Source organism: Knoellia remsis (assembly GCF_003002895.1).
GTDB lineage: Bacteria > Actinomycetota > Actinomycetes > Actinomycetales > Dermatophilaceae > Knoellia > Knoellia remsis.
This window is the reverse complement of sequence record NZ_PVTI01000007.1, coordinates 1-56,050: the sequence shown is the minus strand read 5'-3', so window position 1 is coordinate 56,050 and position 56,050 is coordinate 1. Positions and strand designations below refer to the sequence as shown.

Sequence of the window (56,050 nt, the reverse complement as noted above, 5' to 3'; positions counted from 1 at the left end):
CGTCCCAGGAGGCGTCGAACTCGCGCGTGAGCAGGCCGTCGAGGACGAAGAACCCGGTGACCCGGGTGGCGTCGATGCCGGGGTCCTGGCGTCCGGACACCGGCAGCCACTGCAGCTTCACCGCGAACCAGTACTTGAGCAGGAACGCGAGGAAGAAGACGGGGACGGCGATGCCGATGAGGGAGAACACGATGGACGTGTTGTCGAAGAGGGACGCGCGGCGGCGGGCCGCGAGGTAGCCGAGCGGGATGCCGAGGACGATCGCGAGGACGAGCGCGCACACGGCCAGCTCGATCGTCGCGGGGAAGCGGGTGAGGAAGACGTCGAAGGCGTCGGTGCCGGGCTGCACACCGGTGCTGGCGCCGAACTCGCCGCGCACGGCGCGCTTGACGAACTCCCAGTACTGCACGTAGATGGGCTGGTCGAGGCCGAGCGCCTTCTCGAGGGCGGCGCGCCGCTCCGGCGTGGCCCGCTCACCCAGCAGGGCGGACACGGTGCCGCCGGGGAGGGCCTTGAGCCACGCGAAGACGAGCAGCGACAGGATGACGACGACGCCGACCATCTGCAGCAGCCGCCGGACGATGAACCTGATCACGGGATGGAGTTCTCCTTGACTCGTGACTGTGGCCGCCCCAGCGTCGCTGCTGGGACGGCCACAGTCTTGTCGAAGCGGTGGACTACGTCACCTGCTCCGGGTCACTTCTCGACGGTCACCGAGGAGAACGTCTCAGCGGTGAGCGGGCTCGGGGTGAGGCCCTTGACCTTCTCGCTCACCACGAGGGCCGGCGGGGAGTGGCTGATCGCCAGACCCGGCAGGTCCTGCTCCATGATCTGCTGGTTGACCTTCTCGTATGCCGCGGCGCGCTCGGCCTCGTCGACGATGGCGTCGGCGGCCTCGAGGTCCTTCGAGAGCTGGGCGCCGTAGGACGTCACCGAGGTCTGGAAGTCGTTGGCCTTGAGGTTGCCGAAGAACGTGCCGATGAAGTTGTCCGGCGAGTCGTAGTCACCGGTCCAGCCGAGGAGCCACGCGTCGTAGCCGCCGTTGTCGACGGTGTCGAGGTAGCCGCCGTTCCACGGAGCGGTGACGACCTGGACCTTGATGCCGACGGCCTCGAGGTCGGCGCGCAGCGCCTCGTAGATCTTCTGCGGGTCCGGCATGTAGGGACGCGACACCTCGGACGGGTAGGCGAACTGGAGCGTCATCCCCTCGGCGCCGGCCTCCTTGAGGAGCTGCTGTGCCTTGGCCTTGTCGTAGGCGTAGGGCTGCAGGTCCTTGTTGAAGCCGGAGACGGTGTCGGGCATGAACTGCGTCGCGACCTTGGCGCCCTCCGGCAGCTGCGTCTTGACCAGCTGCTCACGGTTGAGGGCGTAGTAGAGGGCCTGACGGACCTTGAGGTCCTTGAGCTTGGGGTTCTTCTTCGGGTTCAGGCCCACGTACATGATGTTGAACGCCGGACGGATGAGCACCTGGTTGCCGGCCTGCTCCAGGCCACCCCAGTCGGCCGGGTTCGGCAGGTCGTAGCCGTCGATGCTGCCGGCCTCGAGCTCCTGACGACGCGTGGACTCGTCCGGGATGATCTTGAAGACGAGCTTGGCCGTCTTGGCCTTCTCGCCCCAGTAGTCGTCGTTGCGGACGAGCGTGACCGTCTTGTTGCCCTCGTCGTACTTGTCCAGCTTGTACGGGCCGGTGCCGACCGGGTTCTTGGCGTAGGCGGGGTAGCCGAAGCCGTCACCCTGCTTGGTGACGTTGTTGGCGTCGCCCTCCTTGAGCGCCTTCGGCGACTGCATGGAGAAGGAGTCGAGCGAGAGGGCCGTCGGGAACTTCGACGTGGAGCGGCTGATCTTGATGACCGCGGTGCTCTCGTCGGTCGCCTCGCAGCCCTGGTAGAGCGCGGCCGCGCCGTCGGACTTGAAGCCGCCCATGACGTCGGCCCAGTAGCCGGCCGGGCCACCCTGGGCGACCTCGTTCTGGTCGGACATGCGCTCGAAGTTGTAGCAGACGGCCTCGGCGTTGAACGGCTCGCCGTCCCAGAACTTCACGCCCTGGCGGAGCTTGAAGGTCCACGTCTTGCCGTCGGCCGACGGCTCCCAGCTCTCGGCGAGCTCGGGCTGGATCTCGGCCGTGCCGGGCTTGATGCCGACAAGGCCCTCCATCATCTGGCGGGTGACGCGGAACGTCTCGCCGTCGGTGGCGTAGTAGGGGTCGAAGAGCTCGGGGGCGCCGGCGGCGCCGAACGTGATGGTGTCCTTGACGTCGCCGCCGCCGCTGCCGGCGTCACCGCCGTCCTCACGGTCGGACTGGGCGCAGGCGGTGAGAGTGAGGGCGAGCGCCGCCACGGCGGCAGGTGCGGCCTTCCGCGTGTACTTCATGAATACCTCGCTTGATGTGCGAGCCCGGGGCCACGGTTGGCTTCCCGAGCGGTGGTGCGACCATGCAGCGAGCGCGGGTGTGCCGTGCCACGCTGCCTCGGACGGGTTGACCCTAGCGACATTTGTCGCGGACCGAGCCGAGGTCGGTCATTGTTTATCGGAGTGAGACCCGCGCACGAGAGGACGTCCCGGATGGGTCACAGCACGCCGCGCAGCTCCGCGCCGGCGCCGGTCGAGGTGGTCGGGGCGGCCATCGTCGACGATCTCGTGGCTCCGACCCGGCTGCTCGCCGCCCGCCGCACCGAGCCGGCGGCGCTTGCCGGTGGGTGGGAGCTGCCGGGCGGCAAGGTCGACCCGGGGGAGACCTGCGCGGAGGCGCTGCACCGGGAGATCCGCGAGGAGCTCGGGGTCGAGGTCGCCCTCGGCGACCGGGTCGACGGCCCGCTGGAGCGCGGCCGCTGGCCGCTCGGGACGGCATACGCGATGACCGTGCATCTCGCGACGGTGACGGCAGGCGAGCCCGCGCCGATCGAGGACCACGACGCGCTGCGGTGGGTGACCGAGGACGACCTGTATGCCGTGGCGTGGCTGCCCGCGGACCTGCCGGTCGTCGAGGCGGTCGCCGCGCGTTTTCGTCCCCGCGCCAAACCCTGAGACACTGGGCATCATGCCCATCACCACTCGCGACGACATCCGCAACGTCGCCATCGTCGCGCACGTCGACCACGGCAAGACCACCCTCGTCGACAAGATGCTCTGGGAGTCCGGCGCCTTCGCCGAGCGCGCCACCGTCGAGAGCACGGGGGAGCGGGTGATGGACTCCGGCGACCTCGAGCGCGAGAAGGGCATCACCATCCTCGCGAAGAACACCGCCGTGCACTACGCCGGCAAGGCGGCGGCCGACGCCGGACTCGCCGACGGCCTGACGATCAACATCATCGACACCCCCGGCCACGCCGACTTCGGCGGCGAGGTCGAGCGCGGCCTGTCCATGGTCGACGGTGTCGTCCTGCTCGTCGACGCCTCCGAGGGCCCGCTGCCGCAGACCCGCTTCGTGCTGCGCAAGGCGCTCGCCGCGAAGATGCCGGTGGTCCTGTGCATCAACAAGGTCGACCGTCCGGACTCGCGCATCCAGGAGGTCGTCGACGAGGTCTACGAGCTGTTCATCGACCTCGACGCGAGCGAGGAGCAGATCGAGTTCCCCATCGTCTACGCCTCCGCCAAGGCCGGCCGGGCGTCCCTCGAGCGTCCCGGTGACGGCGACCTGCCCGCGGACGAGAACCTCGAGGCGCTCTTCAGGACGATCATCGAGACGATCCCGGCGCCGACCTACGACACCGACGCCCCGCTCCAGGCGCACGTCACAAACCTCGACGCCTCGAACTTCCTCGGCCGCCTCGCCCTGCTCCGCGTCCACAACGGTGAGATTCGCAAGGGCCAGCAGGTCGCGTGGTGCAAGCACGACGGCTCCATCGAGCGGGTCCGCATCACCGAGCTGCTCATGACCGAGGCGCTCGAGCGCAAGCCGCTCGACGAGGGGCAGGCCGCCCGCCCCGGCGACATCATCGCCATCGCCGGCATCCCCGACATCATGATCGGCGACACCATCGCCGACGCCGAGGACCCGCGCCCGCTGCCCGTCATCACCGTCGACGAGCCGGCCATCTCCATGACCATCGGCACGAACACGAGCCCGCTCGTCGGCCGTGGCCCGACCAAGGGCACCAAGGTCACCGCGCGCATGGTCAAGGACCGGCTCGACAAGGAGCTCATCGGCAACGTCTCGCTGCGCGTGCTGCCCACCGAGCGCCCGGACGCATGGGAGGTCCAGGGCCGTGGCGAGCTCGCGCTCGCGATCCTCGTCGAGCAGATGCGCCGTGAGGGCTACGAGCTCACCGTCGGCAAGCCGCAGGTCGTCACCAAGCAGGTCGACGGGAAGCTGCACGAGCCGGTCGAGCGGCTCACCATCGACACCCCGGACGAGTTCCTCGGCGCGATCACCCAGCTGCTCGCCGCCCGCAAGGGCCGCATGGAGCAGATGACGAACCACGGCACCGGCTGGGTGCGCATGGAGTTCCTCGTGCCGTCGCGCGGGCTCATCGGCTTCCGCACCCAGTTCCTCACCGAGACCCGTGGCGCCGGCATCGCCCACCACGTCTTCGAGGGTTACGAGCCGTGGTTCGGCCCGATCACCACGCGCACGAGCGGCTCGCTCGTCGCGGACCGCGCGGGTGCGGTGACGTCCTACGCGATGGTCAACCTGCAGGAGCGCGGTGCGCTCTTCACCGAGCCCGGCACCGAGGTCTACGAGGGCATGATCGTCGGCGAGAACTCGCGCGCCGACGACATGGACGTCAACATCACCAAGGAGAAGAAGCTCACCAACGTGCGCGCCTCCTCCGCCGACAACTTCGAGAAGGTCGTCCCGGCCCGTCGGCTCAGCCTCGAGCAGTCGCTCGAGTTCTGCCGTGAGGACGAGTGCGTCGAGGTGACCCCGGACGCCGTGCGCATCCGCAAGGTCGAGCTCGACCAGACCGTCCGCGCCCGCTCGGCCGCCCGGGCGCGCAAGGCCTGACCGAGGCGGCCCCTCTCACCGAGGGCACAGGAACAGCAGGGAGCATCACCGACGTGACCACGCGCAGCGACCGCCACCAGACTCGCCGTCGGCCTCGTGACCGGCGACGCCAGACGATCGCCGCGGGCGCCGTGGCAGCGGCCCTCGTCGCGGGCATCGCCGGATGCAGTGTCCTCGGTGGCGACGACGAGGCGGCCACGCCCCAGACCACCGCCGCGGCGGAACGCACCGACGACAAGGGCGGCACCCTCAAGGCGATGTCGCTCGGCCCGGTGCTCGCCTGGGACCCCCAGCGCATCTCCTCGCGGGACGACGCCGCGTTCGCCGGACGCACGTTCCTGCGCACGCTCACGGCCTACGCCCCGAGCATCGACGCGGGCAAGCAGGCCGGCCTCGTCGGGGACCTGGCGACCGACACGGGCAAGCCGAACAAGACCCTGACCTCCTGGGCGTTCACGCTGCGCGACGGGGTGGCGTGGGAGGACGGCAGCCCCGTGACGTGCGAGGACGTCAAGTACGGCATCTCCCGCTCGTTCGCCACGACGGTCATCACCGGGGGCGCGACGGACGCACTCGCGGTGCTGGCCGTCCCGAAGAACCCCGACGGCACCTCGGTCTACGCCGGTCCGTATGCACCGGCGAGCCCGGCCACCACGGCCGGCAAGGCGGCATACGACACGGCGGTCACCTGCAAGGACCGGACGATCACCTTCGCGCTCAGTGCGCCGGTGAGCGACTTCAACGAGATGGTCACGCAGGCAGCCTTCGCGCCGGTGAAGAAGGAGAAGGACCAGCGCGACAAGGGCACCTTCGCCGTCTTCTCGAACGGGCCCTACAAGCTGGCGTCGCCCTGGCGCGCCTCGACGGGAGGCACTTGGGTCCGCAACCCGGCGTGGAAGGAGTCCACCGACGTCGTGCGCAAGGCCTACCCGGACCGGATCGAGTACCAGGAGGGCATCGAGACCCAGACGGTCGCCCAGCAGATCATCGCCGACGGCGAGAACTCCCGGGCCGCGGTCTCGCTCGGGTCGGTCCCGCCGGCGATCCAGCAGAACATCGTCACCGTCAACGCGCTCAGCCGACGATCCGCCACCGCCGGAACCGGGCTCGTGGACTACCTCGTGCCCAACCTGCGCAGCAAGGTCTTCGCGACGCCGCAGGCACGCCAGGCCCTGTCCGTCGCCACGAACCGCGAGGCCTACGTCACCGCACTCGGCGGTGCGACGACGGCCCGCCCCAGTCGCACCCTCATCCCCTCCGCCCTCCCGGCCCACCACGAACAGGACCCACTCAAGTCGGGCCGTCGAGGTGACCCCGAGCGGGCCAAGGCCCTGCTCGCCGAGGCCAAGCTCACGCTCCCGGTCCCCATCCGCGTCGCCTACCGCTCCAGCCCGACGGCCGACAAGGCCATGGCTGCACTCGTGGCCGGCTGGACCGAGGCCGGGTTCGCCCCCACGGTCAGCAAGCTCGACGACGAGTACTTCACGACGATCGCCCGTCCCCAGGCGGCGGGGGCCTACGACGTCTTCTGGTCGAACTGGGCTCCCGCCTGGGCCTCGGCGAGCACCATCCTTCCGGCGCTCTTCGACAGCACCATCAACCTCACCGCAGCCGGTCCGGGGCGTGACTACGGGTACTTCAGGGACCCCGCCATCGACGCCGAGATCAAGCGCATCCCGACCATCGCCGACCGCGCCGAACGCGAGAAGGCCTGGGCCGCGCTCGACGTGCGGCTGCAGACGCTCGGTGCCTACATCGGGCTGGCGGAGCGCCGCGCGCTCTACATCGCGGGCAGCGACGTCCGCAACCTCTCGGTCAACGAAGTCACCGGGGGCGTCGTCGAGTTCGCCGACATCGCGGTCCGGTGATGTCGGCGCCGCACCGGCTCCTCTTCGTCCACGCTCACCCCGACGACGAGACCTTGGCGACGGGCGTGGCGATCCTGCACCACGTCGCCCGCGGGGACGACGTCCATGTGCTCACCTGCACCCTGGGGGAGGAGGGCGAGGTCATCCCGGCCGAGCTCGCCCACCTCGAGGGCGCCGAGGGAGATCCTCTGGCCGAGCACCGTCGCGGTGAGCTCGCCGGCGCCGTCGAGGTTCTCGGGGTGACCCACCACCTGCTGGCGGCTGGGCGCGACGGCGCGCGGACGGCATACCGCGACTCCGGGATGGTCGGCTCCGCTGCCTTCGAGCACCCGCGTGCCTTCGCCGCGGCAGACCTGGAAGAGGTCGCCGCCGAGGTGCGCCGGGTCATCGACGAGGTCGACCCCGATGTCGTCGTCACCTATGACGAGAACGGCGGTTACGGCCATCCGGACCACATCAGGGTCCATGATGCGGTGCGCTGGGCGCTCGCCGAGATGCCCTCTGCACCAACGCTTTTCGTGACCGTGACGCCGCATTCGTGGGTCCTCGAGGATCGCGCCTGGCTCGTCGAGCACGTGCCTGACGAGGCCGGGTATGCCGTCCCAGCGGCTGGCGATCCCGTCGCGCCGTCCGTGGTCGCGGACGAGCTCGTGACCCATGCGGTCGTCGACCCCGGTGTCGTGCCACGCCAGCAGGAGGCGCTTCGGGCGCACGCGACGCAGGTCGTCGTGGGTGACGGCTGGTTCGCCCTGTCCAACGACATCGCGGCCCGCCTCGCCGGCCGCGAGGGTTATGCCGTGCTCGACCCCGAGACCGGTGAGCTGCTCGGCGCCGCCGGTGGACGCGACCGGCGACGTCGAGGGCTCACGGGGGAGGAGCGATGAGGACGCCCGAGGAGGAAGCGGCGGCCGGGGCCTTCCGGCTGGCCATGGGGCGGCTCGCCCAGGGCGTCTGCGTCGTCGCGACCACCGCGGGTGGTCACGACCACGCCTTGACGGCGAACACGGTGACGAGTGTCTCGCTCGATCCGCTGCTCCTGCTCGTCTGCGTCGAGACCGACGCCCGCTTCCACGACGCGGTGCGGGAGGCAGGCGTGTTCGGGGTGAGCGTCCTTGCTGCCGACCAGCGGGCCGCCGCCGACTGGTTCGCCACGCCCGGCCGGCCGCTCCCGGGGCAGCTCGACCGGGTCGCCCATCACCGGGGCGATCTGGGGGTCCCGCTCCTCGACGACGCCCTCGCGACCTTCGAGTGCGCGGTGCGCGACATCCATCCGGCCGGCGACCACAGCATCGTCGTGGCGGAGGTCCGGGTGAGCGCACTCGGACGGAGCACCCGGCCCGCTCTCGTACACTTCAGGGGGGCGTACTCCGCGCTCACCTGAGCCCGGGAGTCGTGTCGGCGCGCGTCGCGCGTGCCGTCTGCCCCTACCATCGTCACCACAACCACCGGCAAGGACCAGCAGATGATCGACGAGTTCGACAGCGAGGCGACCACGCCGCGACGCCGCAGGACCGCGGTGTTCGCCCTCGTCGGCGGACTGCTCGTCCTCATCGCCGCCTACGTCGGAGCCGCCGCGTGGGCCAGCGGGCGCACGCCGAGCGACACGAAGATCGGTGGTGTCCAGGTCGGCGGGCAGAGCACCGCCCAGGCCCGGTCCACCCTCGAGAAGGGGATCCAGGAGCGCGTCTCCGCCCCCGTCACCCTCAAGGTCGGCGAGGCCACCGCGACGCTCAACCCGGTCCAGGCGGGTCTCACCGCCGACCTCGACGCGTCCGTCGAGGACCTCACCGGCTTCAGCCTCAGCCCGGTCAAGATCGTCAACCAGCTCACCGGTGGCGTGACGCGCCCCCTCGTCACACAAGTCGACACCGACAAGCTCACCGCGGCCGTCACGGCCGCGGCCAAGCCGCTCGCCGTCGCTGCCAAGGAGGGCTCGATCTCCGTCGCCGGAGGCAAGGTGGCCGTCGTCCAGCCGGTCAAGGGCCGGACCGTCGACGTCGAGAAGACGGTCGACGCCGTGGCCGAGTCGTGGCCGCGCACCTCCCCGCTCGTGGCACCGGTCAACGAGTCGGCACCCAAGGTCACGGCCGACGAGCTGGCCCGGGTCAAGACCGAGTTCGCCGACAAGGCCATGTCCGGTCCCGTCACCGTCAAGGCGGGGGAGAAGTCCTTCGAGGTGTCCGCGAAGGCGCTCGCACCGGCCATCAGCTTCCCCGCCGACGCCAACGGCAAGGTCACGCCGAAGTTCGACGACAAGAAGATCATCGACGCAGTCCACGACGCGGGCGAGGACGCCGAGGTCACCGTCGACGCGAAGGACGCCACGGTGCGCTACCGCGGCGGCCAGCCGCAGGTGGTCCCGGCCCGCACCGGCCTCGCGCTCGACGAGAGCAAGATCGTCGCGGCCGTGACCCCGGCGCTCACCTCTGCCGACCGCACGGCCACCATCCCGGTCAAGGTCACCCAGCCGAAGTTCACCACCGAGGAGGCGAAGGCCACCCTCCCGAAGGGGCTGGTGTCCACCTTCACCACCTACTTCGACCCCAACGGCGGCGGCCGCGTGACGAACATCCGCATCGCCGCCCGCACCATCAACGGCATGTACATCCCGCCGGGTGGCACCTTCAGCCTCAACGCCGCCCTCGGACAGCGCACGCCGGACAAGGGCTACGAGAAGGGTGGCGTCATCAACGGCGGCCGCCTCGAGGAGAACTACGGCGGCGGCACCTCGCAGGTGTCGACGACGGTGTTCAACGCGGCCTTCTTCGCCGGCATGAAGTTCGAGGAGTACAAGCCGCACGGGTTCTACATCTCCCGCTACCCCGAGGGGCGCGAGGCGACGCTGTCCTGGCCCGACCTCGACATGCGCTTCGTCAACACCACCGACGGTGGCATCCGCATCGTCGCCAGCTCGACCGGCGGCCAGATCACGGTCGCGTTCTACGGCACCAAGAAGTGGGACATCACGGCGTCGAAGAGCTCCCGGAGCAACATCGTGCAGTGGAAGTCCTTCACCGACGACTCCCCGAAGTGCATCACGATGAACCCCAACGTCGGGTTCGACGTCACCGTCACGCGCACGTTCAAGCAGAACGGCGCGACCGTGAAGACCGACAAGTTCTTCACCCGCTACAAGCCGGAGAACAAGGTCACCTGCACGCACCCCGACGCGAAGTAGTGCCGGGGCGCCTCACGGGTCCCGGTGCGGGCGCGTGAGGTACACGTAGGCGTGGTGCCGCTCGAACCCCAGGCCCTCGTAGAGGGTGAGTGCCGCCGCGTTGTCGGAGTCGGTCTGCAGGTGCAGTGACGGTATGCCGTCCGCGCGCGCCGAGCGCGCGAGCTCACCGACGACGGCGCGCGCGAGACCGCGACGACGGTGGGTCGGCGCCACCCACATCGCCGCAACACCGGCCCAGCCGACGCCCTCACCGAGCCGGCCGATGGCGACCGGCCGACCGCCGTCCCGGACCGTCGCGAACACCTGTCGGGAGGAGCCGGTCAAGATCGCCCGGGCCGCGACCTCGTCGATCCGGCGGTACGTGGCCATGGCCTCGAGCCACTCGTCGGTGAGCTCGGTCCCGGTCTCGACGGCGACGTCGGGAGCGTGCCCTTCGGCCACGACTCGGGACGACGCCGTGAGGGTGAGCGTGGGGACACGGTCGGTGTACCCGCGTTCGAGCAGGACCGCGCCGACCCGGTCGGCGGTGACGTCGAACCCGACGGGTCTGGCGACCATGAACGTCGACGGCAGGCCGCGCGCGGCATACCACTGCTCGGTGCGCGTGACCGCCTCGTCGACCGGCACGCCCGGGTCCCCGAGCGGCAGGGCGGAGTTGCCGCGGCCGGTGAAGCCGCGCGAGGCGTGCAGGTGCCAGCCGCCGAGGCGCTCGCGCTCCATCGGCGGCCACGCGTCGACCATGGTGCGCTGGAGGTCGTCGATGCCGACGGCCCGGTGCGGGGCGCCGCGGCGAACAGGGCGTGGGGGGAGGGGTTTCGCGGCGACGATGCGGTCGCGCGGGATCGTCACCGGACCCCGGCGAGTGGCGACGACGACGGCCGAGGGGGTGCGCTCGAGGAGCTCGCCGACGCTGTCGGTGAGCGACGGCCGGCCGGGCACGGCAGCGGACTCGGCGGGGTCGAGCCGGTGCCGGACGACGACCCGCGCCCCGATGTGGACGGCGTCGAATGCGGCGGACACGCTCCGCATACTATGGAGGGCATGACGTACGTGATCGCGCAGCCCTGTGTCGACCTCAAGGACAAGGCCTGCATCGAGGAGTGCCCGGTCGACTGCATCTACGAGGGTGAGCGATCGCTCTACATCCACCCCGACGAGTGCGTCGACTGCGGCGCCTGCGAGCCGGTGTGCCCCGTCGAGGCGATCTACTACGAGGACGACATCCCCGAGCAGTGGGCCGACTACTACAAGGCCAACGTCGAGTTCTTCGACGACCTCGGCAGCCCCGGTGGTGCGGCCAAGATGGGTCTCATCCCCAAGGACCACCCGCTCATCGCGGACCTGCCGCCGCAGGTCCACGACGAATGAAGCTTCCCGACTTCCCCTGGGACTCGCTCGCTCCGGTCAAGGAGCGGGCGAGTTCTGCTGTGGTGCCCGACGGCCTCGGGCTCGTCGACCTCTCGGTCGGGACGCCGGTCGACCCGACGCCCGAGGTCGTGCAGGAGGCGCTGCGGTCGGCGTCGAACGCGCCGGGCTACCCGCAGACGTGGGGGACGCCGGCCCTGCGCGAGGCGGTCGCGGCGTGGTTCGCGGAGCGTCGTGGCGTGCCGGACGTCGACCCCGACGGGGTGCTGCCGACGATCGGCAGCAAGGAGCTCGTCGCATGGCTGCCGACGCTCATGGGGCTGGGCGCCGGTGACGTCGTGGGTTTCCCGTCGGTGGCCTACCCGACCTACGACGTGGGCGCCCGCCTCGCGGGAGCCGCGCCCCTCGCCGTCGACGGGCTCGCCGCGCTCGGCCCCCTCACGCCGGCGACGACGCCGAAGCTGTTGTGGCTCAACACTCCCGGCAACCCCACGGGTCAGGTCCTCGGGGTCGAGCACCTGGCCAAGGTCGTCGACTGGGCGCGCCGCCACGGTGTCGTCGTGGCGAGCGACGAGTGCTACGCCGAGCTCGACTGGCGCGAGGACCGTCGCGCCGGCGAGCCGCCGACGACGCCGTCGATCCTCGACCCGCGGGTCACGGGCGGGTCGCACGAGGGCCTGCTCTGCATCTACTCGCTCTCGAAGCAGTCCAACCTCGCCGGCTACCGGGCCGCCTTCGTCGCCGGCGACCCGGCCCTCGTGCGCCGGCTGCTCGAGGTGCGCAAGCATGCCGGGATGATCCCGCCGTGGCCGGTCCAGGTCGCGCTCACCGCAGCGGTGTCCGACAGCTCCCACGTCGAGGAGCAGAAGGCGCGGTATGCCGCGCGGCGGGCAGTCCTGCTGCCTGCGGTGCGCGAGTTCGGCCTCGAGGTGACCCACAGCGAAGCCGGGCTCTACCTCTGGGCGAGCGCCGGCGAGGACGCCTGGGTGACCCTGGACCGGTTGGCCGCGCGCGGCATACTCGCGGCGCCCGGCACCTTCTACGGGCCCGCGAGCGGGCAGCACGTGCGGATCGCGCTGACCGCCGACGACGAGCACATCGCGGCGGCGGCGGCCAGGCTCGCTGCGCCCGGAGCCTGACCGCCCGCCTCGGACAGCCGCCCTCCGGCAGCCGCCCTCCGGCGGCTGCCCTCAGGCAGCTGCCGGGTCCCCGACCCGCTCGCGCGCTCCACGGCTGAGCACCGCGTCGAGGCCGAACCGGCCGGCGCCCGCCGCGGCGAGGGCCAGCGCGCCCGCGCCGAGCGCGATGACGTAGGAGGGCCCACCGTTCGCGACGAAGAAGCCGTTGCCGAGGTGGGCGATGAGGGCCGCCGCGGCCATGTGGACGGCGAGGACCACGCCGACGAGTGTGGTGAAGGCGCCCGCGAGGAGGGCGAGGCCGCCGACGACCTCCAGGACGATCGCGACGACGGCGGTGACGTCGGGCAGGGGAGCGCCCATGCTCGCAAAGGCCTTCTGGGTGCCGGAGACGCCTTGGGCGGTCAGCTTCTGCCAGCCGTGCATGAAGAAGGTGATCCCGAGACCGAGGCGGGCGAGGAGGAGCAGGACGTCGCGGGCCGGAGCGGGGAGGGTGGGCATGGGTGACCTTTCGGTGGCGGCAGGGGCTCCGGGCGCGCGGCCCGGTGACCGCACCGTAGGCAGCGCGACTGACCGTCACCTGACCGGCACCTGACGAGAACCTGACCACCGGGTCAGGGCGGGGTCAAGGCCGGTGCCGTGACGGGGCAGGGCCGGGGCGAGAGGGGTCAGGGCCGGGTCAGGGCCGGCTCGGTGCCGGGTCAGGGGGTCTGGCGCGAGACCACCCTTGCCGGACGCTCGTCCCCCTGAGGTAGCGTCACTCGTGCGTGAGCGACGCACCACCTGCGGCCTCGCCTCAAGACGTTTAAGGACTGATCTGAACGATGAGCACTGACTCCGCGACCTCCGCCACCTTCACGGTCGCCGACACCACCCTCGACCTCCCGATCGTCAAGGCGACCGAGGGCAACGACGGCTACGACATCGCCAAGCTGCTCAAGGAGACCGGCGACACGACCCTCGACATCGGGTTCGTCAACACCGCGTCCTGCACCAGCGCCATCACCTACATCGACGGTGACGCCGGCATCCTGCGCTACCGGGGCTACCCGATCGACCAGCTGGCCGAGAAGTCCAGCTTCCTCGAGGTGTCCTACCTGCTCATCTACGGCGAGCTGCCGACGGAGGCCGAGCTCGAGGACTTCACCGAGCGGGTCCGCCAGCACACGATGCTGCACGAGGACCTCAAGTCGTTCTTCCGTGGCTTCCCGCGCGACGCCCACCCCATGCCGGTGCTCTCCTCCGCCGTGTCCGCGCTCGGCACCTTCTACCAGGACAGCCTCGACCCCTTCGACAAGGCGCACGTCGAGATCTCCACGATCCGCCTCCTCGCGAAGCTGCCGACGATCGCGGCCTACGCGTACAAGAAGAGCATCGGCCAGCCGTTCCTCTACCCGGACAACCGGCTCTCGCTCACCGAGAACTTCCTGCGGATGACGTTCGGTGTCCCGGCGACGGACTACGACATCGACCCCGACATGGTCAAGGCGCTCGACCAACTGCTCATCCTGCACGCCGACCACGAGCAGAACTGCTCGACGTCGACGGTTCGCCTCGTCGGCTCCGCCCACGCGAACCTCTTCAACTCGGTCTCGGCCGGCATCCACGCCCTCTCCGGCCCGCTGCACGGCGGCGCCAACTCGGCCGTCCTCGAGATGCTCGACGGCATCCTCGAGAGCGGCGGTGACGTCGACACCTTCGTCAAGAAGGTGAAGAACAAGGAGGACGGCGTCAAGCTCATGGGCTTCGGGCACCGGGTCTACAAGAACTACGACCCGCGCGCGGCCATCATCAAGAAGACGACCGACACCATCCTCAACAAGGACGGCGTCGGCGACCCGCTGCTCGACATCGCCCTCCAGCTCGAGCAGCGCGCCCTCGAGGACGACTACTTCATCGAGCGCAAGCTCTACCCGAACGTCGACTTCTACACGGGCCTCATCTACAAGGCGATGGGCTTCCCGACGAAGATGTTCACCGTCCTGTTCGCCATGGGCCGGCTCCCGGGCTGGATCGCGCAGTGGCGCGAGATGATCGAGGACCCCGCGACCAAGATCGGCCGCCCGCGGCAGGTCTACACCGGCGAGACCGAGCGCGACTACCGCGCCATCGGCGACCGCTGAGCGGCGGCGAGTCGGGCCGCTCGGGTGAGCGGACGGCATACGCCACGAACGGACGAAGGGCCCACGCCTGCACGGCGTGGGGCCCTTCGTCACGGGTGGTGCTCAGTTCAGGTGGAGCACGACCTGGCCGTCGGGTGCGGGCGGGTCGGCGCGCTGCCACTCGTAGGCCGAGGAGTCGCTGCTGCGCGTCCACGTCCGGTCACCGTAGGTGACCCCGGTGATGCCGGTGTCGACGGCCTTCGCGACCGACCACTGGGCGACCGACCAGCCGATCTGGTCGTTCGGCACCTCCACAGTGAGCGTCCCGGCGCGCTCACCGGCCGACGCGTCGAGGCGGTACTCGTTCTCGAGCAGACGCCCGATCATGTCGACGTCGGCCTCGCCCTGGGGGTCGTCGAGCCGGCAGCCGAGGGAGCGCTCCGTGTGCCCGGCGAGGGTCGACGCGAGGACACGCCCTTCCATCTCGTGGTCGGCGTAGGCCTCGGGGTAGGCGGACCGCTGCACCTCCTGGGCGACCTCGGTGATGCTCGCGTCCTGCCAGCCGTCGACCTTGACGAGGGCGTCGTAGAACTTGTTCGTCGAGTACTCCGGGTCGAGGATCTGCTCGACGGTGCCCCAGCCCTGGGACGGGCGCTGCTGGAAGAGTCCGACGGAGTCGCGGTCGCCGTAGCGGATGTTGCGCAGCTTCGACTCCTGGATGGCCGTCGCGAGCGCGATCGTCGCCGCCCGGGCCGGCAGGCCGCGCCGCAGCGCGAGCGCCGTGATGGTCGCGGCGTTGCTCATCTGCTCGGGGTCGAAGTCGACGGTCGTGTCCGCGGCCGTCGCCTGGCACCGAGGGCCGACGAAGTCTCCGAGCAGCTGCCGGCCGCCCACCCAGGCCCCGAGGGCCAGAACCGCGACGAGCGCCACGATGACTCCCCGGGCGACCCAGCGCGACCGACCTCGCCGGGGGGACTCCTCGGCGAGGGTGATGCCGCCGCGGGTCGTGCGCATCAGTTGGCGTGGAGGGCCGAGTTGAGGACGATGCCGTGGCCGTCGCGGGGGCGGGCCTCGACGGCACCGGTCACCGAGTTGCGCAGGAAGAGCAGGTTCGACTGGCCGGACAGCTCGGCCGCCTTGGCGACGGAGCCGTCGGGGAGGGTCACCTTGGTGCCCGCGGTGACGTAGAGGCCGGCCTCGACGACGCAGTCGTCACCGAGGGCGATGCCGAGACCGGACTCGGCGCCGAGGAGGCAGCGCTCGCCGATGGCGACGCGCTCGGTGCCGCCGCCGGAGAGGGTGCCCATCGTCGACGCGCCGCCGCCGATGTCGGAGCCGTCGCCGACGACGACGCCCTGGCTGATCCGCCCCTCGACCATGGAGGTGCCGAGCGTCCCGGCGTTGAAGTTGACGAAGCCCTCGTGCATGACGGTCGTCCCGCTCGCGAGGTGGGCGCCGAGCCGGACCCGGTCGGCGTCGGCGATGCGGACGCCCGCGGGCACGACGTAGTCGGTCATGCGGGGGAACTTGTCGACGCCGAAGACCTGCACCGGCCCGCGGGCGAGCAGCCGCAGCCGGGTCTCCTCGAAGCCGTCGACGGCGCACGGGCCGGCACTCGTCCACACGACGTTGGTCAGCGCGCCGAAGATGCCGTCGAGCGAGATCGAGTTCGGCGTGACGAGCCGGTGCGAGAGCAGGTGGAGGCGCAGCCACGCGTCGGCGGTGTCCTCAGGGGCGGCGTCGAGGTCGATCTCGACGCGGCGAACCTCACGCGTGACGCCGCGGGCGTCGTCGCCGACGGCGAGTGCCTCGAGTCCCTCCGGGGCGGTGGCGTCGCCGGCCTCGCCCAGGGCCGGAGCGGGGAACCAGGCGTCGAGAACGGTGTCTCCGTGGAGGGTGAGCAGGCCGAAGCCGTATGCCGTGCGCGCAGTCATGCGCCCAAGCCTAGGGGGCCGACCTGACCGCTCCCTGACGGCTCCCGGTGTGCGGACCGGCGGCCTGCGCGGCGCTCCACGTCGTGGTCGATAGGGTCGCCGGTATGCCGCTCGACCTCAGCTCCGACGTCGTCACCCTCACCGCCGCCCTGTGCGACATCGAGTCCGTCAGCCTCGACGAGGCGGCCCTCGCGGACGCCATCGAGGAGGCGCTGACGGCCCTGACGCACCTCACCGTGACGCGGATCGGCAACACCGTCGTCGCCCGCACCGACCTCGGGCGCGGCGAACGGGTCGTCCTCGCCGGGCACATCGACACGGTCCCGCTCACCGACCCGCCGAACCTCCCGACGCGTCGTCTCCCGGGCAGCGGCGACGAGGGCGAGGTCCTCTGGGGTCGCGGCACCGTCGACATGAAGGGCGGCGTCGCCGTCCAGCTCCGCCTCGCCGCCACGGTGCCGGCACCGAGCCGCGACGTCACCTACGTCTTCTACGAGGGCGAGGAGATCGAGAGCGAGTACAACGGGCTGCTGCACATCCAGCAGCAGCGCCCCGAGCTCATCGAGGACGCCGAGTTCGCCGTGCTCCTCGAGCCGACCGGCTCGATCGTCGAGGGCGGCTGCAAGGGCACTCTCCGCATCGACCTCACGACCAAGGGCACTGCGGCGCACTCCGCGCGTCCGTGGAACGGGCACAACGCCATCCACGACCTCGCCGACGTGCTCAGCCGCCTCGCGGCATACGAACCACGCACCGTGGTCGTCGACGGACTGGAGTTCCGTGAGGCACTCAACGCGGTCGGCATCTCCGGTGGCATCGCCGGCAACGTCATCCCCGACCGGGCGACGGTGACGGTGAACTATCGCTACGCGCCCGACCTCACCGAGGACGACGCCGTCGCGCACATGCACGAGGTGTTCGACGGGTTCACCTTCGCCGTGACCGACAACGCCGGGGGAGCGCGGCCCGGGCTCGACCTGCCGGCGGCCAAGGCGTTCGTCGACGCCCTCGGTGTCGAGGTCATCGCCAAGCAGGGCTGGACGGACGTCGCGCGGTTCCAGGCGATGGGCGTGCCCGCGGTGAACTTCGGCCCGGGCGACCCCAACCTCGCCCACCACGACGAGGAGCGCTGCCCCGTCAGCCAGCTCGAGTCGGCCGAGGCCGCCATGCTCAGGTGGCTCGCCTAGGTTGGTGCCGTGACGAACACCAGCTCCGACGACACCACTGGCGCGCAGAAGCCCTGGGACGGTACGCGCGACTACCACAAGGGGCCGGTCCTCATGCGGCGCTCGGCCGTCCCCGAGGAGACGACCGACCAGCGGCTCCTCGACAGCCGCGGCCCGGCCGACTGGGTGCATGCCGACCCGTGGCGCGTCCTGCGGATCCAGTCCGAGTTCGTCGAGGGCTTCGGTGCGCTCGCCGAGCTCGGCCCGGCCGTGAGCGTCTTCGGCTCGGCCCGCACGAAGCCGGACGACCCGACCTACGCCCTCGGGCAGCACGTCGGCGCCGCGCTCGTGGAGGCAGGCTATGCCGTCATCACCGGGGGCGGCCCCGGCGCGATGGAGGCGGCCAACAAGGGCGCCCTCGAGGCCGGTGGCACGTCGGTCGGCCTCGGGATCGAGCTGCCCTTCGAGACCGGTCTCAACGAGTACGTCGACCTCGGCGTGAACTTCCGCTACTTCTTCGCCCGCAAGACGATGTTCGTCAAGTACGCGCAGGGGTTCGTCGTGCTGCCCGGTGGGTTCGGCACCCTCGACGAGCTCTTCGAGGCGATCACCCTCGTCCAGACCCAGAAGGTCACGTCGTTCCCCATCATCCTCATGGGCACGGCCTACTGGCAGGGACTGCTCGACTGGCTGCGCGGCTCGCTGCTCGCGGCGGGGACGATCAGCGCCAAGGACCTCGACCTCGTCACCGTGACCGACGACGTTGACGAGGCGGTCGCGACGATCGTGCGCGCGGACCGCTCCCGGGCCGAGGTGCCCGAGGGCACCGGCATGCACCCCGAGTGACGCCTAGGCTGCTGCGCATGGATCCGGTCGTGCTCGTCGTCCTCGGGGCGCTCGCCGCTGCCGTCGTCGCGGTGACGGCGCTCGTCGCGACCGGTCGTCTCGCGATGACACCGATGAGCGAGACGACGACGGGTCGCCCACCGCTGGACTTCCCGGACGAGCCGTCGAGCACGGACGTCGACGGGCTGCGCCTCGGCACGAGCGCGTGGGGGTACGCGCCGGCGGAGGTCGACGCGGCCCTCGACGAGCGCCGGGATCGCCTCGCGGAGCAGGAGCGGCTGCTCTTCGAACGCCCTCAGGTCGACGCGGCGCCGAGGGATCCGGCGTCGACGGATTCGACTGGCCGGACCGGCCCGCCGGACGGGGCAGGGGAGTCGCGTCGTGTTCACCCTGACGCGTGAGACGTCGGCGACGCCGGAGGCACTGTGGGGCCGCGTTGCCGCCCTCGACCGGCACGCCGACACCGTCCCGCTGACGACGACACTCGCCGACCCCGGTCCGCCCGGTCCCGGGTGGCGGTTCGCCGTCCGTACCCGGCTCGGGCCGCTGCGCTTCGACGACCCGATGGTCGTCGAGGAGTGGGATCCGCCGCGCAGCTGGCGGGTGCGCAAGCTCGGCCCGCTCGGCGGATGGGCCACCGCGCGAGTCGAACCGTATGCCGGGGGCGCGCGCCTCACGTGGACCGAGGAGCTGTGGCTGCGGGGGCCGCGCCAGCGTGAGATCCCCGTCGTCGGATGGCTCACCCGCGTCGTCGGCGACCTCGTCGGACCGTTCGTCTTCGGGCCGGTCGCCGACCGGCTCGTCGACCCCCGGCTCGACGACGACCAGGGCGCCGACCCGAACGCCGACCGAGAGGCGCGCTCATGATCTGGGCCGCCCTCGTCAGCGTGCCCGTCGTGCTCGTGGCGGTGGGCCTCGCGTGGCTGCTGCAGCGCAGGCAGCAGGAGCAGGCGGGCGGCCTCCGGCAGCAGCTCGTCGGCTACCCGGTCGACCGCGTCGACGAGGTGCTCGCTCGGCTCGACGCGCGGATCGCCGCGAACGACGCCCTTCTGCGCCAGCGCGGCCTCGGCTCCACGACCCGTGCGTCTGCGTCGATGGGCAGGAACCTGACCATCGACGCAGACGCGAGCCCGGGGGTGACCGAAGCGGAAGCGGAGCCGGCGGCGGACGACCCACCCTTCGCCCTCGACGAGACCGCCCCCGAGACCCAACCGCCGCTGCGGTGGGGGTGGGTCGACCTCGCCGTCATCGCGGCATACGTCGCGACAGCGCTGCACGTGCTCTCCGGACTCATCGGCCGCACCGCGAGCGGCTATCTCTCCCAAGGGGTCCAGGACCACCAGGCGTTCGAGTGGTACTTCGGTGCGTCGGCCCACAACGTCGCGACCCTGTCGAACCCGTTCTTCAGCGACCGGCAGAACTTCCCCGACGGCGTCAACCTCATGGCGAACGCGACCGTGACCGGGCTGGGCATCCCGCTGGCCCCGCTCACCCTCATTGCCGGCGCGCACGTGACCTTCTTCGTCGTCGAGCTGCTCGGCCTCGCCGGCACCGCGGCCGCGTGGTACTGGTTCTTCCGCCGCCGTGGTCTGCTGCGGGTGGGGGCCGCCCTCGGCGGCTGGTTCACCGGGTTCGCGCCGGCGATGGTCTCGCACGCCAACGGGCACCCGAACTTCGTCGCCCAGTTCCTGCTGCCGGTCATCGTCGACCGTCTCGTCGTCCTCGGCCTGCGGGAGCCGGGCCGCCGCCCGCGACCCGTCCGGGACGGAGTGGTCCTCGGGCTCCTCGTCGCCTGGCAGGTCTTCATCGGCGAGGAGCCGCTGCTGCTCATGGCGCTCGCCCTGCTCGTCGTCGGTGTCGTCCTCCTCGCGCACGGCCTCATCGACCTGCGGCCGCTGCTCACCGGCGTGGGTGTCGGTGCTGCGGTGTGTCTCGCCATCGTCGCCGGGCCGCTGTGGTGGCAGTTCTTCGGGCCGCAGAGCTACACCTCGATCTTCCATCCACCCGGCGGCAACGACCTTGCGGCTCTGTGGGGTCGGGCCACCCGCACCGTGGGCGCCGACCCGTGGGCCTCGGCCGCGGTGTCGATGAACCGCACCGAGGAGAACTCGTTCTTCGGCGTGCCGCTGTGGCTGCTCTCGGCCGTCATCGTCATCGTGCTCTTCCGCCGACCCGTCGTGCGCGCGCTGGCCGTCCTCGTGGTGTTCTCCGCGTGGCTCTCCCTCGGAGAGGAGGTGGTCCTGCGCGGGCGACCCACCGGCATACCCGGCCTGTGGGCCCTGCTCGACGAGGTGCCGATCCTCGAGAACGTCCTCGCCACGCGGTTCGCGATGATGGCGATCCCCGCCTTCGCGGGCCTCATCGCCATCGGCGTGACCGCGGCGTTCCGGGCCTCACCGCTCACCGAGGACGACGCCGCGGAGGCGGACCTTCCGCGTTGGCAGCCGCGGGCCGGGGGCTGGCTCGCGGCCGCGGCGGCTGTTCTTGCCCTCGCACCGGTCTTCCCGACGGCGCTGCAGGTGGACCCGCGCCCGCCCGTGCCGCCCTTCTTCACCGGTGACGCGTGGCGCGACTACGTCGACGACGGCTCGGTCCTGGCGGTGCCCCCGACCGACATCGTGGACGCGCGCGCCTTCGACTGGCAGCTCGCGGCCGACACCCTCGCCTTCCCCATCGTCGAGGGCTACTTCGTGGGGCCGGACGGCGGACCGGACCGCGGCGGGCAGTACGGCGCCACGCGTCTGCCGTTCTCGCTGTGGCTCTATGACGTCAATGCCGCCAATGTGGCGACGCCGGCGACGCCGGGGCAACGGCAGCAGTTCCTCGAGGACCTGCGCACGTGGCGGACCGACGCCGTCGTCCTCCCGGTCGCGCGACCGCAGGCCGACGCACTGCGTGACTCGCTCGTCACCGTGCTCGGCGAGCCGCAGCGGGTCGCCGACGTCTACGTGTGGGACGTCCGGGAGCTGACGTCGTGACGACGCAGGCCGGGGCGGCGGAGGCTCCCCGGGTCGACGAGACCGCCCCCACCGACCGGCCACCTCTCGGGAGGCGCCTCGCGGCTGAGGCGCTGGCGCACCCCGTGCGCACCGTCCTGCTCGTCTACGTGGTGTCCCGTGTCGTCGCACTCCTCGCCATGTGGGTCGCCGCCACGTGGTTCCAGAACCCCGCCGGCGTCGGGCACCTCGACCCCACCGTCGGCGACCTCATCCCGCTGTGGGATGCGCAGTGGTACGAGTCGATCGCGACCGATGGCTATCCGGTGCCGCTGCCCGCGGACCCGGTCACGGGCAAGCTCACCTACAGCGCGTGGGCGTTCTATCCGCTCTTCCCGCTCCTCGTGAAGGGGCTCATGCTGCTGGGGCTGCCCTTCACGGCCGCCGCCGTGGGGCTCAACGTCGTCCTGGGTGGGCTCGGCGCCGTCCTCATCTGGGCGGTCTTCCGGCACGGCCTGCACGCCGAGCCGCAGCCGGGGCGCGAGCGTCTCGCCCTCGTCGCCGCCTGCCTGTGGTGCTTCTACCCGGCCACGCCGGTGATGCTCAAGCCCTACACCGAGCCGCTCGCCGTCGTGCTCGTGGCGGCCTCGCTGCTCGCACTCATGCGTCGCCGGTATGCCGTCGTCGCGGCTCTCGCGGTCCCCCTCGGCTTCACCCGTGGCGTCGCACCGGCGATGGGATGTGCGGCCCTGATCCACCTCGTCGTCCGGATCCGTGAGGACCGGGCAGCGGGGGTCGCGCCGCTGCGCGGCCAGCGGGCCTCGGCGCTGCTCATGCTCGTCGTCACCGGCCTGTCCGGCATCGCCTGGCCCGTCGTCGCCGGCGTCGTGAGCGGCCTTCCGACGGCGTTCTTCGACGTCCAGCAGGCCTGGGGCCAGGACCCGGCGTCGGGCCCGTTCGTCCTCTGGCTCGAGTGGGCGTGGGACGCCCGCGGGCTCGTCGGGCTGCTCGTCCTGCTGGCTCTCGCGGGGACCTACCTCGCCCTCATCCTCGGCCGCCATGGACGGTGGGTCCCGGTCGAGCTGCGCGCCTGGGCGGTGGCCTACCCGCTGTACCTCTTCGCCGTCGTCCGTCCCATCACGAGCATGTGGCGATTCCTCCTGCTCGACTTCCCGCTCGCGGCGCTGCTCGCCAGCGTCGCGATGCGCACGTCGAGCGGGGAGCGCGTCGTGCCGCACTGGCGGCGGCGCGTGGCAGTGCTTCTCGTGCCCATCGTCGCGGGGTTGGTCTGGTGGACGTGCGCCCTGCTCACCTACACCCCGTGGAGCTCACGTCCGCCGTGATCCGCGGCCACCGTCCCACCACATCGGCCCCGATTTCGTCTGTGCAGGAGGCACCGGGATAATGGTCACCAGACCGGTGCGCCAACCGGACGTGAACACGTGACGCACGACCCGTGCGCTGCGGCAACGAAGGGAACACCCATGGCGGCAATGAAGCCCAGGACGGGCGACGGCCCTCTCGAGGTCACCAAGGAGGGCCGCGGCATCGTGCTCCGCATGCCCCTGGAGGGTGGTGGCCGTCTCGTGGTCGAGATGACCCCGGACGAGGTGCGGGCGCTGGGTCAGGCGATCGACGACTGCGAGGCGCTGAAGAAGTGACCCGTCGCGGCACGCCGTGCACGCGCTGACGAAGGCCTCCACCGCGACGGTGGGGGCCTTCGCCCGTCCCCGGCGTCGGTACTGTTCACCCGTGCCCGTCGAAGACCTCCTCTCCCCGTCCGTCGCCACCTGGACCGCGGGTGACGCCCCGCTCACCGACGTCCTGGCCGACCACGAGAGCGACGACGTCGCGCTCGTCGTGGGTGTGCGCGGCGGCGACGCTGCCTGGGAGCCACGCGTGCGCGCGACGCTGACCGATGTCGGCTTCGACGTCGACGAGCTGCTCGAGACGCACGAGCCGGCGACGAAGCCCGGTGCGAGCACCCTCGTCCGCCTGCCCCGGGGCCGGCACGCCGCGCGAGTCCTCGTCCTCGTCGGTGTCGGCGACGGCACCGCTGACGACCTGCGCGCCGCCGGCGCCGCCGCCGGCCGCGCCACCCGGGACCGTGACGCCGTCGTCGTCCTCGGCCCGGCGGCGGACGAAGGCGGCCACGCGGCGTTCGTCGAGGGCCAGGTCCTCGGCGCCTGGGCGCCCACCCGGCTCACCGGCGACGGCTGGGCGCCCGGCGCGCAGGGCCCCCGTGAGGTCGTCACGGTGGACATGGAGGCCGACGTCGTCGAGCGCGCCGTACGCCGCTCGCGAGCCGCGCTCGTGGCCCGCAACCTCGCCAACACCCCCGCGAACATCAAGAACCCCGCCTGGATGGCACGGCAGGCGCGCACGGTCGCCCGGCGTTCCGGCCTACAGGTCGAGGTCCTCGACGAGAAGGCGCTCGCCCGGGACGGGTTCGGCGGCCTCATGGCAGTGGGTGGCGGTTCGGCCACCCCGCCGCGGCTCGTCCGGCTGAGCTGGGCGCCCGACGGCGCCGACGACGACACACCGCACGTCGTCCTCGCCGGCAAGGGCATCACCTTCGACTCCGGCGGCCTGCAGGTCAAGCCGCCGGAGGCCATGACCGCGATGAAGACCGACATGTCCGGCTCGGCGATCGTGCTCGCGGTGCTGGACGCCTGTCGTGACCTCGAGGTGCCGGTCCGGGTCACCGGCCTGCTGGCCCTCGCCGAGAACATGGTGAGCGCGACGGCATACCGGCCCGGAGACGTCATCACGCACTTCGGTGGGCGGACCACGGAGGTCTCCAACACCGACGCCGAGGGGCGGCTCGTCCTCGCCGACGCGCTCGCGTGGGCGGACGCACGGCTCGACCCGGACGTCCTCGTCGACATCGCCACCCTCACCGGTGCCGCACGGGTCGCGTTGGCACGCACGATGGCGCCGATCTATGCGACGGACGACCAGGTGGCGGAGGCGCTGCGCTCGGCTGGTGAGACGACGGGGGAGCGCGTCTGGCCCTTTCCCCTCGTCGACACCTACCGTCGAGCCATGAAGTCCGATGTGGCGGACATGAACCACATGGCGACTTCGGTCGGAGGTGGCTCCATCACCGCGGCCCTGTTCCTGCGCGAGTTCGTCGGGGACCGGCGCTGGGCCCACCTCGACATCGCCGGCCCCGGCCGGTCCGATGTCGACTCCGGGATCCTCAGCAAGGGAGGGACGGGGTTCGGCACACGTCTGCTGCTGCGATGGCTGGAGGGCCTGACATGACCGCCGAGTGCTTCTCGATGACCGCCGGATGTCCGTCGACGACGGCCGGGGACCTCGCGTGAACGCCGGATACGGACTGACGGTCCGCTGGTCGCTCGAGAACGCGCCCGCCGACGCCCCGGACACGCTGCGTGAGTACGTCGTCGGGACCTCGATCGCGAAGTTCATGTTCCTCGACGGGCTCGCCTTCAAGGTGTGGCGGATGCGCGAGGGTGAGTGGTTCGAGGGCACCTATGTCTTCGACACCGAGCAGGAGCGCAAGGTCTTCCGCGAGGAGTTCGAGGCGACCGCGGCGCAGTCGAAGGGCTCGGAGCTCATCGGGACCTCACCCGCCCTCATCGAGGAGTTCGAGGTCGTGGCGATCGCCGAGGGCCCGGCCGGCTTCCGCCGTGGTGCGGGCCCGCGGGTCGACGCCCACGTCTGAGCGCTCTCCGGTCACCTCAACTTTATCGGGCCACCCGATACGGTCCCGCTCGACCCGAGAAGCCTTGTCGGGTGGAGCGGGCGTGTATCGGGTCACCCGATATTGTTGGGACGGCGCCGGGGAGGGGTGGGCAGCGTGGCTCGTCAGCGCTTGACGGCGACGAGCAGGCCGTCGCTCACCGGCAGCAGCGCCGGCAGCAGGGCCTCGTCGTCGCGCAGCGCCTTGCCGAGGTCGCGCAGCGTCGTTGTCGACTCGTCACGCGCCGCGGGGTCGGCGACCTTGTCGTGCCAGAGCATGTTGTCGAGCGCGAGGACGCCGCCCGTGCGCAGCAGCCGGATGCCGTGCTCGACGTATGCCGGGTAGCTCGCCTTGTCGGCGTCGATGACGACCATGTCGTAGGCGCCGTCGGTCATGCGGGGCAGGACGTCGGTGGCGCGGCCGGTGATGACCCGGGTGCGCTGCGTCGGGTGGCCGGCCGCGGCGTACGCCTCACGGGCGGCCTTCTGGTGTTCGGGTGAGACGTCGATGGTCGTGAGCACACCGTCGCTCGGCATGCCGGCGAGCAGCCACAGCCCGGACGTCCCGGCACCCGTGCCGATCTCGATCACGTGCTTGGCCCCGATGGCCGCCGCGAGCATCCGCAGCGTCGCCCCGGCGCCGGTCCCGACCGGCGTCGCCGCGTCGAAGGCGAGCCCGCGACCGCGGGCCTGCTCGATGACCTCGGGCTCGGGGACGAACTCCTCGGCGTAGGACCAGCTCGCGGGCTTGAGGGTGCTCATGAGCGGCAACCCTACTCGCGCGCAGCCCGGCTCCGGGCCACGCGCTCGCGGTCACCCGCGACCGGACCGTTCACAGCCGGCATACAGGAGGCTCCGGAACATTTCCCTGCTCCGACACGTAGACATCAGTGCATGGAGAGCCCCGGCATTGCTGTCGACCCGAGGAAACGGACCCACATGACGACGACCCACACCGGCACCGACGCCGGTGCGCCCACGACCGAGTGGACGCCGCCGTCGTGGGAGCAGATCGTCGAGGAGCACTCGGCGCGGGTCTACCGCCTCGCGTACCGGCTCACCGGCAACGTCCACGACGCCGAGGACCTCACCCAGGACGTCTTCGTGCGCGTGTTCCGGTCGCTGCACACGTACCGCCCCGGCACCTTCGAGGGCTGGCTGCACCGGATCACGACCAACGTCTTCCTCGACAAGATGCGCCGCAAGCAGCGCATCCGCTTCGACGCGCTCTCCGACGAGTCCGCCGCGCGCCTCCCGAGTCGTGAGGCCGGGCCCGAGCAGACGTATGCCGACGCGCACTTCGACGACGACGTGCAGCGCGCGCTCGACTCGCTCGCGCCGGACTTCCGGGCCGCCGTCGTCCTCTGCGACATCGAGGGCCTGTCCTACGAGGAGATCGCCGCGACCCTCGACGTCAAGCTCGGCACCGTCCGCTCGCGCATCCACCGCGGTCGCGCGCAGCTGCGCGAGGCGCTGGCCCACCGGGCTCCCGGCGCCGCTGCCGCCACTGCGACCTCCGGCTCGACCGGTGGCTCGCACCTGCGCCCCGGACTCCTCACCCCCGCGCGGGGTGCCGTGTGATCGCACGGTCCCGCGCCCCGCACTGTCGCGTCGAGGAGATCCCGGACTACGTGTCCGGGCACCTCGCGCCGCAGCGCGCTGCCGCGTGGGACCGGCACCTCATCGCGTGCGTCTGCTGCCAGCACGCCGTCGCCGACGAACGCCGACTCCAGGCCATGCTGGCCTCCGGTGCGCCGTCGATGCCCGGCAGCCTGCACGCCCAGCTCGTCGCGCTCGCCTCGTCGATGACCGGTCCGGCCATGGCCCAGACGGGCGAGCGCGCACCACGTGAACCGGCGCCGCTGCAGATGGTGCCTCCGTCGGCGCCGCCGGTGCACCGGACGTCGCTGCGGACGGCGGCCCTCGCGACCGCCGCCGCGAGTGCCACCGCGGCGGTCGCCTGGACGCTCACCCTCGCCGGTCCGGGCGCCATGACGGCGACGGTGACCACGCGGTCCGGCTCGGGCACCGCCCCGTCCGCGTCCCCCATTCCCGCGTGGGGTGCGCTGCGGGTGCAGCCGGCGTCGTTCTGCTCCGCGGCCACGCCTTCTCCGAGCGCGACCCACCTCACCTCGATTCGTGGTCTCGTGCCCTGCCGGGCAGAATCGCGGCCATGAGCCAGGACCACCCCCAGCGCCCGGGCGAGCCCCGTCGCCCCGACGACGTCGACCGCACCGAGTCGCTCGACCTGGGGCGCACGCAGGAGCTCTCCACCTCGCGAGAGGGTCCCGGCACACCATCCGGTCCCGGGCACACCCCGCCCGGCCCGGCCCCGATGCTGCCGCCGGCCGACCCGTGGGGCGAGCGGACGGCATACGGGCAGCAGCAGCGCGCCACGCCGAGCTTCGCGGACTACACCGCGACCCCGCAGCAGAACCCCTACGCGGCACCGCAGAGCCCGTATGCCGCCAGCGCACCTCCCGCGGCGGGCGCGAGCGAGCGGCCGGTCGCCGAACGGCGTCGTGGGCCCGGCTGGCTCGGGGTGCTCCTCATCGCCGGTCTGGCAGCCCTGCTGGCGGGTCTCGGTGGCGGACTCCTCGGCGGCTGGCTCGGCGCGACCGACCGGCTCGACGGGTTGGACGTGCCCGGGCCGCAGGCGACGGGGCCGACGCCCGAGCCGGGGGCCGGCGCGACCGAACGTCCCGAGGGCAGCGTCGCCAACATCGCGGCGAAGGCCACGCCGAGCGTCGTGACCATCCGCGTCAGCGCGCCGGCTGGCGAGGGCACCGGCTCGGGCTGGGTGCTCGACGACAAGGGGCACATCGTCACGAACAACCACGTCGTCTCCGCGGCCGCCAAGAGCGGCGACATCACCGTCGTGCTCGCCAACGGCAAGCAGTCGAAGGCGACCATCGTGGGCCGTGACGTGTCCTACGACCTGGCCGTCCTCAAGGTCGACCGCACCGACCTGACCCCGCTGCCGATGGGGGAGTCGTCCAAGGTCGTCGTCGGCGACGCCGTCATCGCCGTCGGCGCCCCGCTGGGGCTCGACTCGACCGTCACGACCGGCATCGTCTCGGCGCTCAACCGCCCCGTGACCCCGGGAGAGGCCGACGACCAATCGTTCATCAACGCCATCCAGACCGACGCCGCGATCAACCCCGGCAACTCCGGCGGGCCGCTGCTCGACATGGAGGGCCGGGTCATCGGCGTGAACTCCGCCATCGCGCGCGTGGCCGGCACGAACATCGACGGCCAGAGCGGCAACATCGGCGTCGGCTTCGCCATCCCGAGCGACCAGGTGAAGATCACCGTCGACCAGCTCATCCGCACCGGCAAGGCGGAGCACCCGATCATCGGTGTCCTCCTCGACCGCCAGTTCCAGGGCGAGGGTGTGCGCATCGCCGCCGACAACGGCAACCAGCCCGCGGTGACGCCCGGTGGCCCGGCCGACAAGGCCGGCCTCGAGGCGGGCGACGTCATCACCCAGTTCGAGGGCAAACCGGTCACCGACCCCGACGCCCTCGTCGTCGCCATCCGGTCCAAGCCGGTCGGCGCGACGGTGACCCTGACCGTCGTGCGCGACGGCAAGGAGCGGGATGTCAAGATGGTCCTTCAGGGCCAGAGCGACTGACGCTCGCGCCACCTCGCCCACGCGGCACGGACATCAGAGGACGAGCGGGTGAACCTTTTCGGGATCAACGGCTGGGAGCTCATCCTCCTGGCCCTCATCGCCGTGTTCGTCCTCGGTCCGGACCGCCTGCCCGAGTACGCCCAGAAGCTCGCCCAGCTCATCAAGAAGGCCCGGGTCATGGCCGAGGGTGCCAAGGGCCAGCTCAAGGACCAGCTCGGCCCTGAGTACGAGGACATCAACTGGCGCCAGTACGACCCGCGCCAGTATGACCCGCGGCGCATCGTCCGCCAAGCCCTCATCGAGCCACTCGAGGAGGCCGGTGCCGGGCTGCGCGACGACGGCACCCCTGAATCCCTCGCGGACACACCAGACCTCGACCCGGCCGTCGAGACCGCTCCGGTCAGCGACCCGCGGACGTGGGACCCGTCGCGCCCGACGCCCTACGACGTCGACGCGACCTGACGCCGCTGCGACGGCGCGGTGTCGCGGTGTCGCAGCGTCAGCCCTCGAGGACCCGGCCGACCCGGTCCTTCGAGCGCACGAACGGCTCGGTGCGCCGTCCCGGTCGCAGCGGCCCGTCCCACGGCGTGATCGTCACGTCGACGCCCTCGACAGCGGCGATGCGGGCCCGCAACTGCTCGCGCAGCTCGTCGGCGAGCTCGCGGTGGCCCTCGGAGTCGATGCGGTTGTCGAGCTCGTAGGGGTCGGCGGTGAGGTCGTAGAGCGCGGTCTCGACGTAGGAGTCCGCGCCCGGGACGTCCCCGGCGTCGGGGGCGGTGACGTAGTACTTCCACCGACGGGTCCGCAGGGCGCGGCCCACCTCGGACTCGCTCACTTGGATGAGCACGCCCTCGTCGTCGCCCTCGTCTCGCGGCTGGGCGCTGCCGTCGAGGAACCGCTGGAGCGGCATACCGTCGACGTGCTCCGGCACGGTGATTCCGGCGGATTCGAGCAGGGTCGGAACCACGTCGACGGTGCTCACCGGCGCGGTGACGCGTCGCCCGCCCTCGAAGCCGGGGCCGTGGACGACGAGCGGGACACGGACCGAGCCGTCGTGGGGCGAGCGCTTGTACTCGCTGTTGCGGCCCTTGAAGTGCGAGCCGTGGTCGGAGGTGTAGACGATCGTCGTCGAGTCGAGCAGGTCGAGACTCTTGAGGGCGTCGCGGATCCGGCCGACCCCCTCGTCGACGCGCTTGACCTGGCCGTAGTAGCCGGCGGCGTGCCGGGGCGCGGTCGAGTCGGTCTCCACGAGGTCCGGCGGCAGCCAGGCGCCGTTCCACGTGTCCCGGTAGACGTCGGGGGCGGGGTAGTCGTCGACCTCGTTCTGGTGGTGCGGCTCGAGGAGGGAGAGGAAGAGCAGGAACGGCTTGTCGCCCTCGCTGGCCCGGCTGATGTGCCGGATCGCGGCGTCGACGAGCGCGTCGCTGCGATATCCCGGGAGGAAGACCGCCTCGCCGTCCTCGTCGAAGACCGTCGTGCGGTAGCCGTCGGAGGTGAACTCGAGCAGGTTGGAGGCGAGCCAGTGCTCGTAGCCGGCCTGCTGCTCGCGCGGCACCGGGTCGGTGTCGCAGTCCGCGAGATGCCACTTGCCGAGGTATGCCGTGTCGTAGCCCTCCGCGCCGAAGAGCCGTCCCAGCGTGGGTGCGTCGTCGGCGAGCGGGATGCCGTTGCGGAAGACGCCGTGTTCGTGGGGTACTGGCCGGTCTGCATCGAGGAGCGGGCCGGGGCGCACACCGGGTTGGGGGTGCAGGCCGCCTCGAACATCGTACCGGTGCGGCACATCGCGTCGAGGTTGGGTGTCAGCCCGAGCGGGTTGCCCGCGGCACCGAGGGTGTCCCACCGCTGCTGGTCGGTGAAGAAGACGACGACGTTGGGACGGGTGGGTTCGGTCGGCTGCGCTGAGGAGTCCACGGCGACAAGCCTATTGGGCCGTCCTGTGGGTCAGCCGAATCGTGTCAGCGGGTGAGCCGACGAGTCGGTCGCGTCCGTCCGAGGGTCGGACCGCTTCCTCGCCGCCCCGCTGAGCAGGTCAGCGCGGGGTGGGGGAGAGCCCGAGCGAGCGGCCGGCGAGACCGCGGGCGCGGGTGCCGAGCTCGCGCGCGATGCCGCGCAGCGCGACGGCGGCCGGGGAGTCCGGCTCGCCGAGGACGACGGGCATGCCCTGGTCGGCGCCGACGCGCAGCGTCGTGTCGAGCGGGATCTGCCCGAGCAGCGGGACCGGTGCGCCGATGCTGCGGGTGAGCGAGTCGGCGACGGTCTGGCCGCCGCCGGCGCCGAAGATCTCCTGACGCGAGCCGTCGGGCAGCTCGAGCCACGACATGTTCTCGATGACGCCGGCGACGCGCTGGTGCGTCTGGACGGCGATGGCGCCGGCGCGCTCGGCGACCTCGGCCGCGGCCTGCTGCGGCGTCGTGACGACGAGGATCTCGGCGCCCGGGATGAGCTGCGCGACCGAGATCGCGATGTCGCCGGTGCCGGGCGGGAGGTCGAGGAGCAGGACGTCGAGGTCGCCCCAGAAGACGTCGGCGAGGAACTGCTGGAGCGCGCGGTGCAGCATCGGCCCGCGCCACACGACCGGCTGGTTGCCCGGGACGAACATGCCGATCGAGATGACCTTCACGTCGTGCGCGACCGGCGGCAGGATCATCTCGTCGACCTGGGTCGGCTTGTGCTCGACACCGAGCATGCGTGGGATCGAGAAGCCGTAGATGTCGGCGTCGACGACGCCGACCTTGAGCCCCTGCTTCGCCATCGCGGCGGCGAGGTTCGCGGTGACCGACGACTTGCCGACGCCGCCCTTGCCGGAGGCCACGGCATACACGCGGGTGAGGCTGCCCGCCTTGGCGAAGGGGATCTCCTTCTCGGCCGCGCCGCCGCGCAGGTTCGTGCGCAGCTCGGCGCGCTGCTCGTCGGACATCACGCCGAGGGTGACGTCGACGGCGGAGACACCGGGCACCTTGAGCAGGGCCGCGGTCGTGTCCTTGGTCAGGGTCTCCTTGAGCGGACAGCCGGCGATCGTCAGCAGCACGGTGACGGCGACCCGGCCGGACTCGTCGGCCTCGACCGACTCGACCATGCCGAGCTCGGTGATGGGCTTGCGGATCTCCGGGTCGTTGACGGTGGCGAGGGCCGCGCGCAGGGCCTCGTCGCTCACGGGTGCAGCTGTGGCGGGCATTGGTTCATTTTAGGCGTATGCCGTCCGCCCACCTGCGGGGGTGGGCGGGCTCACGTGCCCATGCCCAAGCGGGTGCGGTCAGGCGTCGCGGCCGTCGGTCGTGTCGTTGCCGTCGGCCTGGTCTGTCGCGGGTGCCTTCGTCACGACGAGGCCGCGCTCCTCCATCTCGTCGAGGAGGTCGCGCAGCTCGCCGCGGACGAAGTCACGCGTCGCCGAGTCACGCATCGCGATCCGCAGCGCCGCCACCTCGCGGGTGAGGAACTCGGTGTCGGCGAGGTTGCGCTCGTCGCGGGTGCGGTCCTGCTCGAGCATGACCCGGTCGCGGTCGGCCTGACGGTTCTGCGCGAGCAGGATGAGCGGGGCGGCATACGACGCCTGCAGGCTCAGCATGAGCGTGAGGAAGATGAAGGGGTACTCGTCGAACTTCCACGACGCCGGCGCGAGCAGGTTCCACAGCACCCACACCGCGACGAAGACGGTCATGCCGATGAGGAAGTACGCGGTGCCCATGAAGCGCGCGAACTTCTCCGACAGGACGCCGAAGGCCTCCTCGGTCAGGGCCTCCGGCTTGGACAGGAACTGACGGCGGGCCTCGCGGGGCTGGTCGAGGCGGGGCCCGCGCTCGCGACGCTCAGCCACGGCGGCTCACCGCCTGCACGGTCTGGTGGCTCCCGGTGATCTCGTGGCGGTCCTCGCGCCAGTCGTCGGGCAGCAGGTGGTCGAGGACGTCGTCGACGGTGACGGCGCCGACGAGCAGGCCGTTGTCGTCGACGACGGGCAGCCCGACGAGGTCGTAGGTCGCGAGGAGCCGGGTCACCTGGCCGACGGTGGCGTCGGTCGTCACCGGCTCGACGTCCTTGTCGAGGATCGTGCCGACCGAGGCGTGCGGGGGCTCTCGCAGGAGGCGTTGGATGTGCACCATCCCGAGGAACCTGCCGGTCGGGGTCTCGAGCGGGGGACGGCACACGAAGACGGTGCACGCGAGGGCGGTGGAGAGCTCCTTGCGACGCACGACGGCGAGGGCCTCGGCGATCGAGGCGTCCGGCCCGAGGATGACCGGCTCGGTCGTCATGAGACCACCGGCGGTGTTCTCGTCGTAGGTGAGCAGGCGGCGCAGGTCGGCGGCCTCGTCGGGCTCCATGAGCTGGAGCAGCTCCTCCTGGCGCTCCGCGGGGAGCTCGGCGAGGAGGTCGGCGGCGTCGTCGGGCTCCATGGCCTCGAGGACGTCGGCGACACGGTCGTTGTCGAGGCCGGCGATGATCTCGACCTGCTCGTCCTCGGGCAGCTCTTCGAGGACGTCGGCGAGCTGGTCGTCGGCGAGCGCCGCGGCGACCTCGGCCCGGCGCTTGTCGGGCAGGTCGTGGATGGCCTCGGCGAGGTCGGCGGGCTTGAGGTCCTCGTAGTGCTCAAGGAGGCGGGCGGCGCTCTGCTGGTCGCTCGTGTCGCGCAGGCCGGTGACGTCCTCGACCGGCACGACGAAGGTCTCGCCCCGCCGCCGACCGAGACGCGACAGGCTGCGCCCGCTCGAGCGCCCCGAGGTCCGCACGAAGACGCGGGTGACCGACCATGCCCGGGCGTGGCTCTGCTCGAGCCCGACGTCCTCGACGGTCGCCTCGACGCTCTCGCCGCTCTCGTCGCGCACGGTGACCTTGCGTTCGATGAGCTCGGCGAGGACGAGGGTCTCGTTCGGGCGCTGCTCGAACCGGCGCATGTTGACCAGGCCGGTCGTGATGACCTGGCCGCCGTCGACGGACGTCACGCGGGTCATCGGCACGAAGACGCGACGCCGGCCCGGCACCTCGACGACGAGCCCGATGACCCGGGGTCGGCTGCGCTGGGCGCTGAAGGTGACGACGACGTCCCGGACGCGGCCCACCGGGTCGCCCAGGGGGTCGAACACGGCGAGCTCGGCCAGTCGGCCGACGAAGACGCGGGTGCTCGTGCTCACGCGGACAGGGTAGTCGGACCCGCGCCCTCTCCATGACCACGCCGTGTGTGCCTCACGCAGACACAGACGTCTGCGTGAGGCACACGAGGCGAGGTGTCAGCCGCGGCCGCGGCCGCGCCAGTGCCAGGGGCGCCAGCGCGTCGTCGTGCCGCGCGCGGGTGAGACGGGACGACGACCCGACTCACCGGCATACGTGCCGGGAGCCTCGTCGGGACGACCGTGCGGTGAGAGGACCCGAATCGTCGCACCCTCCCGCCAGCGGGCGACGACGTCGCCGGTGGCGTTGAGGCGTTCGGCGCGCAGCACCTCGGCGGCGGCGTCCCACTCGGGCGTGCCGCCCTCGAGGACGCGCACGGTGGCGCGCAGCCGGAGTAGCCGGCCGCCGGTGTCCTTGCTGCGGAAGATCGTGGTCACCTCCGCGGGCAGGTCCGGCAGGTGCTGCTCACCCTCGCCGGAGACGACGTATGCCGCGGGGCCGGTGCCGCGGGGGTCCTCGTCGTCGTGCCAGACGAACCACACCGCGTGGGTCTCGGGGGCGCCCGACCCGTCCGGGACCTCGACCCAGAGCACGCCCGACTTGCTCGCCGCCTCGGCGAGGAGGCGGGTGACGTTGACGGCGGTGACCGGGGGAGTCCCGGGGGTCTCGCTCACGGCGTGAACTGTCTCATAACGCCTGCCCGCAGCGCACTGCTAGCGTCCGGCACCATGCGCTCACCCAAGGACTTCTTCGCCCCGCTCGCGGTCGGGGCGCCGGCCCCGGTCCGCGAGGTGCCGGCCCGCCCGAGCCGGATGATCCACTTCTTCGACCCGAGCAACGAGAAGATGGCCGCGAAGGTCCCGGGGATGGTCGGCACCGTCGACGTCCTCCTCGGCAACCTCGAGGACGCCGTGAAGGCCGACCGCAAGGAGGCCGCCCGTGAGGGCCTCGTCCGGATCGCGAAGGACACGGACTTCGGCGAGCACACCCAGCTCTGGACGCGCGTCAACGCCCTCGACAGCCCGTGGGTCCTCGACGACCTCACCACCCTCGTCACCGAGATCGGCGACACGCTCGACGTCGTCATGGTGCCCAAGGTGCAGGGCCCCGAGGACATCCACTACGTCGACCGGCTGCTCGCCCAGCTCGAGGCGCGCGCCGGGCTGACCCGCCCGATCCTCGTCCACGCCATCCTCGAGACGGCGCGCGGCATGGCCAACGTCGAGGCGATCGCTGGGGCGTCCCCGCGGATGCAGGGGATCTCGCTCGGCCCGGCGGACCTCGCCGCCGACCGCCGGATGAAGACGACCCGCGTCGGGGGCGGCCACCCCGGCTACCTGGTCCGGCAGGACCCGCCGACCGGGCTCGGCGAGGGCGTGGACCCGATCACCGCGGACCGCGCGACCTACCAGCAGGACCTCTGGCACTACACGATCGCGCGGATGGTCGACGCCTGTGCGATGCACGGGATCCTCCCGTACTACGGGCCGTTCGGGGACATCAAGGACGTCGTCGCGTGCGAGGACCAGTTCCGCAACGCCTTCCTCCTCGGCTGCGTCGGCACGTGGACGCTGCACCCGGTGCAGGTGGACATCGCCAAGCGCGTCTTCAGTCCGTCCGCCGAGGACGTCGCGCACGCGCGCCGGGTCAAGGAGGCCATGGGTGACGGCACGGGTGCGGTCATGCTCGACGGCAAGATGGAGGACGACGCCTCGCTCAAGCAGTGCCTCGTCATCCTCGAGCTCGCCGACCGGCTCTCGGCCAACGACCCCGAGCTCGCTGCGCTGTATGCCGGTGGGTCGCCGTCCGAGGAGTCCGGCACCGAGGCGTCCGGCACCGAGGCGTCCGGCACGGCCGCCGACAGCAAGCCCGCCGACAGCAAGGGTGAGGAGTCCTGATGGGTGAGCGGACGGCATACGTGCCGCGTCGTTCGGTGCTCTACATGCCGAGCTCGAACGAGCGCGCTCTCGAGAAGGCCAAGACGCTCCCGGTCGACGCGCTCATCCTCGACCTCGAGGATGCGGTCGGTCCCGACCACAAGGAGGCTGCGCGCGAATCCGCTTGTGCCGCAGCGTCATCGGGCGAGTACGGCTCGCGCGAGGTGACCATCCGCGTCAACGGCATCGGGACGCAGTGGCACGAGGCCGACCTCGCGGCCGCGGCCCAGGCCGGGCCCGCCGGGATCGTCGTCCCGAAGGTGAACTCCGCCGACGAGGTGCGCTCGCTCGTGACGGCGATGCGCGACGCCGGTGCTCCCGAGCACACGAGGCTGTGGGCGATGATCGAGACGCCCTCCGCGATCTTCAACGTGCGCGAGATCGCCTCTGCCGCACCGGAGCTCGCCGTCCTCGTCCTGGGGACCAACGACCTCGTCAAGGAGCTGCGCGCCGACCACGTGCCCGGTCGCGGGCCGCTCGTGACCTCGCTCCAGCTGTCCCTGCTCGCCGCTCGCGAGGCGGGGATCGCGATCCTCGACGGGGTCTACAACGACGTCAAGGACGCCGAGGGCTTCGAGGCCGAGTGCGTGCAGGGTCGCGACTTCGGCTTCGACGGCAAGACCCTCATCCACCCCGGGCAGGTCGAGACGTGCAACGCGGTGTTCTCGCCGAGCGAGGAGGCCGTCGCGGACGCTCGCGCCATCGTCGAGGCATGGGAGGCGGGCGCCGGGAAGGGAGTCGTCACCCTGAACGGGCGCATGATCGAGAACCTCCACGTCGAGGTGGCTCAGCGCGTCCTCGCGACCCACGAGGCCGTCACCTCGCGCTGACCGCCCCCAGCGTCTGCGTCGATGGTCAGGAACCTGACCATCAACGCAGACGCTGCGGGCGCGCACGCGGAAGGTGCCGGCTCACGGCATACGGCTCACCAGGTCGAGCCCGCTGCTTGCGCGGCGACGTCGCCGAAGAGCGAGTCCGCGTCGACGTCGAGCCCGCGGCGGACGAACCAGTCGCACATGACCCGCACGTCGCGCTCGAGGAACTCGAACCCGTGCGGGTTGCCGACGACGTCGACGATCTGCGGCCAGTCGATGACGACGAGCCGCTCGCCGCGGACGAGGACGTTGTAGGGCGAGAGGTCGCCGTGCGCCCAGCCCTCGCCGGCGAGGGTGAGGACGACGTCGCGGAACTGCTCGAAGAGCTCGGCGAGCAGGTCGGGGCCCGGCCTGGTCTGGACGAGGCGCGGTGCCGCCGAGCCGCTCGCGGGGTCGTCGGTGACGAACTCCATGAGCATCTCGGCCTCGTTCAGCTGGACCGGGTAGGGGACCGGCAGGCCGAGCTCCCACAGCCGGCCGAGCGCGCCGAACTCCGCCCCGGCCCACTGCCCGGCGATGAGGGCGCGCCCGAACTCGGTGCGCCGCGCCATGGCCCGTGTCTCACGGCTCTTGCGGACGCGCCGGCCCTCGAGGTAGCCGCCGTCGCGGTGGAAGAGCCGGTTCTCGGCGCCGCGGTAGCGCTTGGCCGCGAGCAGGCTGTCGCGCGGCGGCGAGGACGTGCCGTCGGGCAGCCAGCGCCGCACGAGGTGGACGTCGGCCTCCTTGCCGGTCTTGAGGATGCCGAGGTCGGACTCGACGGCGCCGAGCTCGGTGATGACCCAGTCGGGTCGCGGGGAGGGGCCGTGCGTGGCGCCGTCCCAGGTGGACCAGCGATCGCCCTCAGGCGGGTCGTCGGGCCGGGTGACGCTGGCGAAGAGCGGCGACTGCGCCGCGGCTTCGTGGAAGGTCATTGTCTGACTCCGTGGTGAGAAGGATGTGGGCGCGGGAAAGGCCCGGGACAGTCGTCGACATGTCACGCCTCCTCGAAGTCAGGGCACGGCCGTATGCCGTGCGGTGCGTCCCAGCGTGACAGCAGTCGCGGGCGTTGCGCCACCGAATTCTCGGACGCCGGTTGCTCGCGATTTCCCCCGCTGCGGTCCGCGTCGATGTCGGCGGTCGTAGGTACCCTGCCGAAATGGGGCCGACCAGGCCCGTCCCGACCACAGGAGACCCAACGATGCGTCGTTCCTTCCTCGCCGGCTTGGCCGGCCTGGCGCTCGCCCTGACCACCCTCGTGGGTGCGTCGCCGGCAGGCGCCATCAACAGCTACAACGCCGAGCCGGCGCCCGAGCGCACCGAGGTCGGTGCCCTCGTCGGCTTCTACGACCGTGACGGTGACGGCTACCTCGACCGCTTCCGCTGGTACTGCACCGGCACGATGGTCGACGACGACACCTTCCTCACGGCGGCGCACTGCACCGACGGCGGGCTGCCCGACGACCGCTACTTCGTGAGCCTCGAGGAGGACTTCCAGGGCCTGCTCGACGCCTATGACAAGGAGAACGGGCCGGTGCCGACCGACCCGGCCGAGCTCGAGACCTACCTCGCGACCAAGGTCCAGTACTTCCTCGACCAGGGCTGGATCGTCGAGGGCACGCCTCACCAGGACCCGGAGTACCCCGGCAACGGCTCCGACAGCCAGGACATCGCCGTCATCGACTTCGCCCAGTGGGACACGACGCCGCAGGACGTCTGGGACTTCACGCCCGCGACGCTGCCGACGCTCGGCCAGCTCGACGAGCTCGGCAGCCGCGCCCTCGACGCCGCCGACTGGTGGGTCGTGGGCTACGGCACGAGCGAGGCCGTCCGCGGCCCGGGCGGCCAGACCCACCCCGGCGGCGGCGTCCGCATGAAGGCCCTCGTCGACTTCAACGCGCTCAACCCGACGTGGGTGCGCCTCGGCATGATCGCGGCGCGCGGCTACGGCGGCGCCTGCTACGGCGACTCCGGCGGCCCGAACTACGTCGAGATCGACGGCCAGCTCGTCCTCGCGGCGACGACCATCACCGGTGACGGCCCGTGCTACGCCACGAACGTCGTGTACCGCCTCGACACCGAGGGCGCGCGCGAGTTCCTCGCGCCCTACGTCGACCTGCCCTGACCCCAGCGACCCGGTGAGCCGGTATGCCGTGGCGCGCCACGGCATACCGGCTCACCGTCGTGCACGGCGCCGGGGCCTCCGTGAGGTGGGGGGAATCACGCAGGTGAGCGGTGGGAGCGACGGTGCGCGGACGGCATACTCGAAAGAACCCTGTATCCCCACGCGAAGGCGGCATTCACGCATGTCCCGGCTCCAGAGCACCGACGGCCTCACCGACGAGCAGAGCGAGCTGATCAAGCTCGTCCGGCAGTTCGTCGACGAGCAGATCATCCCCGTCGCGCAGGAGCTTGAGCACGCCGACGAGTACCCCACGGAGATCGTCGAGGGAATGAAGGAGATGGGGATCTTCGGGCTGATGATCCCCGAGGAGTACGGCGGGCTCGGCGAGTCGCTGCTGACCTACGCCCTGTGCGTCGAGGAGATCGCGCGCGGCTGGATGTCGGTGAGTGGGATCATCAACACGCACTTCATCGTCGCCTACATGCTGCTGCAGCACGGCACCGAGGAGCAGAAGCAGCGCTACCTGCCGAAGATGGCGACCGGCGAGATCCGCGGCGCCTTCTCGATGAGCGAGCCCGGGCTTGGGTCCGACGTCGCCGCCATCACGTCCAAAGCCATTGCCGGAGAGGGCGATGGCGCTGACCAGAAGTGGACCGTCAACGCGCAGAAGATGTGGCTCACCAACGGCGGCTCGGCCAACCTCGTCGCCGTGCTCGTCAAGACCGACCTCGGCGAGTCCGACAGCCCTTACAAGAACATGACGACCTTCCTCGTCGAGAAGGAGCCCGGCTTCGGCCAGACCGCGCAGGGCGTCACCGTGCCCGGCAAGATCGAGAAGATGGGCTACAAGGGCGTCGACACGACCGAGCTCGTCCTCGAGGGCCACGAGACGACGTCCGCGCAGATCCTCGCCGGGGTCCCCGGCAAGGGCTTCTACCAGATGATGGACGGCGTCGAGGTCGGCCGAGTCAACGTCGCCGCCCGCGCGTGCGGGGTGTCGCGGCGCGCGTTCGAGCTCGGCATCGCCTACGCGCAGCAGCGCGAGACCTTCGGCAAGCCGATCGCGCAGCACCAGGCGATCCTCTTCCGTCTCGCCGACATGGCGACCAAGGTCGAGGCCGCGCACCAGATGATGGTCAAGGCCGCGCGCCTCAAGGACGCCGGCAAGCGCAACGACCTCGAGGCCGGCATGGCGAAGTACCTCGCCGCCGAGTACTGCGCCGACGTCGTCGAGCAGTCCTTCCGCATCCACGGCGGCTACGGCTACTCCAAGGAGTACGAGATCGAGCGCCTCTACCGCGAGGCGCCGATGCTGCTCATCGGTGAGGGCACCGCCGAGATCCAGAAGATGATCATCGGTCGCCGCCTCCTCGAGGACTACGCCGCGAAGCGCTGAGCGCGTTGTCGTCAGGGATGCCCGGTATGCCGGACAGCCGGCACACAGGGCATCTCCAGTCTTCGGGTGGGAGACTGTGGGCATGAGCACCCAACCGACGCGTGGCCTCGGGCCGGCGGCTGCCGCCCAGGTCCTGTCCCTGCAGTACCCGATGAGCCTCGGGGTCTACGACACGTATGCCGCGGCGCAGAAGGCCGTGGACTACCTGTCCGACAACGAGTTCCCGGTGCGCGACGTCCTCATCGTCGGCACCGACCTCAAGCAGCTCGAGCGGGTCACCGGCCGGCTGACGCGTGGACGGGTGCTCGTCGGCGGCCTGCTGTCCGGTGCCTGGCTGGGTCTGCTCATCGGCATCATCTTCGCCCTCTTCGACCAGAGCGGGTCCGCCATGGTCACCGTCGTCACGACGGTGATCTTCGGTGCCGTGTTCGGCGCCATTTGGGCGCTCGTCGGCTACTCGTTCACCGGCGGCCAGCGCGACTTCACGTCCATCACGCAGGTCGTCGCGACGAAGTACGAGGTGCTCACCGAGCACAAGCACGCGACAGCGGGGCGCGAGCTGCTCGCCAAGATGGACCCGATGGCGGCGGCGCAGGCCCAGGCACAGCGGATGCGTGACGAGGCCGTGGTCCAGCAGCAGTCCCAGCAGGGTTACGGCCAGCCGCAGCCGGGTTACGGGCAGGCGCAGCAGGGCCATGGCCAGCCCCAGCAGGGTTTCGGGCAGTCGGCCGCGGGCAGCCCGGTGCCGCCGGCGAACCCCGCCGACCCGGCGGGTCCGAACCCGCCTCCGGCGGGCTGAGCGGGGTCTAGCCTCGGGAGCATGGACGCCACTGCTCCCGCCGCCTCGCTCGAGCCACTGACCGAGGACTTCTCCTCGGTCCTGTGCGTCGTCGCTCACCCTGACGACATTGAGTACGGCACGGCTGCCGCGGTGGCGCGATGGACCGCCGCGGGTGTCACCGTGACGTACTTCCTGCTCACCCGTGGCGAAGCCGGTATCGACACCATGTCACCGGCGGAGGCGGGTCCGGTCCGCGAGGCGGAGGAGCGTGCGAGCGCGGCCGTCGTCGGTGTCGACGAGGTCGACTTCGGTGACCACCGGGACGGCATGGTCGAGTACGGCCTCACCCTCCGCCGCGACATCGCGCGCGAGATCCGGCGGCGCAGGCCGGAGCTCGTCATCACCGGCGACTACGGCACCCGGTTCGAGGGCTGGCTCAACCAGGCCGACCACCGGGCCGTCGGCCTCGCCTGCGCGGACGCCGTGGCCGACGCCGGGAACCGGTGGATCTTCCCCGAGCTCGTGGATGAGGGCTTCGAACCGTGGCACGTCGGGCTGCTTGCGTTCACGGGCACGATGACGCCCACGCACTACGTCGACGTGTCCGACCACGTCGACGTGGCGGTCGCCTCGCTCGAGGCGCACACGGCATACAACTCGGCGCTCCCGGACACCTTCCCCAAGCCCGACCAGCTCGTGCCAATGATCCTCGAGGAGGGGGCGAAAAAGGTTGGGGCGCATGGGGTCTCGCACGCCCTGGTCCTCGATGTGGTCAACCGGCGCGGCTGACCGCCCGCTGGAGCGGCGAGGTCAGGACCGCTTCGCGCGGATGTCCGCGATCCAGGCCTCGACGTCGGCACTCGCGCGCGGCATGGCCTCCGAGAGGTTCTCGTGGCCGTCCTCGGTGATGACGATGTCGTCCTCGATGCGCACGCCGATACCGCGGAAGCGCTCGGGCGCCTTGAGGTCGTCGGCCTTGAAGTAGAGCCCCGGCTCGACGGTGAGGACCATGCCGGGCGTGAGCTCGGCGTCCATGTAGTCGGCGCGGGTCGCGAGGGCGCAGTCGTGGACGTCGATGCCGAGGTGGTGCGACGTGCCGTGCACCATCCAGCGGCGGTGGTACTGGCCGTGGTCGGCGTCGAGGGTGTCCTCGACGGTCACGCCCTCGGGCAGCAGCCCCCATGCGTACAGGTGCTCGGCGATGACCCGGATGGCGGCGGCGTGGATGTCGGAGAACTTGTTGCCCGGGCGGGCGGCCTCGAGACCGGCCTGCTGCGCGGCATACACAGCGTCGTAGATCTCGCGCTGCGCTTCCGAGAAGGTGCCGGTCACCGGGAGGGTGCGAGTGATGTCGGCGGTGTAGAGGCTGTCGACCTCGACGCCCGCGTCGAGCAGGACGAGCTCGCCGTCGGCGACGTCGCCGGTGTTCTTGATCCAGTGCAGCGTGTTGGCGTGGTCGCCGGCGGCGCAGATGGAGTCGTAGCCGACCCCGTTGCCTTGGTGGCGGGCATGCAGGCCGAAGACGCCCTCGATCCAGCGCTCGCCGCGGCCGCCCTCGACGGCCTGCGCGAGCCCGGCGATGACGGCCTCGAAGCCGACCTTGGTCGCATCGACGGCGGCCCGCATCTGCTCGACCTCGTACTCGTCCTTGACCATGCGGAGCAGGGACAGCTCGCGGGCGAGCTCGTCGTCGGCCTCCTGCAGCGACTCGGCGCTCGCGCCGTTCTCGACGCGGGCGGTGTCGAGGCGGGCGGTGAGCTCGGCCTCCGCGTCGCGCACGAGGCGCACGGTGATCTCGCCGGCGTCCTTGGCTGCAGCGGCCTCGAACTCGTCGATGTGGCGGGCGGTGAGGCCGAGCTCGCGCTCGACGTCCTCGAGGCTCGGGCGGGCGCCGACCCAGAACTCGCCGTAGCGGGTGTCGGCGAAGAACTCGTCGCTCTCGCGCTCGCCGAGCGGGCGGAAGTAGAGGATCGCCTCGTGTCCCTCGTCGGTGGGCTCGAGGACGAGGACGGCGTCCGGCTCGCGGTCGGCGCCGAGTCCGGTGAGGTGTGCGAAGGCGCTGTGCGGGCGGAAGACGTAGTCGGTGTCGTTGCTGCGGACCTTGAGGCCGCCGGCGGGGACGATGAGTCGCTCACCCGGGAAGAGCTCGCTGACCTTCTCGCGGCGCGCCGCGGCATACGGAGCGACGGCTGCCTCACCCTCGGACTGCGGTCGACGGTCGGCCCAGTCCTCGCGGATGAAGGTGCGGAGCTCATCGGTCGTGGGACGGGCGCGGTTCTCGGCCTGCTTCTGCTCTTCGCTCACCCACCTATGGTGGCACGCATGACTGCCTTCGACGGAGCCGACCTCGGCGAGCGGCTGCGCCACAGCGAGCACCCGGATCCGTTGTATGCCGCGTTGCTCGACGGCGCGAGCGACGACTGGGCCGCTGGCGGAGTGATGCGCGAGATCCTCGCCGGGCACGAGGACGATGCGGCGGCGGACATGATCCACCTGCGGTTCCTGGCCTCGCTCTTCCGGGTCGTGCTGACGGGGGATGCGCCGGAGCTGGAGCCGTTCTATCCCTGTCTCGGGGGGACGGCCGCGCCCGAGGGTGTGTGGGCGGTGGCCGAGCCGGTTCTGCGTCGGTGGGCGCCTCGCGTGCGGGAGGGGCTGGCCGCTCACCCGCAGACCAACGACCCCGGGCGAAGCATCGCCCTGCTCGTCGGGTTGTCGTATGCCGTTCGCGCACATGGTCTTTCGCGGGTCCGGCTGCTGGAGCCGGGCGCGTCGGCGGGGCTGAACCTCCTGCTGGACCGGTTCCGCTTCGTGGGCGACGGCTGGTCGTGGGGGCCGGTGGGCTCGCCCCTGGTGATGGATGGGCTCGGGCTTGCCGGGTTCGCGCCGCCGGCCGTGGAGGTCGTGTCCCGGCGTGGCTGTGACCTGCTGCCGATAGATGCCGCGAGCGAGGAGGGGGCGGTGCTGCTGCGCTCGTTCGTGTGGCCCTCGCAGGTCGGGCGGCACGAGCGGCTGTCGGCTGCGCTCGAGGTGGCCCGGGTCGAGCCGGTCATCGTCGACCGTGCGGGTGCCGCGGACTGGCTCGAGGCGCAGCTCGGCGGGGCGGCCGGCCCGGACGGTGCTCGGGGTGAGGTCGTCGAGCCTGGTGTGCTGACGGTCGTGTGGCAGTCGATCACCCGGCAGTACTGGCCCGCTGAGGAGACGCGGCGGGTGGATGCCCTTGTCGCAGAGGCCCGCTCGCGGGGACCGGTCGCACACGTCGCCATGGAGGACCCGCGCGCGGTGGGCCTCGACCCCGGCGACGGGCTGCCGGTCACGATCGAGGTCGACGGCGAGCTCGTCGCCCGCTGCCACTACCACGGCGTCCCCGTCGAACTCACCTGACCGGGCGCGCCGCGTGCGCTGACCAGGGCGCAGATTGCGCGCGATGACGCGGATATAGCTGCGCCATGGGGCGCAATCTGCGCCCGGGCCCTGCTGTGGAAAACGTTGCGGCCGGTGTCGCGACATCGGGCACGCTTCCCAGTATGGATATCGGACTTCTGACGTTGGCCCGAGCCCAGGGTGGGGTCTTCGCGGCAGGACAGGCCCGTACTTACGGCCTCACCACTCGAGATCTCACCCGACTGGTGGGGTCGGGCGATGCCGTCCGAGTCCGCCAAGGGGCGTACGTGCTCACCGAGGTGTGGGGCGAGGCCGATGCCATGGCGCGTCTGATCCTGCGCACCCGCGCCGTGATGATCGGCCGTCCCGGAGCCATTGCCGCAGGCCCCAGCGCCGTTGCCCTGCACGGTCTTGAGCTGTGGGGAGTCTCCATGGACAAGGTCACCCTGCACGGTGACGTCAACCGGGTGCGGACCCATACCGGGCTCACACTCCTGCCACACCTGAGGCTGCCCGAGGCACAGCCTCCGTCGGATCACGTCCCGACGGAGGCCGTCCTCGACGAGCGTGCGGGAGTGGTGACGTCCGTCGACGGTGTTCGGGCAGTGAGCGTTGCGTATGCCGTGGTGCAGCTCTGTGTCTCCAGCGGGCACGTGGTGGGCCTGGTGACGTTGGATGCTGCGTTGCACCGGAAGGTCACCACCCTCGATGAGGTGAACTCGGCCGTGGCGTCCGGGCTCGTCCCGGCAACCCCGCGGCAGGCATGGCACCTTCAACAGCTCGTGAAGCGGGCCGACCCCAAGTGCGAGTCTCCGGGTGAGACACGCACCCGACTGCTGCTGCAGGACCTCGGCTACGCGCCGCGCAGTCAGGTGGCGCTCAGCGACGTGAACGGGTTCGTGGCCCGCGTGGACTTCTTCGTCGACAACAAGATCGTCGTCGAGTTCGACGGTTCGGTGAAGTACGAAGGTGCTGAGGGGCGGGCTGCGCTGGTCGCTGAGAAGCGGCGCGAGGACCGGCTGCGCGCCATGGGGCTGATCGTTGTGCGTCTCGTGTGGTCCGATCTCGAGAACCCCGAACGGGTCGCCGAGAAGATGCGTCAGGCCAGGGCGCAGATTGCGCGTCAGGGCGCAGGAAGAACTGCGTCATGACGCGCAAAGTGCGGCTCAGCCCGGGGGTGGACTTGTGAGGGATCGCACGCGGCATACGGGCTGCGCGACACCACCCCGCACGCAAGGATGGGCGGCATGCAGTTCGGACGCAGCTACGAAGAGTTCGAGGTCGGCGCGACCTACAAGCACTGGCCCGGGAAGACGGTCACCGAGTACGACGACCACCTCTTCTGCCTCCTCACGATGAACCACCACCCGCTGCACCTCGACAGCAACTACGCCGAGGAGACGACCCAGTTCGGCAAGAACGTCGTCGTCGGCAACTACGTCTACTCGATCCTGCTCGGCATGAGCGTGCCCGACATCAGCGGCAAGGCCATCGCCAACCTCGAGATCGAGAGCCTGCGGCACGTCGCGCCGACCTTCCACGGCGACACCCTCTACGGCGAGACGCGTGTCCTCGACAAGTGGGAGAGCAGCAGCAAGGACGACCGCGGCGTCGTCCACGTCGAGACGATCGGCTACAACCAGGACGGCAAGGTCGTCTGCATCTTCCGCCGCAAGGTCATGGTGCCGAAGGCGAACTACCTCGAGGCGCGCGGCGGCGAGCAGCCGGGCCGTCCGACCCCGCAGCCGGACAAGAACTGGCCCGGCCCCGACGCCACGCCGGAGGAGCCCGCCGAGGGCTGAGTCTCCTTCTCCCGCAAGGCGAGCGGGCGGCATACCGAGATCGTTCGGTATGCCGCCCGCTTGCCTTGTGCGGTACTCGCGCCTCAGTTCGTGGGAGCCTTCACCGGCTCGCTCCGGCGGGTCCCGGAGGAGTCGGTCCACTCGACGGCGGTGGGGAACACCTGCCCCTTCGGCGGGGTGTCCGGACGCTCGCGCACGCCCGCGACGAAGGTCCACTCGCCGGGCGCCCCCACGATGACGGCGGGTCCGGTCTCGCCGGTGCTCCAGCGCACGACGACGTTGCGTGGCGTCTGGCCCTTGGTGGGGAGGGCGAACGTCGCGGCCGAGACCTGGACCGAGGTCGCGCGCTGGTCCAAGCCGTCGGCGTTCCACGGTGTGGAGCCGGCGGGATAGGTGGAGATCGACCTCTCGCGGCCGTCGAGGCGTTCGGACAGGATGAGCCGCCGGGTGGGGTCGAGAATGAGCCGGGTACCGGTGGCGGCATCGAGCGTGGACGGCAGCGCGTCGCCCTTGGCGTCATAGGCGCCGTCGTCGTCGCTCCAGATGACGTCGAGCGCATCGGCCTTCACACCGCCGCCCAGCCGGAACCCGACCGCCTGGAAGTCGGTGCCGTCAAGGGGGCGGGCCTGCTGCGCCCCGGCGGAGGCGGGGGCCCCGTCGGCCGTGACGAGCGTGAAGGTCCGGGCCCAGGCCGGCGCGATGCCGAGCAGGACGGTGCCGTCGGGCGACGGGCGGAGCGACACCTTCTCGTCGGTCGGGGCGGTCCAGCGGGACAGCTCGGTGCGCTTGCCGCCCTCGACGGAGTACGAGACCACGGTCGGCCCGGCACCGTCCGGGCCCGGCCTGAGCTCGACTGCGTAGCGGTAGTCGAGGAGCTCGGCCGAGACGGGAGCGCTGACGCCGACGGTCGGTCCGGTGCCGGCGGGACGGGTCTCGCGCTCGGGCAGACCACCGAGGGCGGTGAACCCGACCGCCACCGCAGCGAGGGCTGCGAGACCGGCCCCGCCCGCGGCGAGTCGTCGGCGCATCCGGACGCGCCGACCGGCTCGCAGCGTCTGTGCGAGGTCGTAGTGCAGGTCCGGCATGGGTGCGCGCACGAGCAGGTCGTGGATGTCGTCGAGGTCGTGGTCGTGGTCGTGGTCAGGCATGGTGGTCCTCCTTCGTGGTCGCCACGTCCCCCGTGGCGATGAGGGTCTCGCGCAGCTTGGCGAGCCCGCGCGAGGCGCTGCTCTTGACGGTGCCGACGCTGACGTCGAGGAGGTCGGCGACCTCGGCCTCGCTCAGCCCGGCGTAATGGCGCATGACAACGACCTGGCGTTCCCGTTGGGGGAGCGCGGCGAGCAGGCGGACGACGTGGTCGGTGTCCTCGGGTTCGGCGTCGTGGTGGGCGGTCTCGGGGAGCTGCCGGACCGGCGACTCACGCCGTCGACGGCGGTGCTCGTCGATGTGGTCGTTGAGGATGCACTTGCGGGCGTAGGCAATCGGTTGTCGCGTCCGCAGCCGGCCCCAGCGCAGGTAGACCTTGAGCATCGCGGACTGCACGAGGTCCTCGGCCTCGGTCGCGTCGCCGCAGATGAGCCAGGCCGACCGCAGCAGCCGCGGCGTCGCCCCTGCGGCGAACGTCGCGAACTCCTCGTCGTACATCCTGCTCATCGCACCCCTCCTCGTGGTCATCGTGCACCCCCTCAACGGAGCAGGACGGTCAAAGGTTGAGTCCGGCCGCGATCAGGAGACGACCCGGTCACGCGCGCACAGCCCGGCCTGCAAGGCTGGACCCATGACGTCCCGCATCTCGCACACCACGGTCGACTCCCGCGACGCCCACGCCCAGTCCGTCTGGTGGGCCGAGGTGCTCGGCTGGTCGCAGGACCCGGAGGACCCCAACGAGCCCGGTCACGAGGAGTGCATGATCTTCGCGCCGGGCGGGCGGCAGCGGCTGCTCTTCATCGAGGTGCCGGAGGCCAAGCGGGTCAAGAACCGCATCCACCTCGACCTCGTGCCGACCGACCGGACCCGCGACGAGGAGGTCGACCGGCTCCTCGACCACGGCGCGACCGTCCACGAGGACCATCGCGGCATCTACGGCGAGGGGACCGGCTGGGTAACGATGCGCGACCCCGAGGGCAACGAGTTCTGCGTGTTGCGCAGCGAGTCCGAGCGCCCGGACCCGTACGCGCACCTCGTCGACTGAGCGTATGCCGTCGCGCGAGCTCCGTTCTCGCGCAGGCTAGTTCACCGGTTGCGTATGCCGTGTGCCATCGGGGTCCGTCCAGCTCAGCTGCGTGACCGTCGGCCAGTCGCCGCCGCCCTCGGAGACGCCATCCGCCATGGCGACCGTCCCGAGCGGGCCGGGGAGGTTCTTGAGGACGACGTCTGACTGGTAGTCGGCGTTCTGCCAGGTGAGCTTCACGTCCCGAGCACCCTCGGTGAGCAGGGTGTAGCTGCGCCAGCTGTTCGACCCTTGGGGCATGCTCTTGCCGATCCCGAGCGTGGTGGCCGCGTCCGTGCCGCGCTGCTGCAGCACGGCATTGTCCGGAGTGAAGACCCCGACGACCTGTGAGCGCCCACCGAGGAAGAAGGTGTCCTGGTCGTCGATACGCACGCTGTTGGCAGTCACACCAGCAGCGTCACGCACGACACCCTCGCCATCCATCCACAGGGTGTCGACATAGGTGGAGGCCTCGGTCGGGTCCTCGAACCGCACGGCAAGAACCTCGTAGTCCGTGCCCGGCAGGACAGCGGTGTCCGTCTCCATCCCGGACGTGCTCTCAGGTGCGTGGACGATGCTCTTGCTCAGGGTGTCGGGAGCAGTGCCGAGAAGAACTCCCGTCCCGGGGATGGCTTGTAGCGCAACGACATTCGGTTGCACACGCGCCTCACCCACACGCACGCGCGCGGAGCCGTCGATCCGGTAGAAGGCGACATCCGCCGGACCCGCATCGGCACTCTGGGTGACTTCGACGGCATACGCGCCGTCGAAGACCGTCGCGGAGACCTGCTTCGACGCAGAGGCAGTGGGGCTCGGTCCGGCAGGGAGAGTCTCGTCACGCACACCGGGACCGACCACGGCGAACGTCACGGCTGCTGCGGCGGCGAGAGCCCCGACACCTCCGGCGGTGCGGCGCAGGGCGCGGCGGCGTAGGCGGCGGCGCCCACCGGCATACACGGCACCCTCGTCGACCGACATCGGCGGCGACGGGGGAGCGGCCAGCAGCTCGAACAGTGGATCGGAGGAACGCAGGTCAGACATGACGGTCTCCTTCGGGCACGAGGAGGGAGCGCAGGCGCGAGGCCGCGTGACGTGGACGACTTCACGGTGCCGGTGCTGATGTTGAGGAGGTCGGCGACGTCGCGCTCGGAGAGGTCGCTGTGGTGACGCAGGATGACGCACTGGCGTTCGCGCAGCGGGAGCTCGGCCAGGGCCGTCGTGAGGTGGTCGGCGAGGACGACCTGCTCGGAGCGGTCGGGCTGGGATCCCTCCGGCAGCTCGTCGGTGACGGACTCGCGCCAGGTGCGTCGGTGCGAGTCGGTGTGCAGGTTGAGCAGGACGCGGCGCGCGTAGTTGTGTGTGCCGCCGGCGTCGATCCGGGGCCAGGCCACGTAGACGCGCTCGAGCGTCTCCTGCACGAGGTCCTCGGCGCTCGAGGCGCCACCGGTGAGTAGCCACGCGAGGCGCAGCAGCCTCGGTGAGCTCGAGCGCATGAACGCCTCGAACGACCCGTCGTCGCGTGAACGCACGTGGCCACCTTCCTGCATGATCGAACCGGACGCCCCTGATACGGACGTCCGGCCCGAAAGGTTGTCAGCCTGCTGCGGCCTCCCGGGTCGCGCCCGCCCGCGCGCTTACGCTACGAGCGTGACGATCGACCTGCACACGCACTCGAGCGCGAGCGACGGGACCCAGGCCCCCGCCGAGCTCGTCGCCGAGGCCGCCGCCGCGGGTCTGTCGATGATCGCGCTCACCGACCACGACACGACGGCGGGGTGGGAGGAGGCGGGCGAGGCCGCGGTGCGCGAAGGCGTTGCGCTGGTCCGGGGCATCGAGATCTCGACGAGCCGGGGCCACCGCAGCCTGCACCTCCTCGGCTACCTGCCGAACACCGACGACCCGCGGCTCGCGATCGAGCTCGCCCGGGCCCGTGACAGCCGGGTGACCCGGATGGACCGCATGGTCGGACGGATGGCCGCGGACGGCATACCAGTGACGATCGAGGAGGTGCGCGCGCAGGTCGCACCCGGGGCGACGCTGGGCCGCCCGCACATCGCCGACGCGCTCGTCGCCAAGGGCGTCGTCGGGACGCGGGACGAGGCGTTCGCGACGATGCTCCATGACGGGAGCCCGTACTACGTGGGGCACTACGCCCCCGACCCGGTCGCGGCCATCACGCTCGTGCGCGGGGCGGGCGGCGTGCCGGTCCTCGCCCACCCGTTCGCGGTCCGCGGTGCGGAGGTCACCGACGAGCTCGTCGCGGAGCTCGCGGCCGCGGGGCTCGCCGGCCTCGAGGCCCGGCACCGCGACCACTCACTGGAGGACACCGAGCGCGCCCTGCGGCTCGCCGGCCGACACGGGCTGATCGTCACGGGGAGCAGCGACTACCACGGGACGGGCAAGCTCAACCGCCTCGGTGAGCACACGACCGAGCCGCGCGAGTGGTCACGTATCGTCGAGCAGTCCCACGGCGTGAAGGTGATCGGAGAGGGTGGCTCGGTGAGGAAGGTCCGGCGATGAGCGACGGCGTCACGCGACGCGTCAACCCCGAGGACGAGGGCGATCTCGTCCTCACCCTGTCCTGCCCCGACCGTCCCGGGATCGTCGCGGCCGTGAGCCAGCACCTCTTCGAGCGCGAGGCGAACATCGAGGAGAGCCAGCAGTTCAGCGACCACCGCACCGGGCGCTACTTCATGCGGGTGCGGTTCGACACCGGGACGGCCGACGTCGACGTCGAGCAGTGGAAGCGCGAGTTCGATTCTGTCGCAACCGAGTTCGAGATGGACTGGGAGCTGCGCAAGGCCCTCACGGCCTACCGGATGCTCGTCATGGTCAGCAAGTTCGGGCACGTCCTCAACGACCTGCTCTTCCGCTGGAAGTCCGGGCAGATCAACGCCGACATCGTCGGGATCGTCAGCAACCACACCGACCTCGAGCCGATGGCGCGCTCCTACGGCATCCCCTTCCACCACGTGCCGGTCACGCGCGACACCAAGGCCGAGGCGGAGGCGCGGCTGCGCGAGCTCGTCGCCGAGCACGACGTCGAGCTCATCACCCTCGCCCGCTACATGCAGGTGCTCTCGGACGACCTCTGCCGCGACCTCGGCGGGCGGGTCATCAACATCCACCACTCGTTCCTGCCGAGCTTCAAGGGCGCCAAGCCCTACCACCAGGCGTACGAGCGTGGCGTGAAGGTCATCGGCGCCACCGCGCACTACGTGACCGCCGACCTCGACGAGGGCCCGATCATCGAGCAGGACATCCAGCGGGTCGACCACCGCATGGGCGCCGAGGACCTCGTCGCCGCGGGCGAGGAGGTCGAGTCGCGGGTCTTCGCGCGGGCGGTGAAGTGGCACTGCGAGAGCCGGATCCTGCTCAGCGGCGACCGCACCATCGTCTTCAGCTGAGTGCCGTCCGGGTGTCGCCGGGCGGCGGTGTCGGTGGCTCTCGCTAGGTTGGCCCGATGAGCGAGGGGAGTGCCGGACGACCGGTGCAAGACGAGTTCGCGGGCATGCCGCCGAAGCTGTACGCCGCGAGCCCGTCGCGCCTGCTCGCGCTCCTCGACTGCCCGCGTCGCTACCGGATGCAGTACCTCGACCGTCCGCGGCCGCAGGCGCGTCCACAGCGGGCGCACACCTCGTTCGGCCTGGCCGTGCACAACGCCCTGCGCGACTGGTGGGACCTGCCGGTGGCCCGGCGCACCGTCCCGGCCGGGCGCGAGCTGGTGCGCTCCACGTGGATCGACGTGGGGTTCCGTGACCCGGACCAGTCGGGGCTGTGGCGCCGGCGGGCCCAGGACCACGTTGCCGCCTACCTCGAGGGCGTCGACCCCGAGGTCGAACCGCGCGGGATCGAGCGGACGGTGTCCTTCGTGTCCGGTGCCCTGCGCGTCACCGGCCGGGTGGATCGCCTGGACGAGCGCGACGGCGAGCTCGTCGTCGTCGACTACAAGACGAGCCGTCGGCCCTCGACCGAGGAGGAGGCGCGCACCTCGCTGCCGCTGGCGCTGTATGCCGCGGCGGTGTGGAAGATGTTCCGTCACCCCTGCCTGCGGGTCGAGCTGCACCACGTGCCGTCCGGCGAGGTCGTCAGGCACACGCACACCCCGGAGTCGCTGACCCGCAAGGTCGACGAGGCCAAGTCGCTCGCTCGCGACGCGCAGCGCGCCGACGACGACTTCGCCGAGCGCGGCATCGAGTCCGCGCTGTTCCCGCCGGTCGTCGGGCCGCTGTGCTCGTGGTGCGACTTCCGCGAGCACTGCCCCGAGGGTCAGGCGGCCGGACCGGAGAAGTCGAGCTGGGCTGCGCTCGAGGACGGTGCCGCGATGGACGGGACGGTGGTCGCGGCCGTCGAGGTGGAGTAGGACTGGTCGCATGGGCCGTATGGAGCAGCGCGTCTCGTTCGTGACCTTGGCCGTGCGCGACCTCGCAGCCTCGCGGCGGTTCTACGTCGACGGGCTCGGGTGGCGACCGGAGTTCGAGGACCCCGACGAGGTCGTCATGTTCCGAGCCGGTCCGCTCCTCGTCCTCGCGTTGTGGGACCGCGCCCACTTCGAGGCCGAGGTCGGGGCCACGGCGCAGTCGGGGCCGGGGGTCGTCCCGATGACGCTGTCGCACAACGTCGCCGAGCGCGCCACCGTCGACGCCGTGCTCTCCGCCGCGCGCGCGGCAGGTGCGACCGAGGTGTCCGAGGGCACCGCGCGCGAGTGGGGCGGCTACACGGGCTACTTCGCCGATCCCGACGGCTTCCGGTGGGAGGTCGCGTGGAACCCCGGACCGATCGGGCAGAGCGTGCTGCCCGGTGGCGGCGACCCGGTCTGACCGCCTCGACCATGGTCATGGCCGGCGTCGCGGCGAGTCGGCCGGATGGCGTGCCATCGGCGACGGCCCGACGCTCGCGGCCTACCTCCTAGACTGGCCGGGTGGAGCGCAAGCAGTCTCGAGTGGGGATCCGCGAGGTTGCCGCCGCTGCCGGGGTGTCGGTGACGACGGTCTCGCACGCCCTGAGCGGGTCCCGCTCCGTCAAGGCCGCCACCCGAGAGCGGATCATGGCCGAGGTGGCCCGACTCGACTACCGGCCGGACCCGCACGCCCGTGGCCTCCGGGGGCAGCGCTCGCAGCTCATCGGCCTCCTCGGCGACGACATCGTCACCACCCCGCACACCAGCCGGATGGTGCTCGGGGCACAGACGGCTGCCGCCGAGCACGGCTGCATCGTCGTCGCCCTCGACCCGGGAGGTGACGAGGTCGTGCGTGAGCAGCAGGTGCGCTACCTGCTCGACCACCGGGTCGACGGCGTGCTCTATGCGGGGATGTACCACCGCGAGCTCACCATCCCCGGCTCCCTGGCCAACGTCCCCACGATCCTCCTCGACGCCCACGGCACCGACCCGAAGCAGAGCTCGGTCGTCCCGGACGAGCGCCAGATCGCCAGCGTGGCGGTCGAGCACCTCCTCGAGCACGGACATCGTCGGATCGCCTTCGTCTCGGCGTCGCAGACGAATGATGCGACCGCAGTTCCGTTGCGCGAGAAGGGGTTCCGTGAGGCGCTGCGACACGCGCGGGTGGAGCTGCCGCGGGGCTGGGTGGCTCGTGCCAACGCGGACGCGCAGGGCGGGCGCACGGTGGCACACCGCCTGCTGTCGGCGCCGGAGCGACCGACGGCACTCTTCTGCTTCAACGACCAGATGGCCATGGGTGCCTACCAGGCGGCCGCCGCCCTGGGGCTTTCCGTCCCCGGCGACGTCTCCATCGTCGGGGTCAACAACCTGGCCATCGTCGCGGGCGCGCTCGTGCCCGGCCTGACCACCGTCGGACTTCCGCACCACCGCATGGGGCGGTGGGCCGTCGAGCGGCTCCTCCGGTCCCTCGACGAGCCCGACCTCGTGCCGGAGCACCTCGCCATGCCGGGCGAGCTCGTCGTCCGCGACTCCGTGGCGGCCCCCCGCGACTGACCGGCTCCGATCACCGTCGCTGTGGTGGCGCCGCCGCCATCGGGGTGAGCGTGACGTCATCCAGCCGTGCCGTGCCTCCCACGGCGTCGATGCGCACCCGGCTGGGACCGGTCGCGCCGAACGAGAGTGCGCTGAAGGTGCGTTCACCGCCGCCCACGAAGACCTCGACCGACATGCGGTCGATGAGGATGTCGAGCCGGACCCCGTCCGAGGGCACCGTCACGGTGTCGGTCAGCAGCTGGGCATAGCTCTCCGGTAGGTCGGAGCCGGGCAGGGTGCGACGCACGAGGGACGCGGTGCGCCGCTCGAGGTCGACGGTGAACGTCACGTCGTCGGCGAGCTGGAGGTGCACCTGGCGCGCGGGTTCCCGCTGGTCGGCTGCCACGGTGAGTCGCAGGCGATGGGCCGCGGCGGGCAGGTCGATACCGGCCGGGTCGTCGGGAGTGGCCGTCATCGAGGGTGTGACCTCTCGTGGAGTGCCCTCCAGCCGGTCCAGCGCCGCGACGGGCCGCGACCTGAGCTGGGGTGGCCCGTCCGGCCTGCCGGCCAAGGTGATCTCGCGTGTCACCGACAGCTGTCCTCCGGACCACTCGCGAAGGGGCAGCTCACCGGCATACGCCCAGTTGTTCATCCATCCCAGTGCGTATCGCGTGGCCAGGCGCTCGTCGTCGGAGGCGTGGGGGTCGTCCCACGTCATGGCGGCGTAGAAGTCCGGACCCGAGTCCAGCCACGACGGTTCGGGGTCGGTCGGGGCGAAGCGCGTTCCGTCCCACGAGCCCGTCCAGTAGGCGTACCCCGTGGTCCGACCGCGTGAGGAGCCGTTCGCGCTGGTCCCGAGGACCCACGTCGTGCGCCGGGGGTCGCCGTCGACCGACATCTCGAACAGCTCGGGACACTCGAGGAGGCCGAGGTCGTCGCGCTCGAAGCCCGAACGGTAGGTCCACGAGGTGAGGTTCGCGGAGGTGTAGAAGCCGATCTTGTGGCCCTCCGCGAGAGCCATCACCCATTGGGAGCGTCGCGCGTCCCACATGACCTTCGGGTCGCGCCAGTCCTTCGAGCCGGGGTGGTCCATGACCGGGTTGCCGGCGTGCCCACGGAACGTGTAGCCGCCGTCGGCGGAATGGAAGAGCGACTGACGCTGCACGCCGTCGTCCTGCTGGGTGGCGAGAGCGACGACCGCCCCGGCGCCGAAGCCCGCCGTGTTCGCGGTGTCGACGACCACGCTTCCGGTCTGGATGTCGCCGAGCCCGTTCGTGTACTTGTTAATGGCGACGCCCTCGTCCCGCCAGCTCACGAGATCGGTCGAGGTCGCGTGGAACCATGCGGTGCCGTTCCCCTCGGGGTGGTCGGCGTTGTACAGGTAGTAGAGGTGAGTTGAGTCCATAGGGTTGGTGTACGACGACACCGGTGAGCGTGTCCCTACGCACGTAGGTGCGGTCACCGCGTGATCCTTCGAGTGAACCTCTCACAGCACTCTCGAATGGAGCATCGCGATGACCGCGAACACCAGTATCGACCCTGCCGTCTTCCTGCACGACCAGCTCGCCCAGGCCAGCCCGGACCTGATGCGCGATCTGCTGACCACGTTCATCAACGCGCTGCTGTCGGCGCAGGCCGATAGCGTGTGCGGTGCCGAGTACGGCACCCGTAGCCCGGACCGCACCAATAGCCGCAACGGGTACCGGCACCGGGACCTG

55 protein-coding genes and 1 pseudogene (1 of these 56 cut by a window edge) are annotated in these 56,050 nt (G+C 71.3%); 38 read left to right on the top strand and 18 right to left on the bottom strand.

Features of this window, described 5'->3' with window-relative positions:
* Positions 1–595: the 5' portion of an ABC transporter permease gene (locus tag BCF74_RS05905; RefSeq protein WP_106297031.1), read on the bottom strand. 416 nt of this gene lie to the left of the window's left edge; only the first 595 of its 1,011 coding nucleotides appear in the window; it begins with the start codon at positions 593–595; the stop codon falls past the left edge of the window.
* Between the two features lie 101 nt (positions 596–696).
* On the bottom strand, positions 697–2,370 hold the full coding sequence (locus BCF74_RS05900) for an ABC transporter substrate-binding protein (protein WP_106297030.1): 1,674 nt from the start codon (positions 2,368–2,370) through the stop codon (positions 697–699).
* 192 nt (positions 2,371–2,562) lie between these two features.
* Here BCF74_RS05900 and BCF74_RS05895 point away from each other — a divergent pair, with 192 nt between their 5' ends.
* The 6 genes from BCF74_RS05895 to BCF74_RS05870 are packed head-to-tail and all read left to right on the top strand — an operon-like array spanning position 2,563 to position 9,991.
* Positions 2,563–3,024, top strand: coding sequence for a (deoxy)nucleoside triphosphate pyrophosphohydrolase (locus BCF74_RS05895; protein WP_106297029.1), 462 nt, complete (start codon positions 2,563–2,565; stop codon positions 3,022–3,024).
* Positions 3,025–3,037: 13 nt separating this feature from the next.
* Complete coding sequence (gene typA, locus BCF74_RS05890) at positions 3,038–4,945, top strand: translational GTPase TypA (protein WP_106297028.1); 1,908 nt, start codon at positions 3,038–3,040, stop codon at positions 4,943–4,945.
* Between the two features lie 53 nt (positions 4,946–4,998).
* On the top strand, positions 4,999–6,813 hold the full coding sequence (locus tag BCF74_RS05885; protein ID WP_245889240.1) for an ABC transporter substrate-binding protein: 1,815 nt from the start codon (positions 4,999–5,001) through the stop codon (positions 6,811–6,813).
* Complete coding sequence (gene mshB / locus BCF74_RS05880) at positions 6,813–7,697, top strand: N-acetyl-1-D-myo-inositol-2-amino-2-deoxy-alpha-D-glucopyranoside deacetylase (RefSeq protein WP_106297027.1); 885 nt, start codon at positions 6,813–6,815, stop codon at positions 7,695–7,697. Before BCF74_RS05885 ends, mshB begins: the two co-directional genes overlap by 1 nt.
* Positions 7,694–8,194 carry a flavin reductase family protein gene (locus tag BCF74_RS05875; RefSeq protein ID WP_106297026.1) on the top strand — a complete coding sequence of 167 codons (501 nt, stop codon included), beginning with the start codon at positions 7,694–7,696 and terminating at the stop codon, positions 8,192–8,194. The genes mshB and BCF74_RS05875 overlap by 4 nt, the downstream gene beginning before the upstream one ends.
* 30 nt (positions 8,195–8,224) lie before the next feature.
* On the top strand, positions 8,225–9,991 hold the full coding sequence (locus BCF74_RS05870; RefSeq protein ID WP_146132884.1) for a VanW family protein: 1,767 nt from the start codon (positions 8,225–8,227) through the stop codon (positions 9,989–9,991).
* Positions 9,992–10,003: 12 nt separating this feature from the next.
* Here the strand turns inward: BCF74_RS05870 and BCF74_RS05865 are convergent, their stop codons facing one another.
* Entirely contained in the window at positions 10,004–11,011 is a 1,008-nt protein-coding gene (locus BCF74_RS05865) for a GNAT family N-acetyltransferase (RefSeq protein WP_170070148.1), read from the bottom strand.
* A gap of 21 nt (positions 11,012–11,032) precedes the next feature.
* Here BCF74_RS05865 and fdxA point away from each other — a divergent pair, with 21 nt between their 5' ends.
* Positions 11,033–11,359: a ferredoxin gene (gene fdxA / locus BCF74_RS05860; protein WP_106297095.1), complete on the top strand. Its 327-nt coding sequence runs from the start codon at positions 11,033–11,035 to the stop codon at positions 11,357–11,359.
* A complete protein-coding gene (gene dapC, locus BCF74_RS05855) occupies positions 11,356–12,495 on the top strand; it encodes a succinyldiaminopimelate transaminase (RefSeq protein ID WP_106297023.1) in 1,140 nt (379 codons plus the stop codon). Before fdxA ends, dapC begins: the two co-directional genes overlap by 4 nt.
* A 51-nt stretch (positions 12,496–12,546) precedes the next feature.
* Here the strand turns inward: dapC and BCF74_RS05850 are convergent, their stop codons facing one another.
* Positions 12,547–12,993, bottom strand: a complete 447-nt coding sequence (locus tag BCF74_RS05850) for a DoxX family protein (protein WP_106297022.1) — start codon at positions 12,991–12,993, stop codon at positions 12,547–12,549.
* Positions 12,994–13,316: 323 nt separating this feature from the next.
* On the opposite strand from BCF74_RS05850, the gene BCF74_RS05845 reads away from it, so the two are divergent.
* Positions 13,317–14,615, top strand: coding sequence for a citrate synthase (locus BCF74_RS05845; RefSeq protein ID WP_106297021.1), 1,299 nt, complete (start codon positions 13,317–13,319; stop codon positions 14,613–14,615).
* 102 nt (positions 14,616–14,717) lie between these two features.
* Here BCF74_RS05845 and BCF74_RS05840 read toward each other — a convergent pair whose 3' ends face one another.
* Positions 14,718–15,608 carry a hypothetical protein gene (locus BCF74_RS05840; protein ID WP_106297020.1) on the bottom strand — a complete coding sequence of 297 codons (891 nt, stop codon included), beginning with the start codon at positions 15,606–15,608 and terminating at the stop codon, positions 14,718–14,720.
* Complete coding sequence (gene dapD / locus BCF74_RS05835) at positions 15,608–16,528, bottom strand: 2,3,4,5-tetrahydropyridine-2,6-dicarboxylate N-succinyltransferase (RefSeq protein WP_106297019.1); 921 nt, start codon at positions 16,526–16,528, stop codon at positions 15,608–15,610. Before dapD ends, BCF74_RS05840 begins: the two co-directional genes overlap by 1 nt.
* Positions 16,529–16,632: 104 nt before the next feature.
* Here dapD and dapE point away from each other — a divergent pair, with 104 nt between their 5' ends.
* The 9 genes from dapE (at position 16,633) to BCF74_RS05795 (ending at position 25,167) form a co-directional block, all read left to right on the top strand.
* Positions 16,633–17,715 carry a succinyl-diaminopimelate desuccinylase gene (gene dapE, locus BCF74_RS17550; RefSeq protein ID WP_218279203.1) on the top strand — a complete coding sequence of 361 codons (1,083 nt, stop codon included), beginning with the start codon at positions 16,633–16,635 and terminating at the stop codon, positions 17,713–17,715.
* Positions 17,716–17,808: 93 nt separating this feature from the next.
* Positions 17,809–18,540: an LOG family protein gene (locus tag BCF74_RS17545; protein WP_218279207.1), complete on the top strand. Its 732-nt coding sequence runs from the start codon at positions 17,809–17,811 to the stop codon at positions 18,538–18,540.
* Between the two features lie 17 nt (positions 18,541–18,557).
* A complete protein-coding gene (locus BCF74_RS05825; RefSeq protein WP_106297018.1) occupies positions 18,558–18,941 on the top strand; it encodes a hypothetical protein in 384 nt (127 codons plus the stop codon).
* A complete protein-coding gene (locus BCF74_RS05820; protein WP_106297017.1) occupies positions 18,922–19,407 on the top strand; it encodes an SRPBCC family protein in 486 nt (161 codons plus the stop codon). The genes BCF74_RS05825 and BCF74_RS05820 overlap by 20 nt, the downstream gene beginning before the upstream one ends.
* Positions 19,404–21,518: a glycosyl transferase gene (locus BCF74_RS05815; RefSeq protein WP_106297016.1), complete on the top strand. Its 2,115-nt coding sequence runs from the start codon at positions 19,404–19,406 to the stop codon at positions 21,516–21,518. The genes BCF74_RS05820 and BCF74_RS05815 overlap by 4 nt, the downstream gene beginning before the upstream one ends.
* Positions 21,515–22,819, top strand: coding sequence for a hypothetical protein (locus tag BCF74_RS05810; protein ID WP_245889239.1), 1,305 nt, complete (start codon positions 21,515–21,517; stop codon positions 22,817–22,819). The genes BCF74_RS05815 and BCF74_RS05810 overlap by 4 nt, the downstream gene beginning before the upstream one ends.
* Before the next feature lie 141 nt (positions 22,820–22,960).
* Positions 22,961–23,137, top strand: coding sequence for a DUF3117 domain-containing protein (locus tag BCF74_RS05805; protein ID WP_082569572.1), 177 nt, complete (start codon positions 22,961–22,963; stop codon positions 23,135–23,137).
* A 91-nt stretch (positions 23,138–23,228) separates the two neighbouring features.
* Entirely contained in the window at positions 23,229–24,743 is a 1,515-nt protein-coding gene (locus tag BCF74_RS05800; RefSeq protein ID WP_106297015.1) for a leucyl aminopeptidase family protein, read from the top strand.
* A gap of 58 nt (positions 24,744–24,801) precedes the next feature.
* Positions 24,802–25,167, top strand: a complete 366-nt coding sequence (locus BCF74_RS05795; RefSeq protein ID WP_106297094.1) for a hypothetical protein — start codon at positions 24,802–24,804, stop codon at positions 25,165–25,167.
* A gap of 143 nt (positions 25,168–25,310) precedes the next feature.
* Here BCF74_RS05795 and BCF74_RS05790 read toward each other — a convergent pair whose 3' ends face one another.
* The gene (locus tag BCF74_RS05790) at positions 25,311–25,946 is read right to left on the bottom strand and encodes an O-methyltransferase (protein ID WP_106297014.1); all 636 of its coding nucleotides are present in this window, start codon (positions 25,944–25,946) and stop codon (positions 25,311–25,313) included.
* 177 nt (positions 25,947–26,123) lie between these two features.
* Between BCF74_RS05790 and sigE the strand changes: the two genes are divergently transcribed.
* Genes sigE through BCF74_RS05770 form a run of 4 tightly spaced genes read left to right on the top strand, consistent with a single transcriptional unit; the run spans position 26,124 to position 29,280 of the window.
* Positions 26,124–26,765 (top strand): RNA polymerase sigma factor SigE, encoded by a 642-nt coding sequence (sigE, locus tag BCF74_RS05785; RefSeq protein WP_177426637.1) that lies wholly within the window; start codon positions 26,124–26,126, stop codon positions 26,763–26,765.
* Positions 26,762–27,361: an anti-sigma factor gene (locus BCF74_RS05780; protein ID WP_106297012.1), complete on the top strand. Its 600-nt coding sequence runs from the start codon at positions 26,762–26,764 to the stop codon at positions 27,359–27,361. Before sigE ends, BCF74_RS05780 begins: the two co-directional genes overlap by 4 nt.
* Positions 27,358–28,818, top strand: a complete 1,461-nt coding sequence (locus tag BCF74_RS05775; protein ID WP_106297011.1) for a S1C family serine protease — start codon at positions 27,358–27,360, stop codon at positions 28,816–28,818. The genes BCF74_RS05780 and BCF74_RS05775 overlap by 4 nt, the downstream gene beginning before the upstream one ends.
* Positions 28,819–28,866: 48 nt before the next feature.
* Positions 28,867–29,280, top strand: a complete 414-nt coding sequence (locus BCF74_RS05770) for a twin-arginine translocase TatA/TatE family subunit (RefSeq protein WP_245889238.1) — start codon at positions 28,867–28,869, stop codon at positions 29,278–29,280.
* A gap of 37 nt (positions 29,281–29,317) precedes the next feature.
* On the opposite strand, the pseudogene BCF74_RS17685 reads toward BCF74_RS05770, so the two are convergent.
* From BCF74_RS17685 to BCF74_RS05745, 5 genes and pseudogenes are all read right to left on the bottom strand, one after another.
* A pseudogene (locus tag BCF74_RS17685) lies at positions 29,318–30,729 on the bottom strand (sulfatase-like hydrolase/transferase).
* A gap of 118 nt (positions 30,730–30,847) precedes the next feature.
* A complete protein-coding gene (locus BCF74_RS05760; protein WP_106297010.1) occupies positions 30,848–31,993 on the bottom strand; it encodes an Mrp/NBP35 family ATP-binding protein in 1,146 nt (381 codons plus the stop codon).
* 78 nt (positions 31,994–32,071) lie between these two features.
* On the bottom strand, positions 32,072–32,632 hold the full coding sequence (locus BCF74_RS05755; RefSeq protein ID WP_106297009.1) for a DUF1003 domain-containing protein: 561 nt from the start codon (positions 32,630–32,632) through the stop codon (positions 32,072–32,074).
* Entirely contained in the window at positions 32,625–33,941 is a 1,317-nt protein-coding gene (locus BCF74_RS05750; protein WP_106297008.1) for a magnesium transporter MgtE N-terminal domain-containing protein, read from the bottom strand. The genes BCF74_RS05755 and BCF74_RS05750 overlap by 8 nt, the downstream gene beginning before the upstream one ends.
* Positions 33,942–34,037: 96 nt before the next feature.
* Complete coding sequence (locus BCF74_RS05745; protein WP_106297007.1) at positions 34,038–34,592, bottom strand: hypothetical protein; 555 nt, start codon at positions 34,590–34,592, stop codon at positions 34,038–34,040.
* 54 nt (positions 34,593–34,646) lie between these two features.
* Between BCF74_RS05745 and BCF74_RS05740 the strand changes: the two genes are divergently transcribed.
* Together BCF74_RS05740 and BCF74_RS05735 are read left to right on the top strand one after the other, a co-directional pair.
* Positions 34,647–35,816 (top strand): HpcH/HpaI aldolase/citrate lyase family protein, encoded by a 1,170-nt coding sequence (locus tag BCF74_RS05740; protein ID WP_245889236.1) that lies wholly within the window; start codon positions 34,647–34,649, stop codon positions 35,814–35,816.
* A complete protein-coding gene (locus BCF74_RS05735; RefSeq protein WP_106297006.1) occupies positions 35,816–36,685 on the top strand; it encodes an HpcH/HpaI aldolase/citrate lyase family protein in 870 nt (289 codons plus the stop codon). The genes BCF74_RS05740 and BCF74_RS05735 overlap by 1 nt, the downstream gene beginning before the upstream one ends.
* 95 nt (positions 36,686–36,780) lie before the next feature.
* Here BCF74_RS05735 and BCF74_RS05730 read toward each other — a convergent pair whose 3' ends face one another.
* Positions 36,781–37,641, bottom strand: coding sequence for a serine protein kinase RIO (locus BCF74_RS05730; protein ID WP_106297005.1), 861 nt, complete (start codon positions 37,639–37,641; stop codon positions 36,781–36,783).
* Positions 37,642–37,907: 266 nt separating this feature from the next.
* Here BCF74_RS05730 and BCF74_RS05725 point away from each other — a divergent pair, with 266 nt between their 5' ends.
* The 4 genes from BCF74_RS05725 to BCF74_RS05710 all read left to right on the top strand — a co-directional run bounded on the left by BCF74_RS05725 (position 37,908) and on the right by BCF74_RS05710 (position 41,797).
* Positions 37,908–38,831 carry a S1 family serine peptidase gene (locus tag BCF74_RS05725; protein ID WP_106297004.1) on the top strand — a complete coding sequence of 308 codons (924 nt, stop codon included), beginning with the start codon at positions 37,908–37,910 and terminating at the stop codon, positions 38,829–38,831.
* Between the two features lie 181 nt (positions 38,832–39,012).
* Positions 39,013–40,227 carry an acyl-CoA dehydrogenase family protein gene (locus tag BCF74_RS05720; protein ID WP_106297003.1) on the top strand — a complete coding sequence of 405 codons (1,215 nt, stop codon included), beginning with the start codon at positions 39,013–39,015 and terminating at the stop codon, positions 40,225–40,227.
* 82 nt (positions 40,228–40,309) lie between these two features.
* The gene (locus BCF74_RS05715; protein ID WP_245889235.1) at positions 40,310–41,026 is read left to right on the top strand and encodes a YflT domain-containing protein; all 717 of its coding nucleotides are present in this window, start codon (positions 40,310–40,312) and stop codon (positions 41,024–41,026) included.
* Positions 41,027–41,047: 21 nt separating this feature from the next.
* Positions 41,048–41,797, top strand: a complete 750-nt coding sequence (locus tag BCF74_RS05710; protein WP_106297002.1) for a PIG-L deacetylase family protein — start codon at positions 41,048–41,050, stop codon at positions 41,795–41,797.
* Positions 41,798–41,818: 21 nt separating this feature from the next.
* Here the strand turns inward: BCF74_RS05710 and BCF74_RS05705 are convergent, their stop codons facing one another.
* Complete coding sequence (locus BCF74_RS05705) at positions 41,819–43,312, bottom strand: aminopeptidase P family protein (RefSeq protein ID WP_106297001.1); 1,494 nt, start codon at positions 43,310–43,312, stop codon at positions 41,819–41,821.
* Between the two features lie 18 nt (positions 43,313–43,330).
* Here BCF74_RS05705 and BCF74_RS05700 point away from each other — a divergent pair, with 18 nt between their 5' ends.
* The 3 genes from BCF74_RS05700 (at position 43,331) to BCF74_RS05690 (ending at position 46,191) form a co-directional block, all read left to right on the top strand.
* Positions 43,331–44,389 (top strand): DUF2332 domain-containing protein, encoded by a 1,059-nt coding sequence (locus BCF74_RS05700; protein ID WP_106297000.1) that lies wholly within the window; start codon positions 43,331–43,333, stop codon positions 44,387–44,389.
* Between the two features lie 143 nt (positions 44,390–44,532).
* Entirely contained in the window at positions 44,533–45,540 is a 1,008-nt protein-coding gene (locus BCF74_RS05695) for a type IV toxin-antitoxin system AbiEi family antitoxin domain-containing protein (protein WP_170070147.1), read from the top strand.
* Positions 45,541–45,636: 96 nt separating this feature from the next.
* Positions 45,637–46,191 (top strand): MaoC family dehydratase, encoded by a 555-nt coding sequence (locus BCF74_RS05690; protein WP_177426636.1) that lies wholly within the window; start codon positions 45,637–45,639, stop codon positions 46,189–46,191.
* Between the two features lie 83 nt (positions 46,192–46,274).
* Here BCF74_RS05690 and BCF74_RS05685 read toward each other — a convergent pair whose 3' ends face one another.
* Complete coding sequence (locus tag BCF74_RS05685) at positions 46,275–47,339, bottom strand: hypothetical protein (protein WP_106296997.1); 1,065 nt, start codon at positions 47,337–47,339, stop codon at positions 46,275–46,277.
* On the bottom strand, positions 47,332–47,844 hold the full coding sequence (locus BCF74_RS05680; protein ID WP_106296996.1) for a SigE family RNA polymerase sigma factor: 513 nt from the start codon (positions 47,842–47,844) through the stop codon (positions 47,332–47,334). Before BCF74_RS05680 ends, BCF74_RS05685 begins: the two co-directional genes overlap by 8 nt.
* A 124-nt stretch (positions 47,845–47,968) precedes the next feature.
* Here BCF74_RS05680 and BCF74_RS05675 point away from each other — a divergent pair, with 124 nt between their 5' ends.
* On the top strand, positions 47,969–48,382 hold the full coding sequence (locus BCF74_RS05675; RefSeq protein ID WP_106296995.1) for a VOC family protein: 414 nt from the start codon (positions 47,969–47,971) through the stop codon (positions 48,380–48,382).
* 884 nt (positions 48,383–49,266) lie between these two features.
* Here BCF74_RS05675 and BCF74_RS05665 read toward each other — a convergent pair.
* A complete protein-coding gene (locus tag BCF74_RS05665; RefSeq protein WP_170070146.1) occupies positions 49,267–49,929 on the bottom strand; it encodes a SigE family RNA polymerase sigma factor in 663 nt (220 codons plus the stop codon).
* A 118-nt stretch (positions 49,930–50,047) separates the two neighbouring features.
* On the opposite strand from BCF74_RS05665, the gene BCF74_RS05660 reads away from it, so the two are divergent.
* The 5 genes from BCF74_RS05660 (at position 50,048) to BCF74_RS05640 (ending at position 54,353) form a co-directional block, all read left to right on the top strand.
* Positions 50,048–50,920, top strand: coding sequence for a PHP domain-containing protein (locus BCF74_RS05660; protein ID WP_106296992.1), 873 nt, complete (start codon positions 50,048–50,050; stop codon positions 50,918–50,920).
* The gene (gene purU, locus BCF74_RS05655; RefSeq protein WP_106296991.1) at positions 50,917–51,807 is read left to right on the top strand and encodes a formyltetrahydrofolate deformylase; all 891 of its coding nucleotides are present in this window, start codon (positions 50,917–50,919) and stop codon (positions 51,805–51,807) included. The genes BCF74_RS05660 and purU overlap by 4 nt, the downstream gene beginning before the upstream one ends.
* Before the next feature lie 56 nt (positions 51,808–51,863).
* The gene (locus tag BCF74_RS05650; RefSeq protein ID WP_106296990.1) at positions 51,864–52,763 is read left to right on the top strand and encodes a RecB family exonuclease; all 900 of its coding nucleotides are present in this window, start codon (positions 51,864–51,866) and stop codon (positions 52,761–52,763) included.
* Positions 52,764–52,782: 19 nt separating this feature from the next.
* Entirely contained in the window at positions 52,783–53,220 is a 438-nt protein-coding gene (locus tag BCF74_RS05645) for a VOC family protein (protein WP_106296989.1), read from the top strand.
* Between the two features lie 101 nt (positions 53,221–53,321).
* Positions 53,322–54,353 (top strand): LacI family DNA-binding transcriptional regulator, encoded by a 1,032-nt coding sequence (locus BCF74_RS05640; protein ID WP_106296988.1) that lies wholly within the window; start codon positions 53,322–53,324, stop codon positions 54,351–54,353.
* Between the two features lie 10 nt (positions 54,354–54,363).
* On the opposite strand, the gene BCF74_RS05635 is transcribed toward BCF74_RS05640, so the two are convergent.
* On the bottom strand, positions 54,364–55,737 hold the full coding sequence (locus BCF74_RS05635; protein WP_106296987.1) for a glycoside hydrolase family 32 protein: 1,374 nt from the start codon (positions 55,735–55,737) through the stop codon (positions 54,364–54,366).
* A 109-nt stretch (positions 55,738–55,846) separates the two neighbouring features.
* On the opposite strand from BCF74_RS05635, the gene BCF74_RS05630 reads away from it, so the two are divergent.
* Positions 55,847–56,050, top strand: a 204-nt coding sequence (locus BCF74_RS05630) for a transposase (RefSeq protein WP_177426635.1), incomplete at its 3' end; no start/stop codon positions are given.

Bases quoted from the DNA above. Each gene is read 5' to 3' on its own strand.
- BCF74_RS05900 (WP_106297030.1), bottom strand. From the start codon at position 2,370: ATGAAGTACACGCGGAAGGCCGCACCTGCCGCCGTGGCGGCGCTCGCC.
- BCF74_RS05895 (WP_106297029.1), top strand. From the start codon at position 2,563: ATGGGTCACAGCACGCCGCGCAGCTCCGCGCCGGCGCCGGTCGAGGTG.
- typA (WP_106297028.1), top strand. From the start codon at position 3,038: ATGCCCATCACCACTCGCGACGACATCCGCAACGTCGCCATCGTCGCG.
- mshB (WP_106297027.1), top strand. From the start codon at position 6,813: ATGTCGGCGCCGCACCGGCTCCTCTTCGTCCACGCTCACCCCGACGAC.
- BCF74_RS05875 (WP_106297026.1), top strand. From the start codon at position 7,694: ATGAGGACGCCCGAGGAGGAAGCGGCGGCCGGGGCCTTCCGGCTGGCC.
- fdxA (WP_106297095.1), top strand. From the start codon at position 11,033: ATGACGTACGTGATCGCGCAGCCCTGTGTCGACCTCAAGGACAAGGCC.
- dapC (WP_106297023.1), top strand. From the start codon at position 11,356: ATGAAGCTTCCCGACTTCCCCTGGGACTCGCTCGCTCCGGTCAAGGAG.
- BCF74_RS05850 (WP_106297022.1), bottom strand. From the start codon at position 12,993: ATGCCCACCCTCCCCGCTCCGGCCCGCGACGTCCTGCTCCTCCTCGCC.
- BCF74_RS05845 (WP_106297021.1), top strand. From the start codon at position 13,317: ATGAGCACTGACTCCGCGACCTCCGCCACCTTCACGGTCGCCGACACC.
- BCF74_RS05840 (WP_106297020.1), bottom strand. From the start codon at position 15,608: ATGCGCACGACCCGCGGCGGCATCACCCTCGCCGAGGAGTCCCCCCGG.
- dapD (WP_106297019.1), bottom strand. From the start codon at position 16,528: ATGACTGCGCGCACGGCATACGGCTTCGGCCTGCTCACCCTCCACGGA.
- dapE (WP_218279203.1), top strand. From the start codon at position 16,633: ATGCCGCTCGACCTCAGCTCCGACGTCGTCACCCTCACCGCCGCCCTG.
- BCF74_RS17545 (WP_218279207.1), top strand. From the start codon at position 17,809: ATGCGGCGCTCGGCCGTCCCCGAGGAGACGACCGACCAGCGGCTCCTC.
- BCF74_RS05825 (WP_106297018.1), top strand. From the start codon at position 18,558: ATGGATCCGGTCGTGCTCGTCGTCCTCGGGGCGCTCGCCGCTGCCGTC.
- BCF74_RS05815 (WP_106297016.1), top strand. From the start codon at position 19,404: ATGATCTGGGCCGCCCTCGTCAGCGTGCCCGTCGTGCTCGTGGCGGTG.
- BCF74_RS05805 (WP_082569572.1), top strand. From the start codon at position 22,961: ATGGCGGCAATGAAGCCCAGGACGGGCGACGGCCCTCTCGAGGTCACC.
- BCF74_RS05790 (WP_106297014.1), bottom strand. From the start codon at position 25,946: ATGAGCACCCTCAAGCCCGCGAGCTGGTCCTACGCCGAGGAGTTCGTC.
- sigE (WP_177426637.1), top strand. From the start codon at position 26,124: ATGACGACGACCCACACCGGCACCGACGCCGGTGCGCCCACGACCGAG.
- BCF74_RS05775 (WP_106297011.1), top strand. From the start codon at position 27,358: ATGAGCCAGGACCACCCCCAGCGCCCGGGCGAGCCCCGTCGCCCCGAC.
- BCF74_RS05760 (WP_106297010.1), bottom strand. From the start codon at position 31,993: ATGCCCGCCACAGCTGCACCCGTGAGCGACGAGGCCCTGCGCGCGGCC.
- BCF74_RS05740 (WP_245889236.1), top strand. From the start codon at position 34,647: ATGCGCTCACCCAAGGACTTCTTCGCCCCGCTCGCGGTCGGGGCGCCG.
- BCF74_RS05735 (WP_106297006.1), top strand. From the start codon at position 35,816: ATGGGTGAGCGGACGGCATACGTGCCGCGTCGTTCGGTGCTCTACATG.
- BCF74_RS05730 (WP_106297005.1), bottom strand. From the start codon at position 37,641: ATGACCTTCCACGAAGCCGCGGCGCAGTCGCCGCTCTTCGCCAGCGTC.
- BCF74_RS05725 (WP_106297004.1), top strand. From the start codon at position 37,908: ATGCGTCGTTCCTTCCTCGCCGGCTTGGCCGGCCTGGCGCTCGCCCTG.
- BCF74_RS05720 (WP_106297003.1), top strand. From the start codon at position 39,013: ATGTCCCGGCTCCAGAGCACCGACGGCCTCACCGACGAGCAGAGCGAG.
- BCF74_RS05715 (WP_245889235.1), top strand. From the start codon at position 40,310: ATGAGCACCCAACCGACGCGTGGCCTCGGGCCGGCGGCTGCCGCCCAG.
- BCF74_RS05710 (WP_106297002.1), top strand. From the start codon at position 41,048: ATGGACGCCACTGCTCCCGCCGCCTCGCTCGAGCCACTGACCGAGGAC.
- BCF74_RS05700 (WP_106297000.1), top strand. From the start codon at position 43,331: ATGACTGCCTTCGACGGAGCCGACCTCGGCGAGCGGCTGCGCCACAGC.
- BCF74_RS05695 (WP_170070147.1), top strand. From the start codon at position 44,533: ATGGATATCGGACTTCTGACGTTGGCCCGAGCCCAGGGTGGGGTCTTC.
- BCF74_RS05690 (WP_177426636.1), top strand. From the start codon at position 45,637: ATGCAGTTCGGACGCAGCTACGAAGAGTTCGAGGTCGGCGCGACCTAC.
- BCF74_RS05685 (WP_106296997.1), bottom strand. From the start codon at position 47,339: ATGCCTGACCACGACCACGACCACGACCTCGACGACATCCACGACCTG.
- BCF74_RS05680 (WP_106296996.1), bottom strand. From the start codon at position 47,844: ATGAGCAGGATGTACGACGAGGAGTTCGCGACGTTCGCCGCAGGGGCG.
- BCF74_RS05675 (WP_106296995.1), top strand. From the start codon at position 47,969: ATGACGTCCCGCATCTCGCACACCACGGTCGACTCCCGCGACGCCCAC.
- purU (WP_106296991.1), top strand. From the start codon at position 50,917: ATGAGCGACGGCGTCACGCGACGCGTCAACCCCGAGGACGAGGGCGAT.
- BCF74_RS05650 (WP_106296990.1), top strand. From the start codon at position 51,864: ATGAGCGAGGGGAGTGCCGGACGACCGGTGCAAGACGAGTTCGCGGGC.
- BCF74_RS05645 (WP_106296989.1), top strand. From the start codon at position 52,783: ATGGAGCAGCGCGTCTCGTTCGTGACCTTGGCCGTGCGCGACCTCGCA.
- BCF74_RS05635 (WP_106296987.1), bottom strand. From the start codon at position 55,737: ATGGACTCAACTCACCTCTACTACCTGTACAACGCCGACCACCCCGAG.